Annotated in this window: 59 protein-coding genes (2 of these 59 running past the window's edge); 30 read left to right on the plus strand and 29 right to left on the minus strand. The window is 45.2% G+C overall.

From position 1 onward, the window contains the following. On the plus strand, positions 1-1,143 hold the 3' portion of the coding sequence (locus tag BUB16_RS10105; RefSeq protein WP_170864355.1) for an amidohydrolase family protein. Its footprint begins 180 nt before the window's first position; 1,143 of the gene's 1,323 nt are visible here — the last part of the coding sequence; its start codon lies off the left edge, out of view; it ends in the stop codon at positions 1,141-1,143. 735 nt (positions 1,144-1,878) lie between these two features. After that, positions 1,879-2,886 (plus strand): 3-dehydro-L-gulonate 2-dehydrogenase, encoded by a 1,008-nt coding sequence (gene yiaK / locus BUB16_RS10110; RefSeq protein ID WP_073063210.1) that lies wholly within the window; start codon positions 1,879-1,881, stop codon positions 2,884-2,886. Between the two features lie 85 nt (positions 2,887-2,971). On the opposite strand, the gene pyrE is transcribed toward yiaK, so the two are convergent. The 3 genes from pyrE to BUB16_RS10125 form a co-directional block, all read right to left on the minus strand. Beyond that, complete coding sequence (pyrE, locus tag BUB16_RS10115) at positions 2,972-3,613, minus strand: orotate phosphoribosyltransferase (protein ID WP_073063214.1); 642 nt, start codon at positions 3,611-3,613, stop codon at positions 2,972-2,974. Between the two features lie 77 nt (positions 3,614-3,690). Beyond that, the gene (locus BUB16_RS10120; protein WP_073063217.1) at positions 3,691-4,158 is read right to left on the minus strand and encodes a phosphatidylglycerophosphatase A family protein; all 468 of its coding nucleotides are present in this window, start codon (positions 4,156-4,158) and stop codon (positions 3,691-3,693) included. Then, positions 4,127-4,735 (minus strand): CDP-alcohol phosphatidyltransferase family protein, encoded by a 609-nt coding sequence (locus tag BUB16_RS10125; protein WP_280173653.1) that lies wholly within the window; start codon positions 4,733-4,735, stop codon positions 4,127-4,129. Before BUB16_RS10125 ends, BUB16_RS10120 begins: the two co-directional genes overlap by 32 nt. Before the next feature lie 129 nt (positions 4,736-4,864). Between BUB16_RS10125 and BUB16_RS10130 the strand changes: the two genes are divergently transcribed. The 3 genes from BUB16_RS10130 to BUB16_RS10140 are packed head-to-tail and all read left to right on the plus strand — an operon-like array spanning position 4,865 to position 9,104. Next, the gene (locus tag BUB16_RS10130; RefSeq protein WP_073063220.1) at positions 4,865-6,151 is read left to right on the plus strand and encodes a competence/damage-inducible protein A; all 1,287 of its coding nucleotides are present in this window, start codon (positions 4,865-4,867) and stop codon (positions 6,149-6,151) included. Then, positions 6,148-8,208 (plus strand): putative porin, encoded by a 2,061-nt coding sequence (locus BUB16_RS10135; RefSeq protein ID WP_073063223.1) that lies wholly within the window; start codon positions 6,148-6,150, stop codon positions 8,206-8,208. The genes BUB16_RS10130 and BUB16_RS10135 overlap by 4 nt, the downstream gene beginning before the upstream one ends. 11 nt (positions 8,209-8,219) lie before the next feature. Beyond that, on the plus strand, positions 8,220-9,104 hold the full coding sequence (locus BUB16_RS10140; protein WP_073063226.1) for a cell division protein FtsX: 885 nt from the start codon (positions 8,220-8,222) through the stop codon (positions 9,102-9,104). Positions 9,105-9,285: 181 nt separating this feature from the next. On the opposite strand, the gene BUB16_RS10145 is transcribed toward BUB16_RS10140, so the two are convergent. Then, complete coding sequence (locus BUB16_RS10145; RefSeq protein WP_073063228.1) at positions 9,286-10,029, minus strand: NYN domain-containing protein; 744 nt, start codon at positions 10,027-10,029, stop codon at positions 9,286-9,288. Between the two features lie 421 nt (positions 10,030-10,450). On the opposite strand from BUB16_RS10145, the gene BUB16_RS10150 reads away from it, so the two are divergent. The 12 genes from BUB16_RS10150 to BUB16_RS10205 all read left to right on the plus strand — a co-directional run bounded on the left by BUB16_RS10150 (position 10,451) and on the right by BUB16_RS10205 (position 18,537). Then, positions 10,451-10,681, plus strand: a complete 231-nt coding sequence (locus BUB16_RS10150; RefSeq protein ID WP_073063233.1) for a hypothetical protein — start codon at positions 10,451-10,453, stop codon at positions 10,679-10,681. Between the two features lie 2 nt (positions 10,682-10,683). After that, positions 10,684-11,712, plus strand: a complete 1,029-nt coding sequence (locus BUB16_RS10155; protein ID WP_170864356.1) for a site-specific integrase — start codon at positions 10,684-10,686, stop codon at positions 11,710-11,712. 4 nt (positions 11,713-11,716) lie between these two features. Further along, positions 11,717-12,304 (plus strand): hypothetical protein, encoded by a 588-nt coding sequence (locus BUB16_RS10160; RefSeq protein ID WP_073063239.1) that lies wholly within the window; start codon positions 11,717-11,719, stop codon positions 12,302-12,304. A 126-nt stretch (positions 12,305-12,430) separates the two neighbouring features. Next, positions 12,431-12,655, plus strand: a complete 225-nt coding sequence (locus BUB16_RS10165) for a helix-turn-helix domain-containing protein (protein ID WP_073063242.1) — start codon at positions 12,431-12,433, stop codon at positions 12,653-12,655. A gap of 91 nt (positions 12,656-12,746) precedes the next feature. Next, positions 12,747-13,544, plus strand: a complete 798-nt coding sequence (locus tag BUB16_RS10170; protein WP_073063245.1) for a helix-turn-helix domain-containing protein — start codon at positions 12,747-12,749, stop codon at positions 13,542-13,544. Positions 13,545-13,674: 130 nt separating this feature from the next. Further along, positions 13,675-13,878 carry a hypothetical protein gene (locus BUB16_RS10175; protein WP_073063247.1) on the plus strand — a complete coding sequence of 68 codons (204 nt, stop codon included), beginning with the start codon at positions 13,675-13,677 and terminating at the stop codon, positions 13,876-13,878. A gap of 132 nt (positions 13,879-14,010) precedes the next feature. Further along, positions 14,011-15,123, plus strand: a complete 1,113-nt coding sequence (locus BUB16_RS10180) for a phage major capsid protein (RefSeq protein WP_073063250.1) — start codon at positions 14,011-14,013, stop codon at positions 15,121-15,123. 116 nt (positions 15,124-15,239) lie between these two features. Next, a complete protein-coding gene (locus tag BUB16_RS10185) occupies positions 15,240-15,515 on the plus strand; it encodes a hypothetical protein (protein ID WP_139240264.1) in 276 nt (91 codons plus the stop codon). Further along, a complete protein-coding gene (locus tag BUB16_RS10190; RefSeq protein ID WP_073063257.1) occupies positions 15,502-16,839 on the plus strand; it encodes a phage terminase large subunit in 1,338 nt (445 codons plus the stop codon). Before BUB16_RS10185 ends, BUB16_RS10190 begins: the two co-directional genes overlap by 14 nt. Positions 16,840-17,043: 204 nt before the next feature. Beyond that, on the plus strand, positions 17,044-17,241 hold the full coding sequence (locus BUB16_RS10195; RefSeq protein WP_139240266.1) for a hypothetical protein: 198 nt from the start codon (positions 17,044-17,046) through the stop codon (positions 17,239-17,241). Between the two features lie 61 nt (positions 17,242-17,302). Further along, positions 17,303-17,875 (plus strand): hypothetical protein, encoded by a 573-nt coding sequence (locus BUB16_RS10200; protein ID WP_073063263.1) that lies wholly within the window; start codon positions 17,303-17,305, stop codon positions 17,873-17,875. 26 nt (positions 17,876-17,901) lie between these two features. Next, a complete protein-coding gene (locus BUB16_RS10205; protein ID WP_073063267.1) occupies positions 17,902-18,537 on the plus strand; it encodes a hypothetical protein in 636 nt (211 codons plus the stop codon). A 104-nt stretch (positions 18,538-18,641) separates the two neighbouring features. Here the strand turns inward: BUB16_RS10205 and BUB16_RS10210 are convergent, their stop codons facing one another. Next, positions 18,642-19,025 carry a hypothetical protein gene (locus BUB16_RS10210; RefSeq protein ID WP_073063271.1) on the minus strand — a complete coding sequence of 128 codons (384 nt, stop codon included), beginning with the start codon at positions 19,023-19,025 and terminating at the stop codon, positions 18,642-18,644. A gap of 359 nt (positions 19,026-19,384) precedes the next feature. On the opposite strand from BUB16_RS10210, the gene BUB16_RS10215 reads away from it, so the two are divergent. The 6 genes from BUB16_RS10215 to BUB16_RS10240 all read left to right on the plus strand — a co-directional run bounded on the left by BUB16_RS10215 (position 19,385) and on the right by BUB16_RS10240 (position 25,191). Then, positions 19,385-20,356 carry a PstS family phosphate ABC transporter substrate-binding protein gene (locus BUB16_RS10215; RefSeq protein ID WP_073063275.1) on the plus strand — a complete coding sequence of 324 codons (972 nt, stop codon included), beginning with the start codon at positions 19,385-19,387 and terminating at the stop codon, positions 20,354-20,356. A gap of 59 nt (positions 20,357-20,415) precedes the next feature. Then, complete coding sequence (gene pstC, locus BUB16_RS10220; protein ID WP_073063472.1) at positions 20,416-21,291, plus strand: phosphate ABC transporter permease subunit PstC; 876 nt, start codon at positions 20,416-20,418, stop codon at positions 21,289-21,291. Further along, positions 21,284-22,141: a phosphate ABC transporter permease PstA gene (pstA, locus tag BUB16_RS10225; RefSeq protein WP_073063278.1), complete on the plus strand. Its 858-nt coding sequence runs from the start codon at positions 21,284-21,286 to the stop codon at positions 22,139-22,141. Before pstC ends, pstA begins: the two co-directional genes overlap by 8 nt. Positions 22,142-22,228: 87 nt before the next feature. Next, positions 22,229-23,017: a phosphate ABC transporter ATP-binding protein PstB gene (gene pstB, locus BUB16_RS10230; protein ID WP_073063280.1), complete on the plus strand. Its 789-nt coding sequence runs from the start codon at positions 22,229-22,231 to the stop codon at positions 23,015-23,017. A gap of 42 nt (positions 23,018-23,059) precedes the next feature. Continuing rightward, positions 23,060-23,752 carry a phosphate signaling complex protein PhoU gene (gene phoU / locus BUB16_RS10235; protein ID WP_073063283.1) on the plus strand — a complete coding sequence of 231 codons (693 nt, stop codon included), beginning with the start codon at positions 23,060-23,062 and terminating at the stop codon, positions 23,750-23,752. A gap of 386 nt (positions 23,753-24,138) precedes the next feature. Next, positions 24,139-25,191, plus strand: a complete 1,053-nt coding sequence (locus tag BUB16_RS10240; RefSeq protein WP_073063286.1) for a hypothetical protein — start codon at positions 24,139-24,141, stop codon at positions 25,189-25,191. A 179-nt stretch (positions 25,192-25,370) separates the two neighbouring features. On the opposite strand, the gene BUB16_RS10245 is transcribed toward BUB16_RS10240, so the two are convergent. Further along, positions 25,371-25,826: a fasciclin domain-containing protein gene (locus BUB16_RS10245; protein WP_073063289.1), complete on the minus strand. Its 456-nt coding sequence runs from the start codon at positions 25,824-25,826 to the stop codon at positions 25,371-25,373. 1,713 nt (positions 25,827-27,539) lie between these two features. On the opposite strand from BUB16_RS10245, the gene BUB16_RS10250 reads away from it, so the two are divergent. From BUB16_RS10250 to BUB16_RS10260, 3 genes are all read left to right on the plus strand, one after another. Then, on the plus strand, positions 27,540-27,800 hold the full coding sequence (locus BUB16_RS10250; protein ID WP_073063292.1) for a hypothetical protein: 261 nt from the start codon (positions 27,540-27,542) through the stop codon (positions 27,798-27,800). 71 nt (positions 27,801-27,871) lie between these two features. Continuing rightward, positions 27,872-28,132 carry a hypothetical protein gene (locus BUB16_RS10255; RefSeq protein ID WP_073063292.1) on the plus strand — a complete coding sequence of 87 codons (261 nt, stop codon included), beginning with the start codon at positions 27,872-27,874 and terminating at the stop codon, positions 28,130-28,132. A 197-nt stretch (positions 28,133-28,329) separates the two neighbouring features. Further along, on the plus strand, positions 28,330-31,569 hold the full coding sequence (locus BUB16_RS10260) for a CHAT domain-containing protein (protein WP_073063302.1): 3,240 nt from the start codon (positions 28,330-28,332) through the stop codon (positions 31,567-31,569). On the opposite strand, the gene BUB16_RS10265 is transcribed toward BUB16_RS10260, so the two are convergent. From BUB16_RS10265 to der, 7 genes are all read right to left on the minus strand, one after another. After that, a complete protein-coding gene (locus BUB16_RS10265) occupies positions 31,541-32,224 on the minus strand; it encodes a tetratricopeptide repeat protein (protein WP_084088186.1) in 684 nt (227 codons plus the stop codon). The genes BUB16_RS10260 and BUB16_RS10265 overlap by 29 nt on opposite strands. Before the next feature lie 160 nt (positions 32,225-32,384). Beyond that, positions 32,385-34,421 (minus strand): sensor histidine kinase, encoded by a 2,037-nt coding sequence (locus BUB16_RS10270; RefSeq protein ID WP_170864358.1) that lies wholly within the window; start codon positions 34,419-34,421, stop codon positions 32,385-32,387. A 671-nt stretch (positions 34,422-35,092) separates the two neighbouring features. Then, complete coding sequence (locus BUB16_RS10275; protein ID WP_073063313.1) at positions 35,093-35,563, minus strand: redoxin domain-containing protein; 471 nt, start codon at positions 35,561-35,563, stop codon at positions 35,093-35,095. 280 nt (positions 35,564-35,843) lie between these two features. Beyond that, positions 35,844-36,455: a hypothetical protein gene (locus BUB16_RS10280; RefSeq protein ID WP_073063315.1), complete on the minus strand. Its 612-nt coding sequence runs from the start codon at positions 36,453-36,455 to the stop codon at positions 35,844-35,846. Between the two features lie 14 nt (positions 36,456-36,469). Next, the gene (locus BUB16_RS10285) at positions 36,470-37,039 is read right to left on the minus strand and encodes a hypothetical protein (RefSeq protein ID WP_073063476.1); all 570 of its coding nucleotides are present in this window, start codon (positions 37,037-37,039) and stop codon (positions 36,470-36,472) included. Positions 37,040-37,048: 9 nt separating this feature from the next. Beyond that, positions 37,049-37,747: a NuoI/complex I 23 kDa subunit family protein gene (locus BUB16_RS10290; RefSeq protein WP_073063318.1), complete on the minus strand. Its 699-nt coding sequence runs from the start codon at positions 37,745-37,747 to the stop codon at positions 37,049-37,051. Between the two features lie 87 nt (positions 37,748-37,834). Further along, complete coding sequence (der, locus tag BUB16_RS10295; protein WP_073063321.1) at positions 37,835-39,142, minus strand: ribosome biogenesis GTPase Der; 1,308 nt, start codon at positions 39,140-39,142, stop codon at positions 37,835-37,837. A gap of 601 nt (positions 39,143-39,743) precedes the next feature. Between der and BUB16_RS10305 the strand changes: the two genes are divergently transcribed. From BUB16_RS10305 to BUB16_RS10320, 4 genes are read left to right on the plus strand one after another with little or no spacing between them, the layout of a single operon-like run. Further along, positions 39,744-40,385 carry a thymidine kinase gene (locus BUB16_RS10305; protein WP_073063328.1) on the plus strand — a complete coding sequence of 214 codons (642 nt, stop codon included), beginning with the start codon at positions 39,744-39,746 and terminating at the stop codon, positions 40,383-40,385. Then, complete coding sequence (locus BUB16_RS10310) at positions 40,382-41,716, plus strand: NupC/NupG family nucleoside CNT transporter (protein WP_073063332.1); 1,335 nt, start codon at positions 40,382-40,384, stop codon at positions 41,714-41,716. Before BUB16_RS10305 ends, BUB16_RS10310 begins: the two co-directional genes overlap by 4 nt. Positions 41,717-41,718: 2 nt before the next feature. Next, positions 41,719-42,657 (plus strand): peptidyl-prolyl cis-trans isomerase, encoded by a 939-nt coding sequence (locus BUB16_RS10315; RefSeq protein WP_084088188.1) that lies wholly within the window; start codon positions 41,719-41,721, stop codon positions 42,655-42,657. Then, positions 42,650-44,035: a peptidylprolyl isomerase gene (locus BUB16_RS10320; RefSeq protein ID WP_073063338.1), complete on the plus strand. Its 1,386-nt coding sequence runs from the start codon at positions 42,650-42,652 to the stop codon at positions 44,033-44,035. Before BUB16_RS10315 ends, BUB16_RS10320 begins: the two co-directional genes overlap by 8 nt. A gap of 26 nt (positions 44,036-44,061) precedes the next feature. Here BUB16_RS10320 and nadD read toward each other — a convergent pair whose 3' ends face one another. From nadD to sufB, 16 genes are all read right to left on the minus strand, one after another. After that, positions 44,062-44,664 (minus strand): nicotinate (nicotinamide) nucleotide adenylyltransferase, encoded by a 603-nt coding sequence (gene nadD / locus BUB16_RS10325; protein ID WP_073063341.1) that lies wholly within the window; start codon positions 44,662-44,664, stop codon positions 44,062-44,064. Next, on the minus strand, positions 44,664-45,530 hold the full coding sequence (locus tag BUB16_RS10330) for an outer membrane protein assembly factor BamD (protein WP_073063345.1): 867 nt from the start codon (positions 45,528-45,530) through the stop codon (positions 44,664-44,666). The genes nadD and BUB16_RS10330 overlap by 1 nt, the downstream gene beginning before the upstream one ends. A gap of 16 nt (positions 45,531-45,546) precedes the next feature. Then, on the minus strand, positions 45,547-46,539 hold the full coding sequence (locus tag BUB16_RS10335) for a polyprenyl synthetase family protein (protein ID WP_073063479.1): 993 nt from the start codon (positions 46,537-46,539) through the stop codon (positions 45,547-45,549). A 54-nt stretch (positions 46,540-46,593) separates the two neighbouring features. Next, a complete protein-coding gene (gene fni, locus BUB16_RS10340) occupies positions 46,594-47,625 on the minus strand; it encodes a type 2 isopentenyl-diphosphate Delta-isomerase (protein WP_073063348.1) in 1,032 nt (343 codons plus the stop codon). Positions 47,626-47,758: 133 nt separating this feature from the next. Beyond that, complete coding sequence (locus BUB16_RS10345) at positions 47,759-48,961, minus strand: MFS transporter (RefSeq protein ID WP_073063350.1); 1,203 nt, start codon at positions 48,959-48,961, stop codon at positions 47,759-47,761. Between the two features lie 134 nt (positions 48,962-49,095). Beyond that, a complete protein-coding gene (locus BUB16_RS10350) occupies positions 49,096-49,620 on the minus strand; it encodes a GNAT family N-acetyltransferase (protein WP_073063353.1) in 525 nt (174 codons plus the stop codon). A 6-nt stretch (positions 49,621-49,626) separates the two neighbouring features. Beyond that, the gene (locus BUB16_RS10355) at positions 49,627-50,400 is read right to left on the minus strand and encodes a M15 family metallopeptidase (RefSeq protein ID WP_073063356.1); all 774 of its coding nucleotides are present in this window, start codon (positions 50,398-50,400) and stop codon (positions 49,627-49,629) included. Between the two features lie 124 nt (positions 50,401-50,524). Beyond that, positions 50,525-51,247 carry an SH3 domain-containing protein gene (locus BUB16_RS10360; RefSeq protein ID WP_073063358.1) on the minus strand — a complete coding sequence of 241 codons (723 nt, stop codon included), beginning with the start codon at positions 51,245-51,247 and terminating at the stop codon, positions 50,525-50,527. 225 nt (positions 51,248-51,472) lie between these two features. After that, positions 51,473-52,231, minus strand: a complete 759-nt coding sequence (locus tag BUB16_RS10365) for an SDR family NAD(P)-dependent oxidoreductase (protein WP_073063362.1) — start codon at positions 52,229-52,231, stop codon at positions 51,473-51,475. A 145-nt stretch (positions 52,232-52,376) separates the two neighbouring features. After that, positions 52,377-52,901, minus strand: a complete 525-nt coding sequence (locus BUB16_RS10370) for a DUF2480 family protein (protein WP_073063482.1) — start codon at positions 52,899-52,901, stop codon at positions 52,377-52,379. Positions 52,902-52,908: 7 nt separating this feature from the next. Then, the gene (locus BUB16_RS10375) at positions 52,909-53,250 is read right to left on the minus strand and encodes a HesB/IscA family protein (protein ID WP_073063366.1); all 342 of its coding nucleotides are present in this window, start codon (positions 53,248-53,250) and stop codon (positions 52,909-52,911) included. Between the two features lie 25 nt (positions 53,251-53,275). After that, on the minus strand, positions 53,276-53,827 hold the full coding sequence (locus tag BUB16_RS10380; protein WP_073063369.1) for a NifU family protein: 552 nt from the start codon (positions 53,825-53,827) through the stop codon (positions 53,276-53,278). 105 nt (positions 53,828-53,932) lie between these two features. Beyond that, a complete protein-coding gene (locus BUB16_RS10385) occupies positions 53,933-55,180 on the minus strand; it encodes an aminotransferase class V-fold PLP-dependent enzyme (protein ID WP_073063373.1) in 1,248 nt (415 codons plus the stop codon). Positions 55,181-55,194: 14 nt separating this feature from the next. After that, on the minus strand, positions 55,195-56,529 hold the full coding sequence (sufD, locus tag BUB16_RS10390) for a Fe-S cluster assembly protein SufD (RefSeq protein ID WP_073063376.1): 1,335 nt from the start codon (positions 56,527-56,529) through the stop codon (positions 55,195-55,197). A 4-nt stretch (positions 56,530-56,533) separates the two neighbouring features. Continuing rightward, complete coding sequence (gene sufC, locus BUB16_RS10395) at positions 56,534-57,316, minus strand: Fe-S cluster assembly ATPase SufC (protein ID WP_073063379.1); 783 nt, start codon at positions 57,314-57,316, stop codon at positions 56,534-56,536. A gap of 67 nt (positions 57,317-57,383) precedes the next feature. Continuing rightward, positions 57,384-57,671: the 3' end of a Fe-S cluster assembly protein SufB gene (gene sufB / locus BUB16_RS10400; RefSeq protein WP_073063381.1), read on the minus strand. 1,164 nt of this gene lie beyond the right edge of the window; the window shows 288 of its 1,452 coding nt (coding positions 1,165-1,452); the start codon falls outside the window, past its right edge — the gene reads right to left on this strand; it ends in the stop codon at positions 57,384-57,386.

Consider the following 57,671-nt stretch of genomic DNA (forward strand, 5'->3'; position numbering starts at 1 on the left):
GAAACGATTGAGTTTGTCGGTAAAAACGCCAAAATTACCTCCGACTACCATCGTATCAATGCCGCCGGGAAACACCTGTACCCGGGATTTATGGACGCCGGCACCCAGCTGGGACTCCAGGAGATCGGGGCCGTAGCCGTAACGAAAGACCAGGCCGAGCTGGGGGAGTTTAATCCGCATGTCCGGGCCTTTACGGCCATTAACCCCAGCAGCGTAAGCATACCCGTTACGCGCGTGAACGGCGTAACGCATGTCGTTTCCCTGCCGGTATCGGGACGCCTGTCGGGAAAGGCGACGCTTATTGATCTCTACGGTTATTCGCCCGATTCCATGGCCGTATCACCCAATGCAGCGCTCCACTTGAACTGGCCGACCGCCCAAAAGGGAGGGGCGGGCGATCAGCGCAGCGAGGAAGAGGTGGAAAAGGCTTATAAAAAGAATCTGAAGGAGCTGAATGAGTTTTGGGACCGGGCCGTCTTCTATGATGATATGATGATGTCCTATGAGGAAGGATCCGCTGATAAAGAAGCACCGGACACCCATAAGAAATTAGAAGCCATGCGCGAGGTCCTTAGCGGGGATATACCGGTCATGATTTCTGTGGACCGTAAACAGGATATCCTGAATGCTCTTGAATGGACCAAAAAGCATCCGGATGTTCATTTTATTTTAGCGGGGGTACAGGAAGGATGGCGTGTCGCCGATGAAATTGCAGAGGCGGGATTACCCTGTCTGGTGTCTACGCTTTTTACCCCGGAGCGGGCATATGACAATTACCAGCGGCCGTATCAAAATCCGGCTGAATTACATGAGGCGGGGGTGAAAGTAGCTATTGCCACCGGTGAGATCGAAAATGTTCGCAACGCTCCTTACCATGCGGGTTATGCAGCAGCTTACGGCCTGGGCAAAGAAGAGGCTTTAAAAGCCATTACCCTGAATGCTGCTGAAATTTTTGATGTAGCTGACAGGCTGGGCAGTATTGAAGAGGGAAAGCAGGCCAACCTGTTTCTATCAGATGGTGATCCATTCGAGCCCACCACTCACATTGATCAGGTTTTTATACGTGGATACAAAATTCCGATGGTAAGCCGCCACTCCCAACTCTATGAAAAATACCTCAACCGCGGGGCGGTCGAACATTAGGTGTCCTCTCCCGAAGGCTCAGAATCCAAAAGTGGATACTGGGAAGGCAGTATTGATATGATATTTTCCATTCTTAAGACGGTGGAATATCACCTACATAAATATTTTCTGTTTTTTCTAAAAAATTTGACCTGTTTTTGTGATGCTTCTCGTATACAATAATGCAAGAGAGAAAATAACAGGTTATAGTTATAAACAGAACAGAAGGGTATCACAATGAATACGGTTTATAAGATATCAACCGCAAGAATAGAGAATAAAAACAAAGACGACCGATCCGTTGGCGAATAGTAGAGTTCTGTAGGGGGAATAACCAAATATTATATCTGATGACCTACCCGCACCGGCGTGAAAACCGGTGTGGGTTTTATAATAAATAGCGGCTTTCTACCATCAAAACCCTAACAACTCATTACTCTCAACAAGCAGCAAGTAACGAAGATCGATATTGTATGCTGCTCATAGCATCGCTATATCAGATATTTCTTCTGATGAATCTCATCATTAATATCCATACCTTTCTCAAGACGTATAATCAGGTGTAAATAATAGAAGGGGCGGTAAAATTTTTAGGCCGCGGAATCTGAATACATGGCAGCAAAAGAATACGGACAGCAATCAACTCCCCGCTGGTATGCTGTCCCCCGTTTTGTTAGTCGATCTGCACTCTGGTATCATCATTTTAATCCGTATCAGTAACAGCAGGTTATAGTTCTAAATTAAATCTCACAAAGGATGTTAAAATTACCATTCAGGGAAATAGAAGAAGTGCTGGCTGTCATTTTACGGAAATATAGTTTTGCCGATGAAAAAGCTCGACTTATTGCCAAGACACATACCCAGTCCAGCTGTGATGGTGTTTATTCACATGGACTGAACCGGTTTCCCCTGTTTATAGAATACATAGAACGGGGGTTAATTGACATAACGGCTGATCCCCAACGAGTTGCTTCTTTCGGAACGCTCGAACAGTGGGACGGCCGGCTGGGACCGGGTGTTACGAATGCTCATCAGTGCATGGATCGTGCGGTCGAACTTGCCCGAAAGCATACCATGGGCTGTGTTGCCCTGCGTAACACCAATCACTGGATGCGTGGAGGCACCTATGGGTGGCAGGCAGCTGACAGGGGAATGATAGCACTCTGCTTTACGAATACTCAACCCAATATGCCTCCCTGGGGAGGGAAAGAAAGCAGAATAGGTAATAACCCCTTTGTTATTGCCATTCCCCGTGAGGAGGGACATGTAGTACTTGACATGTCCATGTCGCAATTCTCATTCGGGAAAATCAATACCTATAAACTTAACGATGAGCAGCTGCCATTCTACGGGGGCTGGGATGAAGAGGGAAACCTGTCGAAAGACCCTGGAAAAATCCTTGACAAACAGCGGGGGTTGCCCATAGGCTATTGGAAGGGTTCCGCCTTGTCAATGGTCCTCGATATGCTGGCGGCATTTCTTTCGAATGGAAGGCACACCGCTCAAATCGGGGAGGAGGAGTATGAAACAGGCCTTTCCCAGGTTTTTATCTGTATTGACCCGGACCAGTTTTCGGACGGTACATTAAAAGATAATTTACTGAATGAAATTATTAATAACGTACATAATGTGTCCCCGATGGAACAGGGTCGAAGAACGTACTATCCCGGAGAACAAACAATGGCTACTCGCAGGGATCACCTCAAAAATGGCATCAGGGTCAGTGAAGAGGTGTGGGAGGCGATTACTGAGTTATCCAGGTAAGTTGGTTAATAGAGGCCATTACAAAACCGTTGTTATGCCCGGGCTCTACATATTAGCGATTTCAACATCCTCAAGTATACAGCAATTAATTCGGCCAGGTTTCCGGCTGCTCACGCCACTCGGCAAGCGTCTGCAAATCTTGCTCACTTACATAGCCGTTGTTACTGGCCACCCTGATAAGTGTGGCGTAATCCGTTAGGGTATATATGGGAATATCCGCGTCTTCAAATCGCTGGATGGCCTTGTCAAATCCGTAGGTAAATATACTTAGCACAGCCCGAACGTCCGCGCCGATAAATTTAAGGGCTTCAACCACTGAGATGGCCGAACCGCCCGTTGAAATAAGATCTTCAATAATAACCGTGGATTCTCCCTTTTGAATGCCTCCCTCAATTTGATTACCCAATCCGTATGCTTTTGCTTTAGCACGAACGTATGACATCGGCTTGTTAATGTTTTCGGCAACCCAGGCTGCGTGGGGAATGCCGGCGGTGGCCGTGCCCGTAATCACATCGATGTCGGCGTGTTCTTTATTGATAAACGAAACAAATCTCTTTGCAATTTTTTTGCGGATTTTGGGGTACCGCATAGTAAGCCGATTGTCGCAATAAATAGGCGAATTCCAACCGGAGGCCCACGTAAAAGGATCATTCGGTCGAAGAATGACGGCGTTTATCCTGAGCAGGTCAAGTGCTATTTCTTCTGAAAATGGTGAATCAATAATCATACGAAAAGTGATTAACTACAGCCTGTAGGAATACACTAACGGCTGTATATGATGGTAATGTTAGTACAATACTGTTATTATATTAAAAATAAAATGATTTTTAAGCATAAAAAGGCATAAAAACCTGCGAGCAGGTCGTCTATCAATATTCCCAGTCCGCCCGGCAGTTGTTGCAGTTCATCAACGCCCAAAGGTTTTTTTATATCAAAAAAGCGGAAAATAAAAAAACCGGTTACCAGTAGCATGATATCGTAACTGATAACTCCCGAAAAAGGGATGGCGATGAAAGCCATGCTTTGACCGGCAAATTCATCCATAACCAGGGGAGAGGGGTCGCCTCCCCATACGCGCTCACACTCTTCGGATACCCAGATGGTAATCAATGAACAAAGCAGCGCAAGGAGCGCCATCCCATACCAGGGAGCATAGACGCCTACAAAGTAAATTGGGAAGAGAGCAAAAAAACTACCCCAGGTTCCCGGTGCATTTGGTAAGAATCCAGCATAGAAAAAACTACCTAATATCGGTTTTATTTTTTGTATCATATTTGGTAAAAATATTTTTATTTACGTAAATATATTCAATTCCGGAATACAAAGTAAGCACCACAATGACCATCATACCCCATCCCAGGACACCCGATTGCAGCAATTGGACGCAGTAGCTGCTAAGCCAGACATCCGTTGAAACAAAAACACCGACCAAGAGCACAAGATAAAGAAAAATCATCTGGCTCATAGTCTTTATTTTGGCAGTCAGGCGTGTATTCATTTTGATGTCACGCCAGTCGGCCACGATCCGCATAGTCGTGACAACCACATCACGGAGAACAATGATGGCTATGGCCCACCAGGGAAACTGTGTGGCATCAATAAAGGGTAAACAGATAAAACCTGCAAAAGTTAAAAATTTATCAGCCAGCGGATCCAGAAAAACACCATATGAAGTCTGAGCTTCATACAAGCGTGCGATATAACCGTCGAAAAAATCCGTCACTACAGCAACAGCAAAAATGCCAACACTGAGTGCGCGCCATACCACCTCATCCTGCACATACAACACAAGAAAAATGGGGGCCAGAATAATCCGAATAGTACTTAATATATTTGGAAGTCGATGCACGTATATTCAACTGCAGTCGTTAGTAGTCATTGCCATGAACATAAAGCATTTATAAAATGCTTCGAAAAGCTACCAAAGATTGATATTTTGGAATTCAATTTTACCTAAAATACGAATTTGAATAACAGTATGCAGTGCAGGATTATAAGTATAGGTGACGAGTTGCTTATAGGCGATACCGTGAACACCAACGCAAGCTGGATGGCGCAGACATTCACAGAAGCCGGTATAGAAGTCAGCCGTATAGACACTATCAAAGATGAACTTCCGGTTATAAAGGAAGTCACCCGAGAGGCCCTGGCGTCCGATAGTATTGTGATTACTACCGGGGGACTGGGCCCCACCCATGACGATGTTACGAAACAGGCCGTCGCTGAGCTTTTTGATTCTGAACTGATTGTGCACGAAGAGACGCTTTCTTTTATTAAAAAGATTTTCGCGAAACGTAATATCCCGTTCAGTGAATCGAACTATCGCCAGGCCGAAGTTCCGGCTGACTGTGAGGTATTGCTCAATACGCAGGGGACAGCCCCGGGTCTGTGGTTTGAACGGGACGGGAAGGTGCTTGCTGTGCTACCCGGCGTGCCGTATGAGATGAAGCATCTGGTCAATACATACATATTGCCAAGACTCAGGAAAACGCTGTTAGGTACTGAAGTTCGAAGGTCCTATTATCTGCTCACTTCCGGCATCGGAGAAAGTACGCTCAGTGATGAGGTCATCGGCGAGCTGGATTCTTATTTGAATACCGGTGTCAGTGTAGCATACCTGCCAGGTCCCGAGGGCACGCGAATCCGGATCCGCGGCCGCGCGCCCTCAGAAAGCGCACTGGAAGAGCGACTACAACCATTGATCGGGCATATCCGGGAAAAGGCGGGAGCCTATATTGTGGGCGAAGGGAAGGATCTCCGGCTTGCTGAAGCGGTCGGAACGGTGCTTCTTCAAGAGCAATTGACCATTGCCGTTGCTGAGAGCTGTACGGGCGGCTCTGTCGCCGATGCACTGACGGACATTCCGGGTAGCAGCCGGTATGTGAAGGGGGGCGTCATCGCTTATGACAATGAAGTAAAAATAGCACAGTTGGAGGTGAATGAAGATGTCCTGAAAGAGGTCGGCGCCGTCAGCAAGCAGGTGGCATTACAGATGGCCCGTGGCATAGCCCGAAGGCTGGGTACTGATATCGGTGTTTCAACGACGGGTATAGCCGGGCCGGGGGGCGGAACAAAAGCGAAACCGGTTGGGTTGGTATGGATAGGTTTTTGGAATAAAGATCAGCATTTTGCGCTCCGGGCACAGTTTACCAAAGATCGGTTGGCAAACAAAAAGCGAACGACAGCCGTTGTTATGGAAATGACACGCCGGGTGACTTCAAATATCGAAGAAATGCCTTATGGACTTAAAAAACAGCCAGCTTGAAATTATCTTTTCTGACATATGTTTTTATTCTTCTGTGGGTCGTTTCTCCGGGTGCCTGGGCACAGGTTGATCATACGTCAATAGATTCAGTAACGGTGGATACGACTATTCTTAAACCGGTTACCTTTACAGAAGCATCCGGAGCAGCCGATACGCTTAGTCAGGAAGATCAAAAGCCGCTGATTAAAGTAGTTCCGTGGGAGTTTCACGCTCCGCTGGGAGCAGAGGTTACCGCAACCGACAGCACGTTACGATGGAAGATATGGCCGGACTGGACCTACAAACTTAACCGGAAGCCAGGGGTTGTCAGCTACCGGATGGGGACCAGTATCCGGTCGAATGCCGTGCAGCGGTATGCCCATGAACCGCGTCACCAGGAACTGTATTGGGAGGGCATTCCCCTCAATGACCCTGTTTCAGGCATGCTCAACTGGTCGCTTATCCCTCAGCATAAAATAAGTGACTTCTACGGAGAAGAACGGGGGACCCATTACCGTTCGACCTATTACCTGAGACAGTATTATCTGAATGAACCTCTTTCGAGACTTATTTACAGTGAAAGCAAGTTTTCGAGCCGTAATCTGGAGTTTGAAGTCAGTCACAATTTATCCCAAAAAACGAATATAGAACTCCGGTATTGGGACCGAAGGGAGGGGGGGGAATACAACAATTCTGAAGTCATAGGCCGTCAAATTTTTGCCAAAGCCAGCCACCATCTTGACAACCGGCATTATCTGAAGCTTAATTATGTCAACAACAAGATGGATATTGGCCGTCCTTTCGGCTATTCCCTTTCGGACATGTTAAGGTTTAATTTTGATCGGTATGATACGCAGGCCAACGAATCAAACGGAAATTCAACTGAAATTAACAACCTGCTTGCGCTAAACTTCTACCGGCGAAGTCCGGATTCAACACGTCAGCGGAAGTCGGAGTCTGATAACCTGCATGCCAGCCTGTATCGTAGAAGCACACAGCGAGCGGTACAGTATTCGGCCGACTCCACTACCTATAATATCGGCTCTGTCGGCTTATCCGCCCGTAAATGGTGGACTAAGGGAATAGCGGAATTGGAAGGAGGCATCAATTACGAATATTTTTTAAACAAAGAACAAGCCAATCATGTATTAGCTACCGGTAACTGGGGACTTCTGGAAGTTGAAGGCAAGGCAAAGGTTCACCTCGCATCCTTTTTGAGCGTAAGAGGAGGGGGGACCGTCCGGTCGCGAAGTGACGGATTTCGATCCTATCGATTAAATGCTGCTGCGGACTTCAGGGCAGGTAAGCTGAGCCTTTCGCCAGGCTTGTCTGTCGGCTCACTGATGCCCACTCCCCAGCAGCTGTACTGGCGATCCGAAAATTTTGCCGGAGATCCAAACCTTTTGAATGAAGAGATGCAGGAAGCCCGGGCCAGGTTAACCTATGATATTACCTCAAATTCCCGCGTCGGCATCCGCCTTCAGCACAAAGATATTAACAACGGTTTGATGGTTGAGGAAATTGATATACTGACGAACCTGAACGGCTATAACAGCAACATGATTTTGGGTGCGAACAGATCGTATGCAAACAAGGACAGCTACGCTTCCCAGTCGGCTGCGTTCTTTTTTGACTGGGATGCCACCCATTTCGAGCTGGATGGTTCCGCCACGTTCCACCGATTTACAAACAGTACGGTTGAGCCCAACAACCCCATCCCTATGTCCGCCGAGGAACGCATATGGCTGAAAGGAGGGGCCTACTGGAAGGGCTATATGTTTGGACGAGCGACCTACGTAAAAGCGGGACTTTCCGGCATGATTGCTCCCTTTCGGTATCAGGCGGATCATTATAATCCGGAGCTGGATTACTGGCAGCCGGTAAGCAGTGATCAGGCTTTGCCGGCATTTAATCGCCTGGATCTTGATATCTCCGCGCGTGTTCGATCAATCGTTTTCGTCATGCGCTGGCAAAATATACTTGATGATGTAAGTCAGCTGGGCTACTTTGAGACGGCTGGATACCCCATGTCGCAACGAAAATTCCTGTTTGGAGTTCGCGCCTTATTTAGGAACTAAAAAAAATATTTATGAGCTTAGGATATGTGATAAAAGAAGGTATAGCCGGTTTCAGACGCGCACGACTGGCTTCCTTTACCGCTATTTTTTCCCTGTTTGTTGCCATCCTGCTTCTGGGCGTCCTTGCGCGGGTCTCTTACAACGCTTATGAGGTTGCACAATCACTCAAACAGTCCATCGACATAGAAGTTTTTCTCAATGATCAGGACGAGAATTCGCTGCAGGATTTGAGGCAAAACCTGGAAGAACAGGAGATCATACAGGAGGTAACCTATATATCTCAGGACAGCGCCGCGGCCATTTTTAAAGAAGAATTCGGTACGGGAGCCGCTTCAATGGCCGATCTTAATTTTTTACCGGCCTCATTCCGGCTGGTGGTTGCATCAAATACCGCCATAAACCGGGTTGACAGTCTTGTGACTGAAATAGAGAATCATGAAAATGTGGATGAGGTGCGATTCAATCAGCAACTGCTGCAGATGATGGAGCAGCGTTTTCGTACGGTAGCCATAGCGGGTGGGGGACTGGGTATCCTTATTTTATTAGCTTCACTTATTCTGGTTTTCAACACCATCCGGCTTACCATCTATGCCAAGCGCGATCTTATCAAAGCGATGAAATTAGTGGGGGCAACAAACGGATTTATTCGCCGGCCCTTTGTAGTGGAAGGTATCATTCAAGGTTTCATTGCCGGAATATTGGCCGTAAGCGTTATGTTTGTGGTCTTTCGTTTTATACTCCCCGAATATATTCCCCAGTTTGGCGTTTTGTCGTGGCCTTTCGGTCGTTGGTATTACCTGAGCGGGGCGATGGTGCTGTTATCCATTTTTATGGGATACTGGGGAAGCCAGTGGGCCGCCCGTAAATTTATAAAACAGACCTCCATTTCTGAATAGTATGATTACCGTCAGCCGTGGATTGATTAGGAAATCCTCAATAAGAAGCCTTTGGAAACCGGGGATTTTAGTCAACATCAAGGCCCCGGGAAGGTTGCCCTCGCAGCATTTAACTCATATGTGAGGATTTCAGCCGACAGTGAAATAAACAGTTGAAATCCAACTTATGCTGGTATTCAGGCTATTTTCGTTTGTCTTTTACATAAACAGCGGCAGCATGACCCTGTCCCGTTGAACGTTCCTCAATTTCAAAAAGTTGAATGGCCTCTACCAGTTCGCCCAGTTTGCGGTAGCCGTAATTGCGCGGATCAAATTCCGGTGACTGCTTGGCAATATAACTGCCCACTTGTCCCAAGTGAGCCCAGCCGCTTTCGTCAGACGAGACCTCAATGGCGTTGCGTACCAGGTTTACAAGCTTGGTATCCTGTTTGAGCTCATTGGTCGACATGCGTCGGAAAGAAGACTCCGTATCCGGTTCCTCCTCACTGCGCAACACTTCGGTATAAATAAACTTGTCGCAGGCGGCGACAAAAGGATCTGGCGTCTTCTGTTCGCCAAATCCGTAGACCGTCAGTCCCGATTCACGAATGCGTGCCGCTAATTTGGTAAAGTCGCTATCGCTCGAGACAATACAAAAACCATCAAATCGATCGGTATAAAGCAGGTCCATGGCATCGATGATCATGGCACTGTCAGTGGCATTTTTACCACTGGTATAACCAAACTGCTGAATAGGCTGTATAGAGTACTGTAACAAGTGCTCTTTCCAGCCTCTGAGCCTGTTGGAGGTCCAGTCTCCATAAATACGCTTGACATTAGCAGTACCGTATTTTGCGATCTCCGCGAGGAGTCCTTCGATAATGGACGGCTGAGCATTATCGGCATCAATAAGTACGGCTAATTTCGTGTTTGTATCTGCATCCATGTATTGGAAGTAAATAAAGGTGAGTTAGATATATGAAACAAAGCTCTGTAAAGTAATACGTTCCTGCTATGCTTATCAGTATAATCCTTTAACTCAAACTCAGGTTAATGTTAATAGGCGGACGTTTCTATATCCTGTGGGATAATGTACAAGAAAATGTCTACATTCTCAGCCAAAAGTTCGTCAAAATTATATAAGACCGGTTGAGAAGCGTTATTGGCATATTTTGCCACATTATTGTCCGCATAATAATCACATCCTTAATATTGAGTTAACAATCAACCTACCTTTACACCCCTAAAATGCCCTTAAAAGTATTTAAATGCCGATTTAGTTGTTGATATTTATCGTTATTTTCCGTTACTTATGGTAGAAACGTTACTCAGTAACGACAATTAACTTTATAATTAACTATGTTGTTATGACTAATAAAATATTCAACGACCTTTTAGAAAGAGCGAAAAAAGCTAAAACGATGAAACAGTCTCTAAATATTGACAATGAGACTTGGGATTTATATGACAAAGAGAGAATTACGATAGAAGAACTCAATAAGATTACTAAAGTATTAGACACCAAGCTAACAGAAGTTCAAAAGAAACTTAATTCCGGTGATACTGACGATATCACTGAATGGTTTGGGGGGGACTAATTATGGGTATTAAGATTCGCGAAAAAAAGTTATCAAGCGGTAAGAAATCCCTTTATTTGGATATTCATCATAATGGTGAGCGTTCTTATGAGTTTCTGAAAATATATCTCACCGGAGACGAAAAGGACAAAGAGAAGCGGCGCAAGGCTGAGATTATCCGGGGGAGACGGTTGGAGCAAATTCAGAACCAAACCTACGGCCTGAAAACAGATAACAAAGAGGCGTCCTTTTACCAGTTCTTTCAGAAGATTGTCGATAAGAATAAAGAGAAAGGAATCCGCAACCATGAAGCCGTGATGAAAAAGATTAAAGAGTATCACGGCAGGGAGACCTTGCAATTTAAGCAGATCACGAAGCGATGGGTTTGGGGATTCCGGGACTTTCTTGTTGAAGATTCTAAAAAGAAGAACACCGCCCATAATTATTTTACCATATTTAAAGCTGCGATTAATTCCGCTATTAAGCGCGACATCATATCTCATAACCCGATTAAAGGAGTTGATAACATTGGATCAGAGGATACACTTAGAAACTTTCTAACTACTGATGAACTAAAGAAGCTCTGGAATACCCCATGTAAGAAGCGGGTAAAAGAAGCGTTCTTTTTTGCCTGTAATACCGGCCTGCGGATATCAGATGTGAAGCGGATTCAGTGGGGGGACGTGAAGGATGATAAAATCTCCTTTCCCCAGAAAAAAACAACGAAAGTGAATCATGTTCCCCTTAACAGGCAGGCTAAGGAGCTGATGGGAGAGAGGGGAAACCCTAATGAGTATGTTTTTAATATTCAGCGGCGTGGCAATGTTTGGAAGGTAGTCAACAAATGGGGGAAACGCGCCAACCTGGATAAAGAGATTAGTTTCCATGTGAGCCGTCACACGTTCGCGACACAGCTGCTTTCTAATGGAGCCGACATCTACACCGTAGCCGAACTGTTAGGCGTGGATCTAAAGACCGCTGAAGTTTATGCCAAGATCGTTGACCAGAAAAAAGAGGACGCTGTAAACCGTTTACCTGAAATCAACTTTTAGAATTATGACTGATAAAGAAAAACTTTTACAAGAAATGCAGAAGCAAGCAAAAAGGGCTAAAGAATTTCGGAAAGAGCGAGAGGAGACAGCCAATCCTGATATTTGGCTATTAAGCCCAACAATACCTAAAAGATTAGCTATGCGTCAATTTATTAAACGGGCAACTGATGATAAAACAAGGGGAATACAAGATTTATTGAATCAGGTAAAAGCCACAAGGAAAGGAATAGAAGCAATTTACAAGGGTAGTCCTAATATTAAAGAGCCTGGTTACAAATATTATCGTAACTCGGATGCACTAATAGAATTTATTGAAGAAGAATATTTAAACGAGGTACAAAGAGATAATGGGAAGGAATCCGAGAATAATATTTCTGAAGATTTAAAAAGACTTATTCATAGTATTGCACTTAGAAAATCAAAACATAATAATAGCCACAGTTACCAAGAAATAGCTGATGCACTTAGTTTATATCATAATCCCAAGTTAGAACTGAACGGGGAACAAGTAGCCGAAAAAATAGGGGTTCGACCCAATGTTTTTAGTACATGGAAAACAGATCTTGATGATAAAATAAAAGAATTAAATTAACATTACGCACAAAAGATTAAGAGAGACTCCTTGATTCAATAGGATTCAATACTATTCAATATTCATTCAGTTTGCCTACCTGTTACATTACTATTGAAGACAAAACAATAACAAACTTCGTTAGTAATGACTTCAAACAAACCACTCACTGCCGAAAACGCTGCCGAATATCTCGACATTTCAAAGGCTCACCTGTACAAGCTCACCAGTACAGGTAAGATTCCGCATTACAAGCCCAATGGAAAACGACTGTATTTCTATCAGGATGATCTTGATGGTTATATCCGTTCCGGGAGAGTTAAAACGAATGCCGAACTGAAATCGGAAGCTGAAGGATTTATAACGCAATAAAAAAGCCCCGCTGTTTCAGCAGCAGGGCAGGAGACGACACCTGAATATACGTGTTGTTCTCCTGAAATGCACACTATAAACGGAGACGACTATGAATAAAAGAATAAATCCCTACAAACTTTGGAACGGCTCATTTGTTCCTGAATGGCTAATGCCACGTACAGAAATATCCCAGGGTGCTAAATTGGCTTATGCAAGATTAGCCCGATTTGCCGGGAAAAATGGCTACTGCAACCCCAAAATATCAACGCTTGCTGCTGAAATTGGGGTGTCGGATCGTCAATGCAGCACCTATTTGAACGAACTTGTTGAGTATGAACTAATTGCAAAAAAACAGCGTGGTTTGGGCAAGTCAAACGAATATCACTTCTATTCCCATAAATGGATGGAACTGCCTTCAGAGGTTTCAGAGGCTTCAGGTCAAGACATGAAGAAAACTTCAGGACAGGGCGGAAGAAAACTTCATGACAAGGATGAAGATAACTTCAAGTCCCATAGTAAAGAGAGTCATAATAAAGAGAGTCAAATAGAAGAGAGAGAACTCTCCAACCTTTCTTTTGATGATTTTGATGTAGAGGAACAACCATTACAGATGGTAACCCTGCATATCTATCAGGAGATTAAAGACTTTAACGAACACCTTGATACCCTTAAGGGTGCAACGCTTGAAGAATGGATTCAGCCCCTTCAGCAGTTAATAGACGAAAGCGAGTCATTGGACGCCCATAAGCTAAATGACGTATTCTCTTTTGTAAAGAGGCATGATAACGGCTGGTGGATGGACAAGATAAAGTCTACAGACTCATTAAAGAAAAATTTTGCTAGTATTTACGGCCAATACAAGAAAGAGCAGAACGAGATATTGCCAGAATACCATGCTTTAGTGTAAATCGAAGATTATGATTAAAAAGATATTGGCACAATTCAGCAACGACTGGGACTTGCTAATCATTTTAACCCTGTATCTGATAGCAACGCAACTCCTATGAAATTAACCATTAACCAAAAAAAATAACACCATGATTAAGACTTTAGAGAAACTCCAAACCGAAGGATTTATATCACGGGTTGAGCTGACAATGGCAAAGAAAGCGATAGCTGCCGACCGGAAAGATCTCCTTTCTGGCTTTATGGATGAAGTGGCCCGGAGATTAGAAACAGCCGACATGAAGCTGACCCAAGAGGAGCTAATTGAAGAGGCTAAAGAACTTATTAATAACTGAAATGCCTTGTACTAAACCCATGATTTTATTATATTTAGGTAACGCACTTGATGCTACAGACCCGCCTTTTAAGCAGTCTGTTCAAAGGTTCAAGCCGCCTACCGATAACTTGAATTTAAAGAACAGACTATTATGAATACTGATGATCCATTAGTTGAGGCCGTAGAAAATGGCCTCGATGAAGTACAACAGAACGTAAACAAATCCCAGAAAGAGCTTAGAGAAGAGATTAAGACGCTGAAAAACCGCGTTGATGCCGCCGAGTCGAAAGCAGGCCGGTTGAATACTGGTGGAAACCAAATCTCTTTTAAAGATCAGCTCCAAACGGAACTGGCAACCAAAGCCGATAACCTCCGAGCACTTAAAGATGGTACGGGCGGCAGGGTGAATATGCAGGTAAAGGCTTCGATTTCAGATGATGCCCGCGAAGGTGCTACGCTGCCGGGTGTGCATTTTGATCCCGACAGAACAGAGCATATTTCCATGTTTCTGCCACAGGCCTCAACCAACGGCAATTCAGTCCCCTATCTTAAGGAGACTGCATACACTGACGGCACAGAGGGCCAAACCGAAGGAGAAGTTAAGGGGGAAAATAATTTCACAATTACCCAAGAGAACGCTTCGGTAGAAACCCGCGCCAGCTTCATTTCAGTACCAAAACAAATGTTGGATGATGTGAGCGTGTTATCCTCATATTTGAGCCGTAAAATGACCTCAAGGATCCTTGTGGACGAAGACACTCAGCTCTTGTATGGTACGGGGGTAAGTCCGCAGATTACAGGATTGACGCTCGAGGCTGCGGGATGGAGTCCCGTTTTAAACACTGCTTCATTCTATGATTGCCTGGCTGATGCTTCCCGTCAAGCAGAAGTGTTAGAATACAACACTGATACTATTCTGCTGCATAAGAACGATTACTGGAAGATGGCTACCGAAAAGACAAGCGGATCAGGTGAGTATTTACACCCAGCCGGTGTCCGAAGCGGAACCCAGCGTTTACGAGTTGACGGTATCCGGTGTGCACCAACCACAGCAGTTGCCGAAGGGGAGTTTTTAGTAGGCGACTTTACCCAGGGCGCAACCTATGTGTCCCGCGAAGGTGTAAACGTGCGCTTCTTTGAGCAGGATTCCGATAACGTCCAGCGTAACCTTGTTACTGTACGAGCAGAGCAGCGAATCGCATTAGCGATACATAATCCACTTGCCTTTGTGTATGGACGATTTGCACAAGGTGGAGTAAGTTAATCTTCCTGCCGGCACTGCATAGCAGTCGCTTCGCAGGGAATAATACCCCCCGCTTTTTGTTTACCGTGTTTACGTTTGAGCGGGGGGATTTTAATACTGTTTTAAACAATTTTATTATGAGTGATAAACCAGACAAATCAAGCAACTGGGGCGGTGCACGTCCGGGAGCTGGCAGACCACCCAAAGCTGATGAAGAGTTGATGATAAAAAAGATTGACGCAGCCCTTGCTCCTGATGAGGCATGGGAGCAGCTGGCTAATAAGGTCAATGATGGAAACGTGCAAGCGATACGCCTGTATTTACACTACAGGTACGGAAAGCCCAAAGAACGGGTTGAGCTGGACACCAAAATGTTAGCCGGTTTTAAGGTGATACGTGATGAAGGAAATTAAACTCCATCCTAAACAAGATGATGCCTATGAGCTTCTAACCGAAAGCAGAAAACGCTTTGTCTGTTTTGGCGGCGGTTCGCGCGGTGGTAAGTCCTGGCTGGGCTGGGTATGGCTTATCCTTTCTTGTATGCAACATCCTAACACACGGTGGTTTGTGGGCCGTGAAGAGCTGAAACGTCTTCGCAATACGACCTTAATGACGTTCTTTAAAGTGTGCGGGGAATACAACATTCCTACCGATGTTTACAGCTACAATAAACAGGATCACTACATTGAGTTTGAGAACGGATCTCGGATTGATCTATTAGAACTTAAATACAAACCTTCCGATCCCTTATTTCAGCGTTTTGGTAGTTCCGAATATACCGGGGGATGGATAGAAGAGGCCGGAGAGATAGAACACGATGCCTTTGATATCCTAAAAACAAGAGTAGGGCAGCACCGCAACCAAGAATATGACCTCACCCCTGGAAAAATACTCATTACCTGTAACCCGGAAAAGAACTGGCTATACTTTAATTTTTACCTGCCCTGGAAAAAGGACAACCTTCACAAAGATTACGCTTTTATACAGTCTCTCTATGATGATAACCCCTACAGAGAACCAGGCACTGACCAGCAGCTGGGGGCCTTAATAAACGAAGCACAAAAGCAACGCCTGAAACATGGTAATTGGGAGTATGCCGATGATCCGGACGCCTTACTTTCCCATTCAGACCTACTGGGAACCCAAGAGGTAGAGATACAGAAAGGAACAGCCTATTGCGGGGCCGACATTGCCCGGTACGGATCAGACTCCACAACGTTTGCTAAGTTTAACGGCAACCACTTAGAGAAGCTCAAAACCTTCGATAACAAGGATAATGCAGAGGTAGCCAACCGGCTGCTTGCCTTCATAGCTACAGAGGCTATACTACCTAAAAACTGCGGTATTGATACGGTAGGACTGGGAGCCGGTGTATTTGATAACATGAAAGAAAAGGGTAAGACCTGCACGGAAGTTATTTCAGGAGCTAAACCCACAAAGCAATATGATAGTTTCAGCTTTAAGAACCTGCGCAGTCAAATGTGGTGGCAGTTCAGAGAGGACGTAAAGAACAAGAAGATCGTTATTGATTTCAATGATGAAGAACTCCGAAGCGACCTAACAGCACCCCGTTACAGTATTGTAGGGGAGAAGATGATCCAGGTTGAAAGTAAGTCCGACATTAAGAAACGCCTGGGACGCTCCCCGGATAAAGGGGACGCCGTTGTCTATGCCAACGCTATGAGAGCAGGCATCATTAAAACGAAAAAGATATTACGTGTTTCAATGGCAGGATAACCAAGTAATTGCTTTGATTATACAAGTATGATTCAAGGTTAAACTGTTCAATGTTAAACTATAAAGATATACAGATAAGATATAACATAAGTTATTATTAACATGAAATATCCTCTTATACACTTTAAAGACTGTTTTTTAGTTATGAGTAACGTTTCCGGTAACAAATTGACAGGATGTCACACTAAAACGAACCCTATTGTCATGTTTGAACCACAGATAGAAGAGCTTCGCCAGTACATGGGCCACTTGGATGAAAAGATCGCAACGTACCGGAAGCAGGGCAGAGACCCCGGCCGACTTATCGAAAACAAGGCCAGGGCAGCCAATACGATAGCACAGCTGAAGCAGGCCCAGCAGGGTAATACTACACCATGCCTAAAGGGGAGATCGCCCCGCTAACGGCAAATATGAAAGCCGATATACATACTTTTATACACATTAACTGAAAAACACGAATATTATGCACTTTGACGCGCAAACGATGTGGAGCACCAATAACAATAATACTTTTAAAGGTACGGGGGTTCACCTGGATTCTGTTCAGGAGCGTTTCAGCTTAGGGGACAGCTTATGGTTTGAAAATGGAGATGGATACCTGGGGAACCTGCAAATAGCAGATACGCTTTCAATGGGAGCTGCGGGACAGATAACAAATACGAATAATGATTATTCATTAGATGAGGACGGTCTATCCTACCAGGTACCCGATGATACGCTTGATATCAGCAAGTCTGTAACCTGGGAGAATGGGGGAAGTGTAGTTGCTCAAATTGGAGCCGCACATGACACAACCGGAAACTTTGATTTGTTAGAATATAATTCTGGACTTCATAGTTTTAAAGTGAATGGTAATCAGATAATCGGATTGCAGGATAATCTGGCCTTCTTTAATAAGCCTCCTGTAGTTCCCCGGCTAACAGATACAGAGAGAGATAATCTAACTGTTCCTACTGGCTCTATCATCTTTAATACTGATGCCAACCGATTTCAGGGAATGAACCTGAACGGAAACTGGAAAGATCTAAGTCAATAATCTTACACCCCAAAAAATTAAATATTATGTCCGCAGTAGCCACAATCAGAACACCCGAACAAAGTATACTCTTATCCGATGGATTGGCCGTTGATACAAGCGGGGCAGACCCCGATAATTTTCAGCTTACCGAAGATCGTATTCATAGCCGGGACTGTAAAAAAGTAGCTAAGATAAATGATACAGTAGGTTTGCTCTGGGTAGGGAATGGCGTAACCTTGGTTGACGAGTTTGCCACCCTTGCAAAAGGACGCACCGGCCGGGAGGTTGCCGATGAGCTTTCAGAGTTTCTTAAACTAAAGACTGATAGCAGCCTATACAACGAACCCTGGTATAACATCAATGTAAGTATTGCCTGTTATGAGAACGGCCAGATGTGGGGTTACAGTGTCCGGTCTAAAACACCCATTCCCCTGAAGCCAACCCGCAGCCCCGTAAGTACCGGTTGTTACTGCATGGCAGCCCTCAAAGATCCCGGTAAGGCATCTCAGGAGCTGGAGCAGCGATTCGTTAGCCACAGAGCCACAAAGAACGTGAGACAGTCCGCAATAGCAGCTTTTACCGACTTTGTAAAAGAAGATGATTTGTTAGGCGGTGAGATATTCTGTGAGGTGATAAATCCAAAGACACAAAGCAAGTTTAGAAAGGCTCTGATGAATTAACCCTCTGATTTGGTAAGTAGGCTTATTTAATCAATATTACTGGTACTCTCTTGATGAATAGTTAGGCCCTGCAGGTTGATAGCTTGCAGGGCTTTTAATTTTAATCAAATCTCAATTGTAAAAGGATCATAAGGCCCCTCAATATTGCCACCAAAAATGTTGTTTACCCTCCTGTTGATCATGGCCCTGAATATGGGTTCTATCAAATCCTTTAGGTCTAATGTATAGCCCCTTATTACCTCTTTGTAAGGGTTTTCAAATAATTCAGCATACTCAACCGCATAAGGCATTGTGAAAGCAACTTCATTATCACCTATGGTTATATCTAACTCTGAATTTATTTTATTTAATGATGGCTCGAGTTCCTTTAATCCCTTGGGCTTTTTGGCATAGTCTTCAAATTTTACTTGAGCCCTAATACGAAGTATAAGAAAATCCCCCTCATATTCTGTGTCAATAATTTCTACATTAAATGTATATTCATCCATATTGTACCCCGTCTTTTGATGAAGAATTGAAAAGTAAGTTATAATATTATATCGAAAAGCCAAATTCCGAACGAATCCCTTTCCGAAAGATTTAACACTAACTTAATATGAAAGCGCTGGCAGTTCCTTATATTCTGTTACTCAAAGATCCAAGTATAAAAGAAAAAAAGGAAACCGTTATTATAACGTTACCAGTTGGATTTATGACCGATGATAAGTAGTTGTTTTTATTATACTTATCGCCAGGTCAAGCCATACTATTGAGTTAACATTATTCTCCTTTTTTTCGGATATATTTAGGATCTCAAAATAGAGAACAGCACACACGGCATATACACTATTAATTTAAGTACGAGATAATGGTTGACAAATATTTGTTTTTGGTTTTTTTTAGCGGAATCCTGTTAGCTTCCTGCGGTTCGGGTGGAGGTTCAGAAGATCAGCTTTCAGGTGAAATAAAAATCGATGGTTCGAGCACCGTATTCCCCATATCCGAGGCTGTCGCTGAAGAATTCCGAACGGAAGCTCCTGATGTTCGGGTAACAGTTGGAGTCTCGGGAACAGGAGGGGGTTTTCAGAAATTTTTGCGGGGCGATACTGATATTAATAATGCCTCCCGTGAAATACAGCCCAGTGAAGTTAAAACGGCTGAAGAAAATGGCATTGAATATGTACAGTTATCAGTTGCTTACGACGGACTTGCTGTTGTCGTTCATCCCGAAAATGACTGGGTGGACTATTTTACGGTGGAAGAGCTTAAGAAAATATGGGAACCTGAAGCCCAGGGTGAAATAACGCGGTGGAGTGATGTGCGTGAGGAATGGCCTGATGAAGAACTTCATCTTTTTGGTCCCGGTGTAGCTTCCGGTACCTTTGATTACTTCACAGAGACAATCGTAGGGGAAAGCGGTGCCAGCAGGGGCGATTTTACCGCAAGCGAGGACGATAATGTGCTTGTTCAGGGAGTAAGTACAGATAAGTACGCACTGGGATTCTTTGGCCTTGCGTACTATGAAGAGAATAAGGAAAGTTTAAAACTTGCAGGGGTACAGAATGGAGCCGGCAATGTTGTGAGGCCCACCATGCAAACCGTATCGGACGGAACCTACGAGCCGTTATCCCGGCCGCTCTTTATTTATGTCAGAAAAGAAGCAGCACAGCAAGAAAATGTTCAGCAATTTGTCCATTTTTATCTGGATAATGCTCCTATGTTAGCTGAGCAAATAGGTTATATTCCCATGCCGGACTCCGTTTATCAGGTGCAGAGGAAAAAGTTTGAGGAGTTTGCCGGCAGCCAAACTGACTCAGTTTCCACGGGCAGCGATAGCTAACCTTTAAGCGCTGGAGGGAATAATAACCAATTCAGTAATTCATGGCGCGAAATGCGGATATGAGATTAAAAGAAAAAATCATTGAAAAGGTGCTTGCTGTCTGCGCCTTGATTACGATTCTGACCACCGTTGGAATTGTATTGATCCTGACCATAGAAGCGATCAGCTTTTTTCGGGAAGTATCCATCGTTGAATTTTTGACCTCTACGAGGTGGACACCGCTTTTTACCCAGAAAAGCTACGGTATTTTACCCCTGCTGTCGGGTACATTTTTAACTACTGTTATTGCTATTTCAGTGGCATTGCCCGTGGGACTCACGATTGCCATATATCTCAATGAATATGCCTCCAACACATTTCGGAGTATTTTAAAACCGCTGCTTGAAATTCTGGCCGTGGTACCCACTGTTGTATACGGTTTCTTTGCACTGATGATTGTGACTCCTTTTTTAAAAACCTTTATTCCTGAGTTGTCGGGATTTAACGCTCTTTCAGCCGGTCTTGTGATGGGTATTATGATTATTCCCTTTGTCTCTTCTCTCAGTGAGGATGCATTGAGCTCCGTGCCGTATTCACTGCGAGAGGCCTCTTTCGGAATGGGATCCACAAAATTTCAGACCGCATTTCGCGTCATGGTACCGGCCGCTTCATCCGGTATTATCGTGTCCGCAATTTTAGCGGTTTCCCGGGCCATCGGTGAAACTATGATTGTCGCCATTGCCGCCGGACAGCAACCTCGTTTTACCCTTGACCCGACTGTCCCCATAGAAACCATTACCGCTTATATTGTGCAGGTTAGCATGGGGGATGTGCCTCACGGGTCAACGGCATACCAGACCATTTTTGCGGCAGGGATTACACTTTTTATTTTCACCTTTATTCTGAATAACATCAGCTACTGGATCAAAGCAAGGTACCAGGAGGATTATGAATAATACCAACTCAAGCAGGTTTAAGGATAAGGCTTTTAGGGTCTTTGGACTGTCTGCCATTATTTTTTGCATGCTTACGCTGGTTATTTTTATAGGGTTCATCATATACCAGGGAGCCGGCCGGCTGAGCTGGGACTTTATGACGAGCCTGCCTTCGCGTTTCGCTGAAAGATCCGGCATCTATACGGCCTGGATCGGCACCCTGTGGGTATTGGTATTGACGACCCTTATTTCATTTCCGCTTGGTGTAGGAGCAGGGATCTACCTCGAGGAATATGGGAACAAGGGAAAACTCAGCAAACTGCTGGAAATTAATATCGCTAACCTGGCCGGTGTACCTTCCATTATTTACGGCCTGTTGGGACTACAGGTATTCGTACGCATGATGAAGATGGGAAATAGTATCCTGGCCGGGGCGTTGACGCTGGCACTGCTTATTTTGCCGATTATTATTGTATCAACCCGGGAGGCCCTGCGTGCGGTGCCGAGCTCTATTAAAGAAGCATCCGTAGCGCTTGGAGCCTCCAAGTGGCAGACAATATGGAAGCAGACCCTGCCTGCTTCCTTTGGCGGTATTCTGACGGGCGTTATTCTGGCTATTTCCAGGGCCGTGGGAGAGACCGCACCCCTTATTGTGATAGGTGCCCTTGCTTATGTTCCCTTTGTGCCCGAAAGTCCCTTTGATGAGTTTACCGTGCTGCCCATCCAGATTTTCAACTGGGTTTCTCGGCCACAACACGAATTTGCCATCAACGCAGCAGCTGCTATTATTGTGCTGCTGTTTATTACTTTTCTGATGAACGGCATCGCCGTCTATCTTAGAAATCGCTGGCAGCAAAAGATCAACTGGTAGGAAATAAATAATCTATAGCGTTCAAAAATACCATTCTTGAATATGGAAGAAGTAAGCTCAGGCACAACAGGTCCCAAGGCTACCAAAATGAAAACGGAGCCGAAACTCAGCTCCGATAATGAAACCTATAAATTGCGTGCCAGAAACATCGACGTTTTTTATGGGGATTTCCAGGCCATATATGATATAAGTCTCGATATTCTTGATCACTCCATCACTGCTTTTATCGGACCTTCCGGATGCGGAAAGTCTACCTTTCTGCGTCTTTTTAACCGGATGAACGACTATATAGACAGCTTTCGCATGAATGGAAGAATTCTGCTTGAGGAAGAGGATATTTATGCCTCGTCTGTAAAAGTAGAAGAACTGCGCAAGAAAATAGGAATGGTCTTTCAGAAACCGAATCCTTTTCCCAAGTCCATTTATGAAAATGTGGCCTACGGACTGCGCATTCAGGGGATCAAGGACGAAGATTTTATCGAGCAGCGTGTGGTAGAATCCCTGAAGCAGGCGACCCTTTACGATGAAATCAAGGATGATCTTGATAAGCAGGCTCTGACGCTTTCAGGGGGACAACAACAGCGTCTGTGCATAGCCAGGACACTGGCAGTCAAGCCTTCTGTTTTGCTGATGGATGAGCCTACTTCGGCTCTGGACCCTATTTCCACAGCTAAAATCGAAGAACTTATTTTTGAGCTGAAGAAAAAATACACCATTGTAATTGTTACACATAATATGCAGCAGGCGGGACGTATCAGCGATAATACCGCCTTTTTATATATGGGAAAACTGATTGAATATGGCGATACTCAAAAAATATTTACAAATCCTGAAAAAGATCGTACACAGAACTATATTACCGGTCGATTCGGTTAATTATATAACGACGAATTTCAGACCCAACAAGAGGCTCATCCCATGTCAAATTTAGATAACGAAGTTAAGATCTTGAAAGACAATATTTTAGAGCTTATGTTTTTGGTAAAGAATCAGCTTGAAAAGGGCCAAAAAGCACTGGATCACTTTGATGAAGAGCTGGCACATGAAATTACGGAGAACGAAAAAAGAGTAGATAGCCTGGAGCTGACCATTGACAGAGACTGCGAAAACTTGCTGGCTCTTTACAACCCTGTGGCCGTGGATCTTCGCTTTGTAATGGCTGCTTTTAAAATTAACTCAGACCTTGAGCGCATAGGTGACCACGCCAACAGTATTGCCAAATATATTCTCGATTTCGGCAAAGAGATGGAAGATGAGGCTATTCAGAAAATGCGGGTTGACGAGATGTATGTTACCTCCCTGAAAATGATGAGCAATATTTTTAACGCTTTTATAACCGAAGATACCGAACTCGCCCGCAAGGTTTTTAAACTTGATAAAACACTGAATCAGATTAATCGGGAGGTTTCGGCCATAACGGCCGAGCTTATTCGTTCCGATATTGAACAGATACAAAATTATCTGTACCTTTTTTCGATTGTCCGGAAACTGGAGCGGGTAGGGGATTTAACGAAGAATATTGCCGAAGAATTTATTTTCTATATTGAAGCCAAGGTATTGAAGCACAAGAAAATGAAGTCGCAGAACGACAATAACAATACCGATAGTTAGACAAGGTTTATCTATCTCAGCTCGCCAGTTACAACTGAAAAACAGCACTCAAATAGGTCAGGGACCGGCAGTCCTTTTTAAAAGCTGTCATAATTCAAATCCCTTTTTCTCAGTATCTGAGACAACGCTGTTCAGAAGCCAGTGCAAAGTGGATAAGTAACGAAATAGAAAATCCATGAACAGGTTTTGATTGGTCATTTAAAAAATAATCAAACCAGCATTGCAGTGAGTTCTGAATAAAAGGATAGAAATGAATTATCAACATTTCAGCTGTTGAACCTGCAGGCTTTGCATCGGTTAAGTGGGAAGGAGGTTTTTCAAAGACCTTATTTGATTTGTATATCGGCATAAACAAACGATCAGCACATTAGGAAACAAGCATATTTATGAAAGTACCATTACTGCGCATAGGATATTTGTGTATTATAATCATGACCTTTCAAATCAATAATGTCGTCGGCCAGGTGTCCGCTCCGGATAAAGGCAGCTTCAGCGGCCTTATTTTTAGTGATTATTACTGGTTTGCGGAAAGTCATAATGCCGATCTGAAAGGAAAAAATGGGTTTTGGTTTCGCCGTATCTACTTTACATACGATCACGAAATCAGCAACTCTTTTTCCAGTCGGTTGCGGTTAGAGATGAGCAGCCCCGGCGATTTTGCCAGTAATGAAAAAATGACGCCCGTAGTAAAGGATATCTTTTTGAGATGGGAGAGAGCAGGTCATCAGATTACGGCCGGGATATCATCAACACCTATCTTCGGACTCATAGAGGATGTATGGGGCTACCGGCCGGTAGAAAAAGCTCCACAGGATCTCTTTGGATTTGGAAGTTCTCGTGATTTCGGGGTGTCATTCAAAGGAGCGTTAGGTAGCGATCAGCAGGCCGGTTATCATCTTTTTATCGGGAACGGGAACAGTAACAAAGCCGAACTCAACAAAGGCAAAAAAATTATGCTTGCGTTAAGCTATAATCTGACCGATCACCTTGTTTTACAGGTGTACGGAGACTGGGATGATCGTCCGGGCAGCAGCGACTGGAAAACGGTTCAAGGTTTTAGCGGTTATCAGTCGGAACACTTTAATTTCGGGATATCATATACTCATCAAATTCGGGAAAATATTAATAATAGTTTGGGAGACAATGAATTAGACTTAGTTTCCTTGTTTACCAATATGGAGCTTACTGATAATATCAAAGGCTTTGCCCGGGCTGATCACCTGTTTGATCCGGTTCTTGATGGAGAATCCATCAGCTATCTTCCCATGAGTTCTGCCGCAGAATCAGCTACTTTTTTAGTCGGAGGAGTAGATCTTTCCCTACATGAAAATATACATCTGATACCGAATGTTGAAACGGTCGTGTATGGAGAGAATGAAGCCGGCGTTCGACCCAATAGTGACATTGTCCCACGCCTGACACTTTTTTATACTTTTTAGGGTAGATTAATCACAGTCATTCTTAGGGGATTTTGCGAAAGCGGTTCTTCGGCCGATGTCGGGTTATCGGTTGTTTGAAGTTCTCATATTACATATGGAGATGGCTATTACTGCGACACAGTGATACCATCTCCATTTGTTTAGGCCATGAACAAACTCCCGGCTTTCAAAGTACTCGCTCATTGGATAACCCCGTCGATAATATGGACCACTCCGTTGTCAGCTTGAATATTACTTTCAATGAGCGGATAATTTTGGATGGAAAGACTATTATTATCCATTTGTGCAACTTCTACCGTTAGCCCGCTCAGGCAGGTCATTTGTGACATATGCTGTAAACTTCGTTTGGTAGCCGTACCAGTGATAATATGATTCAAGATTAATTGGGAATTATTTTTTTCACTTGCTGAAATTTTAGCAAACGCTCCGTTGGAGGGAGCAAAAACAGTAAACGAACCGTTGCGCTGATCAAAGCGGTCATCGAGCCCCGCACGTTCTATTGCAGCGGCAAATTGTGAGGTTTGCCCGTTACTTTTTAAGACCTCCAAAACCGTTTGGGCGTCAGTGGTGGTATAAGATCCCATAAGTAACAGGAGTGTAACGGCTCCAAGGAATTTTCGGCATCGATTTTTCATAATAGTAACCTTTTTAGCGTTCGGCAGTAGTAATAACGAACGGTTTGTTGAACTATTTTGCAACTATAATATTACAAATATGCGGAGATACCAATATCATGTTATTTTAGTTTTGTAGGACTAATTAGTTCCGATATACTCCTGAAGAGCTTAATTTAATGGTCGAATCCAAATTTTTATGAAATCGGGCAACCATTACCATTAATTATCAATTAAAGCCTCTTAAAATTGAAATTTGCATAAAAAGGGCCTTTAAAGCCTTAAAAAGAGGTTTTAAGGCTTAGTTGAAGTGAGTCTTTAAGAAATTGGTTTTAGAATTCTGACAACATGTCTGAAGCCACCAGCTGTAAAAAATACTCCTTCATCACATCAGTGTGTTCCAAGTTCTCAAGCTCCCCGGCATTTAAGAATGAGAGATTGGAAGATTAATTCGATTCCAGGAAATTTAGCGAATAGCCGAACCAAAGGTCATAATAAGCTAATGATACAATTTTTATTATATAGTACCAGTAATTGATGGGACAATCTGTTTTAAAGTTATTATTGATTTGTGCAGCCTCACAAACGAATGGAAAAATATACAGATATGGATAAGCAGGTCCTAAAACCATAAAGAAATATAACTTTTTGTTCGTCGGCCTTGTAATTTAATTCTTTCTTCTAAGATATTTAGAATAAATATTAGGGGGCTGGTGAGCTTATTTCATACTAAATAATATTTATTAATATGGTTGTCACATTTTATCAAAGCGGTTGTCGATTTATAATGTGCCATGAGAACCCGTATTTTAGCCATTGCAGTTATTTTGTCTTAAATGAATATACAAATGTCGTATAATATATATTATGTAAAGTAACATATGTAACCTATATCTACAGAAATGGTTTCAACCTCTCCACTCTTTATTTCACATAACCGGCGTCCCGATTTCCACCCTGTGCTTGTTCTACCTCGGGATCAGGAGTATTAAGGGGTTACACTCGTAAATAGTATAGATTCTAAACCAATAACGTTCATTATTTACTTGCTCGGTGATAGTTGATCTTTCTCTTCCCTTTTTAAAGTATCTGTCTGGTTTCAGAGGAATATTCAGGAATCGATTAATAAATATATTTGACTGAATTTTAATTGTGACTTATTCCATTTTATAACCAATTGATATCTGTATTCTTCTATCCTTTTCAGTATATTTTATAACGGTATTATATACTTTTTCTAAATTAAATTATTAACCATACAAAATATTCTAACTCTTTATTCACAATTCTATACATCCATCGAATTTCTCCATTCTGTGAAATTAAAATAGACGACTTCCTTTTTTATTAAACGGTTGGTGATCAGATAACATTTGAATTAAAATGGAATTCTTTCTGAGGATGGAGAGTGTGCCTGAGTAATATCGGTTCGTGTTTAACAACACAACTTCCCTGGAAAAGAATGCTTACGAAGTGTTTTTAAAAACAAATTCCAATTTGGGGAAATTGGAATGAATTATATTAATGGAAAGAAAATAGCCTGTTTTTTCTTAAATTTATGTAGTAATTATTATTAATATTGTGTATAAAAAATTAATGGTCATCCTGTTTTTGATATATCTTGTTTTAAAAACACGACTCGGCAACTCAAGTCTGTATACCATTGATTTGATTAGTTTCAATCGCACAAACCAACCATACACCCTAACCACTCAATACAACCAACTACCTATTATGAATAATTCAACCACCAGTGCTATGAAAAACGCAATCAACCACATCACCACGCTGCTCGCCAAAGTCTTCTCCATTGTCCTTATCGCCGGGCTGGTAGCCAGCTGCGCCTCCGTTGCCGACTCGGGCTTCGAGCAGAGCGACGTCGAAGAACAGCCAACAACCGTTGATTCGGACACCCCGGAGATCGATCCCGCGCCCACATCTATCGATGATGAGATGGATCCGATCATCACAGGAGGCCCAAGAGGCGGTCGGTAATCCCCCGGATTCATGATTATCGCACAAACCAACCATACACCCTAACCACTCAATACAACCAACTACCTATTATGAATAATTCAACCACCAGTGCTATGAAAAACGCAATCAACCACATCACCACGCTGCTCGCCAAAGTCTTCTCCATTGTCCTTATCGCCGGGCTGGTAGCCAGCTGCGCCTCCGTTGCCGACTCGGGCTTCGAGCAGAGCGACGTCGAAGAACAACCAACAACCGTTGATTCGGACACCCCGGAGATCGATCCCGCGCCCACATCTATCGATGATGAGATGGATCCGATCATCACAGGAGGCCCAAGAGGCGGTCGGTAATCTTCCGGCGCCCATGATCACCGCCCGATTTGTCATATAGTTTTGTTTGAAAATATCCGATAACCTTGACTACTTGGTTATCCTTCACGGATGGATAAACGTTTGTAACAGGCAGTGAAGATTATTGAGAAGACTGATTCTTCTTTCTGTGGTAAATAAGCTGTAACTGTACAACTTATTTGCTATTTTCTTCTGCCATGTATATCTGTCTGGTTCTTTTACTCTTTTTTCAGGCGGACAGGCTCCCATCCGGAGAACCTGAACGGCAAATTTATACCTATGTTCAACAGGTCCAAAATGGAAAGTCTGTATCCGAATCGCTTTGGTCCCTCTCACAAATTTATCTGGAAAACAGCGAGTACCGGCAAAAATTCTATGAAATTGGACGGTCACAGGATGCGGAATGGATGGAGATGTTCGACCTCCACCCTTCGGATCCATTCAGGTTTAATCCTCCCGCACTACATAAATTGGCTCTTCATTTTGGGGATGAATACCTGCTTCTCTACCTGCTGCTCCAGACGGAATCGGGTACGGATCGCCGTACCTACTTCGAGGAGTTCTACTCGGCCGTCCCGAACGGGCATTTGAAAGACCTTAACCAAAAGATAGCAGTAAATCCCGTTATTAATGCAGGAGATTTGCTACAGGACAGATGGGATTTTTCTACCTTCCTGATCCTGTTCTATCCAAATAACCTTGCGATTGAAGGTGGGCAGTTTTATGAGAAGGTTGCTCAAGTGCTGCAGGAAATGATCCGCCGGAATGCCGCACCAAACCCGCTGCAGAGAGACTTCCTGTACGCCTCACTTTTGGAAGCCCTCGACCGGGCTGGGAAGAACCGATCGATTCTCCCATATTACCGCCAAATGATCGATTTGAATTCTCTGCCCGATGTTTACTTGAAGAGAAATCTTTATTGGAACCTGGATGTGGCCCTCTACCGGGCGGGCTATATCGACCGGAGCCTTGAGGTGCAGCGAAGAAAAACCATTCCGCTTTCACGAATGACCGGTGACAAAAGCAGCCTGAATACCATTCTTACCAACCATGGCGGATATCTCTACACCATCGGCCGGTTCGGAGAAGCTAAAGAGGTTTTTACCTCGCTTCTCGCCGATACAACTGATCTTTCTCCAACCATTCATTCACGTATTCTCAACAATCTGAGTCTCGCCCACTATAAGCTTGGGGAAACGGACCGCTATCTTGAAACCCAGATCAAAGCCCTCAATCTTGCTATCGAGAGCGGAGATCACAGCGACCAGCTAAAGATCTACCGAAATCTCCATATCTACCATCGCAACAACCGGAACCAGGACCTCGCAGAAACCTATATCGAAAAAGCACTTAACATTGCGGAGACTATACAAAACAGGAACGAATGGGCCTCCGTCCTGATTTCCAAAGCGGATTATTATGACCGTTTTCTCAATGATACAGACGGCGCTTTCTCTCTGCTTTCGGATGCACAATTGTTACTGGAGGATTCGGGCAGCGAACGGCTCCGTGCAAGAATTATTTCTGAAAAAGCAAATCTCCATAAAAAAAGAGGTGAATATATCCAAAGCCGCGACCTTTACTCCGAGGTCATATCCATCAGTTCTAAAAATGACAATAACCGGGGATTCCTTCAGGCTCTTGTTCATTTGGCCGAAGTGGAACTGATGATGGGAGATCCCGGGGATGCTCAAAAGACCATCGACGAGTTTAACAGGTATGACCTGTCGGTCGTCGATTTTGATGTCCTGGTGAATGCCCGGCGGATTGAAGCCGAAGTTGCATGGACCGAAGGCAGAGTCCGGGATGCGGAGGCATTGATTGCTGACATATACCAGCAGGTGGTGGAGAGAGCCCGGAATTCTGCCAACAGGGAAGCAGGTTACTGGCATGTCGAGGAGGCCTATCTCCACCTGTTCCGGCTCTATGCAGAGCTTCTAAAGGAGCAAAACCGCCCGGATGAAATGGTAAACGTACTGGATCAGCTGAAAACCATTAATGATGCCGCACTGGTCGACAATCCGCTTGTAACCTCGGGTCGCCTTTCGGAAGAGGAACTAACCGAAAATCTAAGAATTACACAGCAACTCGACAATCTTCGAAAAAAACTCATAGTAGCAGATGAAAACGAAAAACTTTCGATCCAAAACGAGATCTCGGCGCTGACTGCACGCAGAAATCAACTCAGGCAGCAAAAATCTTCCTCATCATTGTTTCAAACCACTTCCCTTTCGAATATTCAGTCACGGCTCCGGAAAGGAGAAGGGATACTTCATATAACCCGCATCATGGACAGTTTGTATATGGTCCAGATCGACCGGCAGGAGATCACCATAAATAAACTCTCATTTACAGAATCGGAAGAAATGTTATTTGAGGAAGCACTCCATGGCTTAGCTACCGGTGAAACCGATCTGGAGGTTCTTTATAATATTTATTCATGGCTGGAACTTGACAAACTTCCGGAACACTGGACTTCTCTTATTGTAGTGCCGGACAGTTATCTCTACCAATTGCCTGTTGGAGTTTTACCGGCCTCTTCCCCTTCTTCCCCCTTAAGTTACGGCTCGTCAGAATACCTGATCGAACAGATGGAAATTCGTTATCTGAATAGCCTGAAGGATCTTTTCAGAACCGAGGCTGAGCAGACTTATACGTTTGATTTTACCGGCATCGGCGTCTCAGATTTTGAACATACAGGCGATGAAAGGCTGCTATCCCTTCCCAATGCCTCCCAGGAAGTGCAAAACATTACAGAAAGAATGAATAGTGTTGGAAGGACAAGGGCTTTTTTGGATTCTGAGGCCACTCCCCTTGCCTTCAGGTCCGGTGTATCGGATTCACGCATACTTCATGTTGCTACGCACAGCAAAATTTCTGAAGATAATCCTCTTTTTTCAACCATTTATCTCCATCCTGGTTTAGATGAAGAGTCCGGGGATTCTCTGTCCGGTCAAATTTTTGCTTACCAGCTTTTTGATATGGACCTGGAAAATGAATTGATCATGCTCAATTCCTGCGAATCGGCTTCGGGAGAGTATTTTCAGGGAGCCGGAATTATGGGATTCAGCCGCACATTACGGTATGCGGGTGCGCAAAGCCTTGTGTTGAACTTGTGGCAGGTAGAGGACCAGCTGGCATCCGATTTTGCCATCGATTTCTATGAAAGTTTGAGAGAAGGCGAAACAAAACCTGCAGCTCTTCGTGAGGCAAAGATTGATTTTTTGAAAAACAAAAATGCCAATCCACATTATTGGGGTGCTTATATGCTAAATGGGGATCCCCGCCCTGTCGTTGATAAGTTTTATACAGAGCCTCTGTTTGTATTTATGATGTTTTTACTTGGAGGACTTATTTTTTGGGGATTATGGCTGCTACTAAAGCAAAACAATGGCAATGAGATTCATTTTATTCCATCTCCTCTCCCAAAGCAGTAAGATACTTCTCTGCTACACGGCTGTAAGCTCCATCCAGTTCATATACATTCTGAAATGCTATTTTCGCCTTTTCCGGTTCACCGAGCTGAAAATAGGAATTGCCCAGGTACCAGTAGGCTTTTTCCCGGGTCAGCAAATTAACGTCCGGTTTTTTTGTAACCCTGTCAAACCTGGAAAGAGCTTCCCGGTATCTCCCTGCATTGTAGAGAATGGAGCCCGACCGTATAAGAAGAAGGGATTTTGTATACACATCATCGGTTTGATTCAGTTTCATATCGATCATCCGGACAGCCCTGCCATAGTTTCCCTGGTTGGCAAGCTCGATGGCTTCTCTCGATATTGCTTCATCGCCCGATGTACCCTCTGCAGACCGATAATAATTAAGCTCGATGCTTGAAACAGCTTGAACGGATTCTGTCGCCTCACTCGTGATTTGAAAAATAAAAAATGTCCCTGCTATCAATACCAGAGCGGCAGAAAGGTACCAGTAATTTTGGGGTTGTTTTTTATTTGTATTCCTTATTCCCTCTTCATGATCTTCATCCTTAATTTTGTTAGTATCTGTAGTGGTTTTTAAATAGCGCAAAGCCTCACTGTCGTGAATTAACTCCCTCCAGAGTTCATCCACCTCTCCGTAATCCAACTCACCCTCCACATAGAGGTCTATTTTTTTCTTTAGTTGCGAGTCAATATCTCTACCCTTTTGTTTTGTAGTTAATATTACTGCTACATATTATAATACAAAATTTTAATAATAATTACTACATCAATATAAAAAAATTAGACGCCCTTTCCTTCTTCCCGATCAATCGACTTCATTGTACTTTAGAATCCTGGCTGATCAGAGGCAATTCAATATAAACAGTGGTCCCTTTTTCCTCTTCACTTTCGAGCCAGATACTCCCTCCGTGTGCATTCACAATCTGTTTGGAGATGGAAAGCCCGAGGCCGAATGATTGTTCACCGGAAGTGCCCTGCCGCTTGGCTTCTGTAAACATATCGAAAACTTCCTCTTTTAAATCGTTCGGAATTCCGATTCCGTTATCCTGAACCGAAAGAAGAACAGTTTCGGTCGAATGTTCCATACTCAATCGTATGGTAGAATCTCTGTGGCTAAATTTGATAGCATTACTTATCAAATTTCCGATTACCCGCTGCATCGCATCCCGATTCAGTGAGACGGTGGCATCTCCTTCAAAATCAAGCTCTATAGTTTGCCCTTTTTCTCTGGCTCTGAACTGCAAAACATCCACGCAACGTTTAAGAAAAGGCCGCATTTCTGTACGCTCCTTTTTTTTCGATTTGTACCCGTTTTCAAGTTCCTCTAAAATATTACTATCCATGAGCTCATTGATCAGTTCCATGGCGTGATTGCTTGAATCGTGTATAAGCCCGATCATTTTCTTGTGTTCGTCCGCCAGCTTCTCATCAGAGCGAAGCATCGACGAGATTCCTTTAATGCCGGTGAGGGGATTTCTCAAATCATGAACAACCATATTCATAATTCTGGTTATGGTTTTATTACTTTTTTCCAATTGCAATTTCTGATTGAATACCTGTTTGCTTAAATCCGCCAATTCCTGCACATTTTTTTTCGACTGTGACCAGTTGCGCCATATCAAAAAGAGAATAACAATGGTTAAAAGTGAAACAATAACTGCCATCAGAAGATACATCTCCCCTAATTCACTTTCCCGTTGTAACCGGCCGATTTCATGCTGCTGCTCGGAAAGCCGGATTTGGGCTGCGATATCTGTTGCACCCGTATCCACTTTATTTTGCAATTTTGATTCCTGCAGTTCCATATACTGCCGGTAGGCGGCATACTCCTGTGCCTCATTTCCTGCTCGGGCGAGCCATTTCCACCGTACCCGCCACCAACTCAGCTCTACTTTCTCACTCGAAACCTCATCCAGCCATTCCCGCGTCTGTTCCAGCTCCGTTTTGGCCTCTTTCAAACGGCCCGCGTTTACATAATATTCGGCAAGTCGCAGCCGAGTCAGCTCCGCATGCTCATTGGCATAACCACTCCGCTCGTTGATGGCAATACTCTTCTTCCAAAAACGCTCTGCTTCCTCCTCTCGCCCAAACTCTTTATTTGACGTTCCCATATTGCCATATGCTACTCCTTTTGCCTGCTTCAGATAATGACGATGATTCGCATTTTCCGAAAATCTCCCCGATGATTCCGCCTCCTCCAACAGAGCAAGGGCCCACTCGTCGTAGTAAAGCGCACTGTCGGGCATCTGCAGTTCTCGGTAGTTAGAGGCCAGATGATGGTAATGATTGAACGTACGCCGGAACCAGGAAAAATCAGAGTGTGCGCTACAATCGGCAGATAGCCGCCAGGATCTGGAATAAAAATCGATGGATTTTCGATAGTTTTCCTGCTCATAGCTTATGCTGCCCAGCCTGCATAAATATTTTGCGGCAATGCAGGGCGCTGTTTCCGGGTTGATCATCTGCCAGCCCTGAACAAAATACCGGATGGCCGTTCCGTACAAGTGCTGATGCTGTTGAGTCTCTCCCTTTTTTAAAAGCGCATATAAATGAAGTATATCATAGTCCGAATCATTCTGTTTTTTTTCAAACAGTTGCAGGGTGCTGTCCGCATAGGTCTCGGCCAGTGCATAGTTTTTTCTGTATTCGGAAAAATAGTAGCTGATTGCGATATATTTCCGAAACAAATTTTCAATTTCGGGTTCCGGGGATGCCTGGGCTGCAGAGTCCAGGAAGGCTACGGGATCGGGATGCCCCGCCCAAACAAGACTGTCGACATGGGTAGAAATTTCATCGGCCATTTGTTTAATCTCACCATCTCCATCGACGTTTTTGAAATCCTCTGAAATCATACACGAAGAAAAGACACAAATAAAAAAAAAAGCTGCAGTTGTAATTTCTGTAAAACCTGGAAAAAAGGTCCTTAAAAATTTAGCTGGTATCGTCATGATTTCTTCAAACTTTTCATCTGACATCGCTCAAGAATTACTCCCCGCCAAAATCAGGATCATACTTTTAAGCCAACGATTTCAAAAATCGTATCTCTTCACTCCCGTTATTTAATTAGTCTCGCCTTAAGAAGTCCTTTTTAGAAAATTTCACAGAGGGAAAAGCCATGGTTGGAGCTTTTTAAGTTAATATTTTATTTTCCTGTTTGCTCCATCCGCCGGTTGGCAGTTTTATCCATCATAAACTACGATATTTTAAGTGTTATGCAAGGGTTTTCTTTTAAAATCCCAATACCAATCCTTACTGGTAGAGATGTTCTCCAACGTGCATATCCAGTACTAATTTACCCGGAGCAGATGGAGCAAAATCATCAAGCCAAAAATAAATAATGCCTGATTTATACTTAGATCCTTATGTTAAAAAAAAATCCCCATAATTGCTATTATGGGTTACAATGGCCCGGCTTTTATTCACTGAAAACATTTATAATCATGTTAGGCGCTGTCGACCGGTCACAAATATTCCGGTTGTTTTCCGGATGGATTAGACTGGAATATAAGCGGCAGAGAAGTAGTCAATGGTTCGCAGAAAGCATTTCTTGAACAGCTTTGAAGTCGGGCAGCTTTCCGGAATCCTCCAGTACTTCCCGGTGCCGAATGATCCCCTCCCTGTCAATAACAAAGACTGCGCGCCTTGATACGCCTTTCATCCCATAATAATCATCCTGCAATACCTGGTAACGCCGTGAGACTTTCTTATTAAAGTCACTCAGCAGTATGAAATTCAGGTTTTCGGATTTTTTTAGTACCCCCAGCGTAAAAAAGCTGTCTACGCTGATTGCGATGACGGTAGCACTGAGGGCATTATACATTTTCATGTTATCACGGGTTGTGCAAAGCTCTTTGGTACAAACATCTGAAAAGGCCAGCGGGAAGAACAGCAGTACGACCTTCCTTTTTCCTTGAAAATCGGCCAGTGATACCTCCTCACCCTCTGTATCGGGGAGCGTAAAATCTGGGGCTTGTGTGTTTTTTTCAGGAGTCATGAACTTAAATAAGATGTATTATAACAAGGTTAAGAGATTAGAAAGTCCACCGGCAGTCGACCTCCAAATCAATTGTTAGAAGACTTTGAAAAACCAGGGATTTTGTCAAGGTCAAGCTCCGGAAAGGTTGTCCTCGCAGCATATAGCTCATATGTGAGTATTTCAACCGACCGATAACGCCGGAATTAAGCAAAAATAATAAATAGTGTTTGTGGAGCAATGCCGGATTAATACTCTAAGGCTCATGCCAAGGGATAATGTAATAACTCAAAACCAATGATCAGTTGTTATGGGCATATTTATAGCCCAGTACAGTGGTTACAATCCCCCCCGCAAGCACCAGTTTCCAGAGCCAGGACAACGATTCCCTGGCTTCCGCCGAAAAACTCCAAAACAAAATATAAGCCAGAAAAAATAAACCTATGCCTGCCAATATGATGACATATGTCCGTGAGCGATAGCTATAGAGACCGTACATCATGAGAGAGACCATCAACGCTCCTCCCTGGTAGAGGAAAAACATCCATTTTTTCAAGACAATGCTATCATATACAAAAAAATATGAGATGATGATAAAGAGTGGTAGGGCCGTATAAATTAGGGGAAATTGAGCGAATACAGGCTTCGATTCCCGTATGAATATGGCTAAGGCACTAAGTATAAAAGCAAGGCAGATCAAATGTCCCCATTCAACTATAAAATCAACTACGGCTGTAACGGCCGAGGTAGCAAAAAATCCGCCAATGACAGCTGTTGCCTCCATAAAAGTAAATATAAAGGCCGCAATAGTGAGCCCCAGAAATTTAAGGCGTCCCCTGCCCTGTGCAAACTTTATAAGTTCAAAAGCGGCATAACCGCTTGTCAACATAAGCAAAATATCAAACCACAGCATAGATAAGCACCGGCCTATGTATTGTTAACGGGATCTTCCCCGTTTTTCTGCTGTCTCTGTTGGCGCTGTTGTATTTCCCTCTTGGTTTCTTTTTCCTTGCTGTACTCCATAACCTGACTGGCAATATTTTTTAACATGCCCCGCTCAAAGCGGATCATCTGCTGCATCAGGTGAACCAATAAAAGTTGTTGATTATCGTTATAAATAGTTGTTTCCCAATCTATTAGAGGTATATTCTTCATGGCATTAACAACGCCGGCCCGGTGCTTCGAAATTTTCTTGAGAACCTTCTGTATATCCTCAATCTCCCCGTCAAAATCAAAGCTCTCTTCAAAATGCGCGAATTTGTCTACATGAGTGGGACGCTCGCTGTTGAGAGCATCTTCGAGGATGGAACGATAGTAGGAGGTCTGGGCATGGTCAATGAGCAACAGGATTTCTCCAATGGACCGCTTGCCGGGCGGGGACTGGTCGTAAGGGACGCTTTCAATCACATACTGGAGGGCATCAGCTTCGTCTTGCAGATACGCGGCATCTTCAATCAGCCGCGTTACCTCTTCCCGGGAAACTTTTTGGTCAGCCATCATCTTTTACTATCGTGCCCAGGGTGATTCGGCTTCAACATTGTCATTATGTTCTTGTTGTTCAAGCATTTCTACCAACGAGAGACCGGAATTAAACTCACGGTCGCGATCGCGCACGGAATGGATATTGTTCTCTTCCTGGAAATCCCAGAACTGGCCAAACTGCCGGTTTCGGTAATTTCGCAGAAAATCCAGTCGTTCTTTGAGGTCCTCTTTAGGAACCAGCAGTCGCTGTTTGTCATAAATAGCCTCTTCCCTTGATTCAAAAACAATATCATAATCTTTACTCATGACGATCGCTTCCTCGGGACAAACCTCTTCGCAGTAGCCGCAGTAGATACAGCGCAGCATGTTAATTTCAAAGAAGTCGGGATAACGCTCTTTGGGATCATCCGAGTCTTCATTGGCCTGCATGCTGATAGCCAGCGGGGGACAAGCACGGGCACAAAGTCCGCATGCTACACATCGCTCTTTCCCTTCGTCTTCAACCAAAACAGGGCGGCCGCGAAAAATAGCCGGAGGGTCCCACTTTTCTTCGGGATAGCGCAGGGTAACTTTAGGCAGAAACATCTGCTTCAGGGTATACCAAAGCGCTTTAAAAATTTCGGGCAGATATAAATTTTCCAAAAAAGATAACTCGCGCTCGCGCTCAAAATTTTCATTGAGCGTATTGGCACGCGGCTGTTCTAAATTTTGCGGTGCTGCCATTGGTCTTCTTTTAAGAAATAGTGGTTATAGCTCTGTTTACTATTGAGTGGAAAATAACTCATTAAATGATTCCCATCAAAGGTAAAATCATTTCTTTTTAAACGTCATTGTTATTGGCACTCCTTCAAAGCCGTACTCCTCCCGGATTTTGTTCTCAATATAACGCCGGTAATTGGCCGGTAGCTCTTCGGGGATATTCATAAAAAACTTGAACACCGGGGGACTTGTTTTCACTTGTGTGCCGTATTTAATCTTAAGCGGCACTCTCCTTCGGATAGGCAGCGGCTTTTCTTTAAGAATTCGGCCGATAAAGTCGTTTAGTTCAGGAGTGCTGATTTTCTTTTTACGCTCCTCAAGTACCCGATCGGCCACGGTTATGACTTTGTGGATTCGCTGTCCACTTAATGCAGAAATGGAGACAATGGGAACATATTCCATCATAGGTGCACGACTGTAGATATATTCTTCAAATTCCTTGTGGATATTCGTGTCCTTGTCAGGCACCAGATCCCATTTATTGAGTACGATGACAATGCCCTTGTTGTATTTTTCGGCTTCCCGGAGGATATGCTTGTCCTGAGCTTCGAATCCCCGCATAGCATCAAGCATCAGAATGGCCACGTCACACTCCTTGATAGCCCGGTCTGTGCGAACCGTACTATAGAACTCCACATTTTCCTTGACCTTTCGCTTTTTTCGGAGTCCCGCCGTATCAACAAGGATATAGTCCTTGCCTTCATACGTCAGTTTGCTGTTTATAGAGTCGCGCGTAGTTCCGGGGATATCGGTCACAATACACCGTTCATGATTCAGCAGTGCATTGACAAAGCTGCTTTTTCCCACATTGGGTCGGCCCACAACAGCCAGTTTCGGCGTCGTTGTTTCCGGTACTTCTTTTTCCTCCGGCAGGCGCGATACGAGCTCATCCAGTAGGTCTCCGGTGCCCCTGCCGTTGACTGCGGAGATGGGATAAAGTTCCTCAAAACCCAATTCATAGAATTCGGTGGCGTTGAGCGTTCGCTCATCATTATCGGCTTTATTGGGGACGAGGAGCACAGGCTTATCCTGCTTGCGAAGTAATTCAGCCACCGCTTTATCCAGGCTGGTAATCCCTCCCTCGGTGTCGACGACAAAAAGGATCACATCGGATTCCGCAATGGCAATGTGAACCTGCTCCCGGATCCCCTCCACCACCACGTCTGTGGCGTCTGGCAAATAACCGCCGGTGTCGATCACGTTAAATCGACGTCCGTTCCAAAACGATTCGCCATAGTGGCGATCGCGTGTTACACCATATTCGTCATCAACGATCGCCTTGCGGCTGCCGATAAGACGGTTAAAGATAGTAGACTTGCCGACATTGGGTCGGCCTACAATTGAAACTACGGGAAGCATGTGGACTTTAGTCTAAATATATTTGATATTGTTTTGTCACCGAAGAAAATAACGAATTAACTGCTTAAAGTAGAGTACTAACTCTATGTTACAAACCTTTTATAACAGTTTTGGATTTCTGGGATCCATTTCGATCTCATTTCTTATTTTTATTTGCTTTATTTTTTGGTTAGCTGGCGTTGCGGGCATTACACAGCTCAAAAATGACCGTACAAAACCCGTAAAACTTTTTTTTTCGGTCTTGTTTCCACCCTATCCTATTATCTGGATCTTTTGGGACATGTACACTCAAAGCCAGCTGATGAAAGAAGATCAACTCTGAAAAACAGCTGTCCTTCACATGGTTAAACGATTATTGGTGGACTCGGAAACCGGGGATTTTTTGCCACTATCAAAACCTTAGCGAATTCAAAACCGCAGTATGTATAATCAAGTGCAGGGATATGAAAGGCGGGAATGCACAGGTTGACCAAAAGAACGGTTTTATATAGCTCTCATGTATCTATTGACAGGAAATATTTTCAGTCTTTTTATTTCTAATGATACACAGATATATTCCATGCATTAACAGACACTACCAGAAATACTCACCATAAATGTTATGCTCAATGAACCGTCATTTGTCCCAGAGCATCTTGGATGGATCGAAGTGATCTGCGGGGGCATGTTCAGTGGAAAGACCGAAGAGCTCATTCGTCGCGCGAAGCGTGCGCATATAGCGGGACAAAAAGTTGTCATCGTAAAGCCTAAAATGGATAACAGGTACAGTGATGAAGATATTGTATCCCACAACGAGAATGTCCTGCCCGGACTGGTGGTCGATACCGCCGATCAGATGGTGCTGCTGACCGGAGATGCTCAGGTTATCTGTATTGACGAGGCGCAATTTTTCGATGATCAATTGATCAGTGTAGCAAATACACTCGCAAATGACGGTAAACGGATTATTGTAGCGGGACTGGATATGGATTTTGAAGGACGTCCTTTTGAGCCCATGCCCAGGCTATTGGCTATTGCCGAATATGTGACCAAGCTTCATGCCATTTGTGCAGAAAGCGGTACAATGGCTCACTATTCACAACGGGTCGTTGACAATGATAATCGCATGCTTGTGGGTGAAACCGACGCCTACGAACCGCGGGCACGCCACTGTTTTCGTCCCCCGGTCGACCAGCGACGGGGTAAGGCCGTCCCGCCCCTGACCAGGGGAAATCCCAATAATGATTCCAGCCCTTCATCATGATTGACATTCTACGCGGGATTTTAGGAATGGCGGCTATTATAGCCATTGCTTTGGCTTTCAGCAGGAATAAAAAAGAAATTAACTGGCAGCTTGTCGGTACGGGGCTCAGCTTGCAGTTCGTACTGGCCGTCTTTATTTTAAAAGGCCGGAATATGGCGGAATACTGGTCGCCACTCGGCTGGCCGAAAGATTTCTTCAGCTGGGTTTCCTCCTTCTTTGTAATCGTCCTCGATTTTACCACCGAAGGGGCCGAATTTATATTTGGGGACCTTGCCCTGAGTCCCGGCATGGACGACAGCATGGGTAACTTTTTTGCTTTCCAGGTGCTTCCAACCATCATCTTTTTTGCCTCCCTGACAGCTATCCTGTATCACTATGGTATCCTGCAGCGGTTGGTACAATATATGGCAAAAGGCATGCAAAGACTAATGGGGACTTCCGGGGCCGAGTCGCTGTCCGTGATTTCGAATATTTTTGTGGGACAGACGGAAGCCCCGCTTGTGGTTGAGCCGTATATCAAAAAAATGACCAAGTCAGAACTGCTGGCTGTTATGACCGGAGGAATGGCCACTATTGCGGGGGGAGTCATGGCTGCTTACGTACAAATGCTGGGCAACTCCTATGCCCAGGCACATGAGGTTTCGCTGGATGTAGGCCGTTTGATGTTTGCCGAACAGCTCCTTGGGGCGAGCCTGATGGCAGCCCCTGCCGCCCTGGTGATTGCCAAAATACTTTATCCGGAGACAGATGAGCCCGCAACCTCAGGAGAAGTGAAGATAGAGGTTGAGCAGACGGATGCCAACGGTATTGACGCCGCTGCAACCGGGGCGGCGACAGGACTAAAATTAGCTGCAAATGTTGGTGCTATGTTATTGGCTTTCATTGCGTTATTAGCTATGGGAAATTATTTTTTAGAAAGATTCGGTAATCTTACGGGCTTGAATGCGGTAATACCGGAAGGAAGCCTTCGCATTGAGACGCTCCTGGGATGGCTGTTGGCGCCCGTTGCTTTTATTGTGGGAGTGCCCTGGGCCGATGCAGTGAATATGGGATCGCTGCTTGGAACAAAAGTCGTGCTCAATGAGTTTGTAGCATACCTTCAGCTTTCCGATATGGTCGGTAACGCGAGCCTAAGCCCCAAAACCATTACGATGGCTACGTTTGCCTTGTGTGGTTTTGCAAATTTTTCATCCATAGCGATTCAGATCGGCGGTATTGGCGGCCTGGCTCCCAGTCGCAAGTCGGAACTGGCTCAATTTGGTCTTAAAGCTGTTTTAGCAGGTACGTTAGCCAATTTAATGACTGCAACGATAGCCGGAATGTTATTCTAATTATGAAATCTTTGACGACCCACTGTCAAACTCACATATTATTGCTGCTGTGCGGGCTGCTAGCCCTGACGGCATTCTCTTGCCAATCACCAGAGGCAGATCAGCAGTCTGAACATATCGCTCGCGTTGGGGACGAATACTTGTCGCTCGAACAGGCAAAGAAGGCGATTCCTCCTTTTATTTATAAAGAGGACAGCGCTGCGGCCCTCGCTCAGTATCGGCAGCAATGGATTCAGCGCAAGTTAGTACTCCGGGAAGCCGATAAAATGAATTTAAGACAGCGGGAAGAGATTCAACAGAGACTGAAACGGGCCCGGGACGAAATTTTACGGGAAGCCCTGCGGATGCATATTATCACGGACGAAATGGATACTACTGTAAGCGATCAAGAGGTAAAAGCTTACTATGATGCAAATAAAGAACATTTCAAGTTAGGTGAACGTTATGTGCAATATCGTCACCTGAAGACCCAAACTATCGAGGATGCCCGGACGGCCAAGCGGGCCCTGCAATCCGGGACATCGTGGGATCAGGTAGCGGATAACTATGCGATGGAGCCTCCAGATGCGATCGAAAATGCCCGGAATTTTCGTCCGATTTCTGAAGTGCTAAACGGTAATGAAATCATGCGCCGTTACCTTCAAACAATGGACATAAATGAAATTTCACCTATCCAGCGAGTAAACGGTGTTTACCAGTTTGTTCAGCTAACCGGCAGACGGGAACAGAATGAGACTGCGGATATGGAGTGGGTCATGGATAAAGTGGAAAACTGGATTATTCTTGATAAAAGGAAGCGAAAGTTCAATTCCTACCTAAAGAATCTTTATCTTAAAGCCGAATCGAATAATGAAATGGATGTTTACGACGTTATACCAACAAAGCATAATTCTAAAAAGACTCTTACAGACAGCCTTGAAAGTAACCCAACAGATGAATAAGATTTATTATATTCTGGTTCTTACGCTCTCACTCGGAATGATCCCTATGCTGGTCCAGGCACAGGAATCCTCCGGTAAAACCGTCGATAAAATTGTTGCTGTCGTTAACGACCATATCATCCTGAAATCTGATGTCGACCAGCAGGTCCGGCAATATATATTGCAGATGCAGCAGCAGCAAAACCGGCAGATTCCTTTTGGCGAGGATATCTGGTACTCTGTTCTCCAAAATATTGTTGACCGGAATATTATGCTGGATCAGGCAAAAAGGGATTCGGTTGAGATTCCCAATCAGCAGGTTGACCAGCAAATCAATCGGCGTATTCAACAATCCATCCAGCAACTGGGCAGTGAAGAAGCGCTCGAACAGCAGATGGGTCAAAGTATTGTCCAGATAAGAGCTGATATGCGGGAGAACTTCCGCGAACAGATGACGGTCCAGCGCCTGCAGCAGCAGAAGCAGCAGGAAGTGCAAATTACCCGTCCCGAAGTCAAAGAATATTTTGAAAGCATCCCGGAAGATTCTCTACCGACCATTCCGGAACAAGTTAGTGTTTCACAGATTGTTCTCACCCCTCCCCCGCTTGAAGATGCCCGCCAGCAGGCACGTAATCTGGCCGAACAACTCCGCGATTCGGTCCTTAACCACGGCAAGACTATTGAGGAGTTAGCAAAACGACACAGTGATGGTCCCTCCGCATCGGACGGTGGTAAACTTCCCCTGATGTCGCTGGACGAATTGGTAGCTGAGTATTCTGCAGCCGCTGCGGCGCTGGAGCCGGGGGAAATTTCCGAGGTTGTAGAGTCTTCGTTCGGCTTTCACGTCATCCGTCTTAACGAACGCGTGGGCGATCAAATTGATACCAATCATATTTTAATTTCCATCGATGAAGAAAGTTATGACGATCAGGCCGCCATCAATCGGCTTGAAGAGTTAAAAGATTCCATACAAACCAATGAGGATGTAACCTTTGCGGATGTTGCGCGCAAGCATTCGGAAGATCCGAATACGGCCCCTCTTGGGGGACGATTGCTAAATCCGGAAACCGGGGAACGAATGCTGGCCCTTGAACAAATGGACCCTGCGCTTTATCGCATCGTACTGTTACTTGAAAATGAAGGAGATATCTCGGAGCCGAAGTCTTTTCAGATGGGACAGAGTAACAACGCCAAACGGGCTTTTCGTATCGTTCGCTTAAATAAGCACGTTGAAGAACATGTGGCTAATTTTGAACAGGATTATGATCGTATCAAGGCCGTGGCGCTACAGGCCAAGCAGCAGCGGATGATCAATTCATGGATTGCGGATCTACGCGATGAGATGTATGTGGAATACAAAATACCGATCCCCGACAAGTACAGGAATATGAGTCTATAGGGGGGATAGATATAGATTGTTTACAGCTATTCCTTATTCCTGTACAGCTGATGCCGTGTGATAATATCAGCCACCGGTGAAGGTACGAGATCGGTGATATCCACTCCGTTTCGCACTTTTTCTCTGATTTCGGAGGAGGAGATATCTACCGGTTGATGAACAACATAATGGGTCTTGCTGCTGATTTCAGGGTCCAGTGTCCCCGGTTGAAAAGAAGGCCGTCGGGCGACCAAAAGTTCGCAGCAGCAGAGAATATCACGCCACTTGTGCCAGGTATGAAAGTGCACAAGCGAGTCCTCGCCCATACACAGATAGAATTTCTTGTCCGGGTGTTGTGCTGTTATATGCTGAAGCGTTTGCAGGGTATAGTAGGGCGGCAAAAGTCGTTTTTCAACATCAGAGACTACAATTTTATCCTTGTCCTTAAATGCACAAGATAACATCTCGAACCGCAGATCATACTCCGTAAATTCCTGCTGTGTCTTATGAGGGGATTCAGGAGTCAGGAGCAGCCAAAGTTCAGATAGGTAAGAGGATTCTACAAATGATCGGGCGATGGAAAGATGTCCGTTATGAACAGGATCAAAACTCCCCCCCAGCAAACCCACCGATTGTTTGAAAGCCCGCATTAATCTAAATTGCTGGTAACAGGACTCTGTTCCTCTTCTTCGGAACTACTACCCTCTCCCAGGTCCGCTAATGCTGCCCGTGCGTCGTCTACATGTTCTTCGGCCTCTGACCGGTACTCGCCTTCGGGAAATAGCTGAACGAAGGTTTCATAGGCGTCAACAGCGCCCTGGTAGCGCTCACGCTGCTTTGACTGAACGCTGCGATCGGCGTACGTAACATACGTGCTTATTTTATCCACAAGAGCTCGCTGGGCCCAGTTCGACTCCGGATAATTCTCAATGGTCAAATCATAATAGACGATAGCCGCTTCATAGCTTTTGGTGCGCCGGTACAGGTTGGCGGAGTAGTAAAGTTTCTTTGCCAGTTTTGAGCGGAGCTCGGTAATATACTGGGCTGCTTCCTTGACCCTTTCGGAATCAGGATACCTGGAGTTGTAGAGCTGAAATTTTTCAATGGCCGTACGGGTATGTTTTTGATCAAGCTTGTAACGGGGACTTAGTTTATAATAACTGTATGCCTCTTTAAAGTGTGCCTCTTCTCGTTTGTCAGCCCGGGGATAGAGCGTGGTATAGCGGGCATATTCCGCGCTGGCAAGCAGGTAGCGTCCGTCATTAAAATACGATTCCGCAAGATAGAACTGAGCTTCCTGCCCATAATCAGTGCCCCTGCCCAGCTCGATAACGGTCTCAAAAGCTTCTGCCGCATCAGAATATTCCCCCGACTGGAACAGGCTCATTGATTTTTTATAAGCTGTCGGCAACGTATCCCCTCGCTGGATCAAATCCTCATTTTTACAGGATATCAAAACAGTTATGGCTACCATTAAACACGAAATTCGAAAAAAAGACGTTGAGTTACTTATCATATCAATAATGTTTTTTTCAATATTCTCTGGAGATCAAACGATTTAAGAGCGTTATAATTTCATTTTTGTAGCATGATTGATCAAAAGTTTCAATCTGCTCCATTGCTTCTTCATAGTATTGCCGGATAACGTTGCGCGTAGTATCAATGACACCCAGTTCATTATACCATTCAATGACTGTTGCCACATCATCATCAGAAGGCTCTTGATCAGCAAGAATTTCAGACAGCCGGTCTTTTTGATCTGCATCACATCGTTGTAACGCAAGAAGGGACAGATATGTTTTCTTTCCTTCTTTAATATCTCCGCCCCGTTGTTTACCAAATTTATCAGGGTCGGCTACCACATCCAGCAAATCATCCTGAATTTGAAAAGCGATACCGGTTTTTTGCCCCACTTTCCTCAGCCGGTCAATCGTCGGTTTAGCGGCTGCGGCTACGGCTCCCCCAATGGCTAACGAGCTACTGATGAGGGCAGCTGTTTTTCCGTCAATCATCTGCAGATATTCCTGAATAGATACCTGTTCCCTTTTTTCAAAATCGAGATCATAGGCTTGTCCTTCGCAAACACGCTGTGCGCTGTCCAGAAAAATATCAAGGATTAAAGCATAATGTTCCTTGGAATAGGCTTCATTATAGCCATAATATTGCAGCTGTTTGAAGGCCTTGGCATACATTGCATCACCGGAAAGAATAGCCGTATTTGCACTCCATTTTTTAAACACGCTGGGTTGGCCCCTGCGCGTGCCGGCAGCATCCATAATATCATCGTGCAGTAACGTAAAGTTATGCAGAAGCTCAATGGCAATAGCTGCAGAAAGGGCCTCTTTTACTTTTCCGCCGGAAAGTCCACAGCCAATGAGTGTCAAGAGGGGACGCACACGCTTGCCCGGTAATCCGAGCGTATACCGCACCGGGTCATAGAGCACTCCGGGCTTTCCCGGCAAATCGATCCGGTTGAGTCCTTCGTCTATAAGATCCGACAGTTCTTGTGGTTCTGTAACTTGCACGTGGATAATACTAAAATTATGAAAGGCCAAATATAAGCATTTTGAGACAAGATGTTACCGCTCGGGATGCTTTAATTTAAGATGGCGCCGTTTAAGTTCGCCTATCTGTTCACATCCGAGCAGGGTCAGAATCATACGAAGCTGGCGCTGCCAGTTGTGATAAAGCGACTCGAGTCCCTCTGTCCCCTTTTCGACAACCGCTGTAATGACGGGCTGGGCTGTAGCCGCAAAGTCAGCTCCCAGGCACAAGGACTTGGCGATGTCCTGGCTCGAGCGAATACCTCCCGAGGCAATAATCTCAAACGGGCGGGTCTCCCCGAGGCCGGTCAGCTGGAGGAGGCAGTCTACGGTGGGGATTCCCCAATCGTCAAACTGGTGCTGTGGGGACCGATTACTTTTGCGTTTATTTTCGACTTTAGCCCAGCTGGTCCCTCCGGCTCCTGCCACATCAATTACTTTCGCCCCGGCCTCCAGCAGCCGCCTGGCAACCTCTCCGGAGATCCCCGCTCCTGTTTCTTTCACTATGAGGGGACGTTCGCATTGCTCAGCCAGGTGGGCAATGCCCTCCTGAATACCTTTGAAGGCACGGTCGCCCTCCGGTTGCATGAGCTCCTGCAGCGGATTCAGATGGACAATAACAGCATCCGCCTCAATAGAATCGATAAGGATCCTCACCTTTTCGTGTGGAAGACCTCCTGCGAGCTGGGCACCTCCGATATTGGCAGCAATAAAAGCGCCGGGAGCACGCTTCCGCACGACAGCAAAGGAAGAGACGGCTTCCGGGTTTTCAAGCAAAATACGCTGGCTCCCCACCCCAAAGGGCAGGTTGTATTCCTCGCAAAACTCGGCGATGATGGCGTTCACCGCCCCGGCGTCGGTGTACCCCCCGGTCATGGAAGAAATAAACAGTGGAAAGGAAAATGAACGCCCCAGCAGGTCCGTCCGGGTGGATATGTCATCCATGTCTACCTCCGGCAGCGCATCATGAACAAATCGATACCGCTCAAAACCGGTTGTCTGTTGATAATCAACCTGGCCCGACGTTGTTAAATCCACATGATCCTTTTTACGTTGTTTAATCGACATAGGGTTGGCCGGATGTTTTTAATTATCATTTTCCGATTTAAGCTACCTGCTTCAATTGTTCGGTCTCTTATTTGGTCTCCTCTATTCTCTTCAGAAATTACCTCCTTCCCCTCTTTTTGTACTGATTCATACGTTATTCATTTTTAAAAGCCATAAACGCAAGGATTGTTGCCAGGAGTATAGAACCGATAGCTCCCACTAATATGGTGGTCATAGCAACCTCATGGTCCAGCAGCCAGCCTATCATAAACGGGCTCAAGGCGGTACTGAACACCATCAAAGAAGAAAACAGGGAGCGTACCGTACCAATCACTTTCTCCCCGTACAGTTCAGCCCAGAGAGCTGATTTGATATTGCTGCCCATTCCCATCGTCACTCCCAGCAGTCCCATATACAGGAAAGCTGACCACGATCCGGGATGAAACCAGGCAATCATTAACCCGGCACCAAAAGGTAACAAATAAAAGGGAAATAACGTATCGGCGCTCCACCGGTCAATAAGCGGCCCCACCCCCAGGGAACTTACAATACGGGTCCCCGCAAAAGCCACAAAAGCGGTGGCCAGCAGCCCGGATGTCCATCCCAGCTGTTCGGCGATGGAGATTTGGTACAGAAAGAGAGCCGTTGCCCAGAATGCGGGCAACAATACAGCGGGGACCAGCAGCCAAAATTGTGAGTCGCTCAAAATACGTTGATAAAACTTTTTTGAATCCCCGGAGTCTGTATCACCGTTTTTCAATTCATCCAGCCGGCTGGTGTGTGATTCATTAAGCACCAGCTGTATAAACGGTATGAAAAGCAGGGCAATAACTACCGCAAAGGCCGCCCAGGTCATACGCCAGCTTAATATCGAAAGCATACCGGCCACAATGAGCGGGAATATGCCCTCTCCCATCGGATATCCCAGACTGGATATGCTGAGAGCTTTCCCTCGTTCATGTATGAAGTACCTCGCCATCGCTGTCTGTGCGGTATGGGAACTCAGTCCCTGTCCCGAAAGCCTCAGAAGTAAAAGGGCGACAAACAGCAACGCGACATGCCACGACAAGGCCAGTGTAACACTGGCAGTAAGAAGGCCTATCGCCACATACATGCCATATTGTTTCAAAGGCAGGTGATCGATCAATCGGCCCAGATAGGGAAGAATGGCCGCACTGCCAAGCGTGGCAACAGAATACAGGGAGCCAAAGCCGGCATTCGACAGGTTGAAATCCTTTAAAAAATAGGGGACAAATAGTGAGATCAGAAATGTCTGTCCGAAACTGGAAAAAAAGGTAAAAGAAAGACCGAAGGTCAAAATACGCTTTTCCCGGAGAACAAAACTCAGGTAATTCACAAAAAAATGGGTGTCAGTGTTTTTTAGAGTGATCCAAATTATTACAGCACGGAAAATACGGCTGATTCAGATGAAATTAAACTTCTTTCCCAAATAAAAAGTTCGGGGCAGGGTAATTATCTTGAGGTGCGGGTTTAGTCGCGGCGGGTATAATTGTTATTTGCGACTTTTTTCAGCGATTCGCCCGTGAGCCTGAAGGTCGTCCATTCATCCATGGGATGAGCGTCCAACGCGTGATAAAACTCAATGGCGTGCGTATTCCAATCCAGGACCACCCATTCCAGGCGCGCGCAATTACGATCGATAGCCAATTGTGCAAGGTACCCGAGCAGCGTGGTTCCGATTCCTTTGCCCCGGAAGTCAGCCATAACATACAGGTCTTCCAGATGTATACCGGGTTTGCCCATAAAGGTAGAGAAATTATGAAAAAAGAGGGCAAATCCCACCGGTTGATCGTGGTAATAAGCCAACAATACTTCGGCATACCGCTGTTCGCCGAACAGGTTTTTCTGCAGTTGCTCCCCGGTTGCAACCACTTGATCCGACATGTTTTCGTACTCAGCAAGGCGCCGAATGAAATCGAGTATGAGGGGGACATCCTCTTCTTCGGCAAAACGGAGGTAGCAGTCTGGCAGGTCAGTTTTTATTTTTTTGCACATCTGAGGTTACCGGCTTTCCTTTTTTATTGTTGACGATATCCCATTCACATAATTGCCCACCATATCAATTTCTTTTGCAAGCTCAGAACCCTTAAATCCCGTGATATCTGCATTGGAGATATGCTGGTTATAAAATTTCAAATATTGGCTTGCCAGCGGAAGGTATGACCAGTGCCATTTTTCTTCATTGTATCCCGTGCGACCGTTCAGGCTTTTATCCGTGTAAGGCTGGTAAAACCCAAAATCGTTCGCGTGAGCCTTTAGCCATTCATATTCTTTCCTGCCCTGTCCGCTCTCAAAATAGCTGTTGTTTAAATCATTGAGGTCGATATCGGTGCCCCAGTGGTGACGGGAGGTCATCGGCATAGAGCTGTATTCCAGGATCTCAAGTGCCTTATCCAAATCAGAATCAGCGGTCGAGTTATTCCACTTTCGGTCCCAGATCGATTTTTGATAGTCAAAATTACGGGTGCCCGAGATAAGGGTAAACGTAATTCCGTCCGCCTTTGCACTGTCGGCCATCGCCTTGAAAGCTTCATAGGTTTTCTCATGCAGATATATTTCCTTGTCGGCATACTGTGAATCAACCCGCACAAAATCGTCATGGGTTTCGAAATCAAACTGGCCGGTTACAAATTCTATGGAGGTATCGACCTGCAGAGTATCCTTATTTGTGGCTTCCGCCGCTTGCACGGTTTGTGCTTGCTGATCATTCGAAGACGACTTGTCTGAGCTGCAGCTGATCATTAGCGTGAGAAAGAGAAACAAGATTATTCTCATAAATTAGGGGTTGATTTAATTAATTAATTAATTAAGCTGTTTTTTTTTGCTTTTTACTCGTAATCCTGGAAGGTTGATTTGGTAGAAACAGGCACGCAAGAGCCTCAATGAATAACAGAAATTATCACAATTCCTCTATAAACTTGCCGTAAATCCAGCCGGTGATATCGTCATTGGTGTGGATCTTATACCATTTTTGTCCACTCATCGCCTCTATATTATCCTTGCTGATCATGGCTTCGGTGGCACCATAGTCGGGCGTGGAAAAGGATGCGCGAACGGAATCGCTGCGGTCGGACAGAATTCTGACGGCTTTTCCCTCCGGCAGCGAGACCTGATTTCCATTTTTTACGATGACAACATCACGCTTTAAAATAGCTTCTTTACTGTTGCCGGAGTTATACTGGTCAAGGATTTGAACAACCGTTCCCTCCTTTGCAACAACGCCGGCTGAGGGCGATTCGGTGGTGTGGTCACTTCGGATAATGACATTTGATCCCGTTACGCGTCCCTTTGTGGCCATATTGGCCGATGATATCTGATTGAGCTTGCTCTGAGCATCGGTCCGAAACGCTCCGTCGGGAAATTCTTCGAGATACGTCTCAAATGCTTCGGCGGTCGAGTCGTCTTTAATGACGTCCCAATAGCGGTTGTCAGCTTGTTTTTGGGCTTCCTCAAGGTGCTCGCCCTCCGGGTTGTCTTCGATATACGACTGGTAGGCTTCGTACGTATCAGCTTGTCGGGCCTCCTCCCAGGTCATAGAGCCGCTGCAGCCCGTTATAAAACCCAGACCGGCAATTGTAAATACCAGAACAACCACGGCTATGCGAGAAAATGTAGCGTACATCGGATTGATTCTTCTTTTGATAGTGATATGGAGTGCCTGTTTGAGTTAATATTATTGAGAGAGCATTTTAAATAAAAAATGAGGGGAATAAAAATAGTAAAACGATAAGTCTTTCATCACAGATGCTCCCCCCCTGAAAGTTGTATTATAGAGAGTTACGGAACATATACAAAAACGCTATGTGCCTATCTTGCGTGTCGTTCAGCGCAGGTGTAAATCTTGTCGCTAAATCATATAACTTCCCCCGTTAATATGGAAGGTCGAACCCGTCATATGAGGCACTTTACCCGATGCCAGAAAAGCCACAAGCTCCCCCACTTCTTCAGGCGAGGTAATCTGGTCAAAGGACATGCCCTGTGTTAAATATTTTTCACCGTAGATCTCAGTCGAATCACTGACCATATCCGTTTGCGTAAAGCCGGGTGCTATCGAATAGGCCGATATGCCGTGCTCGCCAAAATCTCGGGCTACACTTTTAGTGAACGCAACCAATCCCCCTTTGGATGCGGCGTAGGAAGCAAACTCCTGGGTATCACCGCGGTAGGCCGCCCGTGATGCAATATTAATAAGGATACCCTCCCCGGTGTTCATCCCCTCCCGTTGCCAGCGATTGAGCGCCCACTTGGAGAGCAGCGCCGGAGCGCGGAGGTTTACCTGCATTGTTCGGTCCCAGGTTTGCAGCCACCGATCATCGCCGGCAGACATATCAGCATCTTCAGAGATTCCTGCGTTGTTGATGAGCACCATCGGTGCTTTTTCCCGGTCAAAAACAGGTTTCAAGAGCGTCCTCATCTGTTCAGTTCGGGCAAGATCGACATGCAGACCCTCAAAATTCTTGTGTTTTGCAAAGGTTGCGGGAAAAACCGAACTACGGGCAGTCCCTATAACCCTGTTTCCCTCCTGCAGCAACGCCTGTACTATGCTTTTGCCTATTCCCCGGGATGCTCCCGTTACTAAAGCATTAACTTCCGAATTGCCCATCATTTCCTATCTGGTTAAACATTATCCTGAATACAAAAAATCTGTTTTCAACATTGTTAAAGGAATGGGATAATCCCCTGGGCCAAAAAAGGCTAACTAAAACCTCACGTCGGACCAAGTCGCGAATAACAAACTTATATGCAATAACTCAGTTTCGGTAGACCGGAACGTTGGAGCAGGCCTCACCATACATCAGTTTTTTGACGTGGGGTATAAGTCTTTGAGTAGCATAGAGATAAATGCTATCCGGTACGGGTCGTTCTTCGTCGCTGCACCCCTTCAGGATAACAAATTTACCGGCATATTGACTCCAATCAACTGGTTCTAATTGTCGGCGGTAGAGTTCATGGATAATCTCATTCGGGCGACCTTTAAAGACCTCCTTCGCGAACGGGGTCAAATGCCGGCCTACCAGCATATAGGCCCATTTGGAAAGAATAGCGTCCGTCGAGCAATAAACGCAGACATACTTGTCCCCGTACTGGCTCCAATCGTATTCCTTAAGCGCCTCCCGGAACTCTTTCTCTTTCAGAATCAGTCCTTTGAACAAAAACTGTTTCAAATCCAGGCCTGCCCGGGGCGTGGAATCAAAATACTTCTGCAAATCAATCGTTACAAGCCTGTCTGATTGCTTTATCTTGTTAACAATCTCGCCATGGGTATCTGTAGCCATAACCAATTTATACTGAAAATGATTCTCCGCAAGAACATGTTCTCGTGGCATTCGGATTTTCAAAATGGAAGCCCTGCCCCTCCAGTCCCTCGGTATAGTCCAATTCTGTTCCGGACAGGTACAGGAAACTACGCATATCCACAATCAGGTTAATACCGTTGTCCCTGAATTCCTGATCTTCCGAAGATTCGGATTCATCGGTCCGTGAGTCGAAATTCAGGTCATAAGTCAGCCCCGAACAACCTCCGCTTACCACTCCAACACGCAGTTTGGCATCTTCCGGGAGATGTTGTTCACTCTGAATTTCCTTGATACGTCGTGCGGCACGGTCGCTAACAGTAATAGACATATGTTATTAATTTCCTCTGGTCTACTTAAACAGAAACAACTTGTATCTCAGGATCGACGCGCTTAACCATGCTTTCGATCGCATAGAGCGTTCCACTGGTGGCAGTGGGACACGTACCGCAGGCTCCCTGGTAGTGAACCTTTAACCGGTTGCCATCGAGCCCGAGAATTTTGAGTCCGCCGCCGTCGGCCAGCAGATAGGGTCGTACCTGCTCATCCAGCATCTTGTTAATTTCTACCAGGCGGGGGTCGTCACTTTCCTGCACCTCCCTGGTGGCATGAACTTCATCATCTTCCACCGCGTCTGTTTGCGCTTTAGCCTCGCGAATGGGCGGTGCCAGCTTACGAAGCAGTTCCGACCATACGGCTTCCCCGTCCTGGGTAACCGTCACGTATTTATCCACGTAATAAACATTGATTACATGATCGATGGCGAAAAGCGCAGAAGCCAGCTCATCACCTTCAGCCTGGCTACTGTCCTCAAAAGATTTTGTTACACCATTTGTTAGCGCTTCACCCAATACAAATCGCATTGCATCGGGATTTGGAGTGCGTTCAATTTCTTTAATCTTTGGCATAGCTTTTTATTTTATTTGGAACAGTAGTTACATTGTTTAGAACGAATATAAATAAAATATAGTTTCTAACGAAATACTATTATTTTAAGAGACAGGAATGGTCGTTCAGAAAAAATCTTTTGCACGCTTAACCCCTTCGGTCAGACGATCAATATCCTCTTCATTATTATAAAAAGAAAGAGAAGCGCGAGCGGTACCAGGAATATCAAAACGGCGCATTGCCGGCTGCGCGCAATGATGGCCGGTTCGAACAGCGATTCCCTGCTGGTCCAGGATGGTACCGATGTCTGTCGCATGGATGTCATCAAATACAAAAGAGATAACCGACGCTTTGTGCTCGGAGGTACCGATGATACGGAGACCCTCTATGGAAAGCAGTCGGCTGGTAGCATACTCCAGAAGTTCTTGTTCGCGGCGGGCAATATGCTCCATGCCGATACCGGTCAGGTAATCGATCGCGGCACCCAGCCCGATACCCGCTACAATAGGCGGCGTTCCGGCCTCAAACTTATAAGGCAGCTTATTGTAAGTCGTTCCATCGAAGGAAACTTTATCAATCATATCGCCGCCTGAGCGGTACGGGGGCATCGCATCAAGGTACTTTTCCTTGCCGTAGAGGATACCAAAACCCGTGGGACCGCACATTTTGTGGGAAGAAAAAGCATAGAAGTCGACATCCAGTTCTTGTACATCCACAGAGCCGTGCGGTACCGCCTGTGCCCCGTCCACCAATACCGGGATGTCGTGTTTATGGGCTTCCTCGACTATCTGTTTCACCGGGTGAACGGTTCCCAGCGCATTCGAAACGTGGCCTATGGCCACAATCGCAGTCCGCTCGCTGAGCAATTCAAGGTATTGCTGCCAAATGAGCTCGCCGCTGTCATCAACGGGGATTACGCGGATAGCGGCGCCGTGCTTTTCAGCGGCAATTTGCCAGGGCACAATATTCGCATGATGCTCGATCTCTGAAAGGATGATCTCATCGCCGTCGGACAAAAATTCCTCGCAGAAGCTGTGGGCGACCAGATTGATACCATCGGTAGTGCCGGTGGTATAGATTACCTCATGCTCGTGCTCCGCGTTGATAAGCCGCTGCGCTTTGGTACGTGTGGCCTCATAAGCATCGGTCGCCTTCTGACTCAGGTGGTGGATGCCGCGGTGCACGTTGGCATGCTCTCGGCGATGGTACTGATCCATCCGATCGGCGACCACGGAAGGCATCTGGCTGGAGGCCGCATTATCCAGGTAGACCAGCGGATTCCCCCTGACCTCTTCCCGGAGAACCGGAAAGTCGGCCCGTATGCGGTCAAAATCGACCGTGTCAGTCGGTATGGCGGAAGCAGCCTTGCCCATATATATGATTATTGTTAAGTCGTAAGTTGAGAATCTAATTGACGCTCGGTATACCTGTGCACCTCATCCACCAGCAACTTTTGCACAGAATCCACCGTAATATTTTCGATAGTCTCGAGTGCGAAGGCGTAAATGAGCAGCTCGCGGGCCTGCTGGTCGTTCAGGCCGCGGCTTTTAAGATAAAAGACCTCATCCTCTTCCAGCTGACCAACGGTGGCGCCGTGGGTGCAAACTACGTCATCGGCAAAAATCTCAAGCTGAGGCTTGGTATTGACCAGCCCTTTGCGGGAGAGCAGTAGATTCCTGTTCTCCTGGAAGGAGTCGATTTTCTGGGCATCCTTGCGGACAAAAATCTTACCATTGAATACCGAGTGAGCCTTCCCGTTGATAACGCATTTATGCAGCTGGTGACTGTCGGCATGGGAGAATCGGTGATCCATCACCGAATGGGTATCCGAAACCTGTTCCCCGTCAATCAATACCAGTCCGTCAACCGTGAATTCCACTTCTTCATCCCGCTGCGAAATACGCGGTTCATTTCGGGAAAGCTTGGCGCCCCGTGTTATCGTATACGACTCATAATTAGCGTGCCTGGCCACAGACGCACCCGTACGGGCGATATGTATGGCCTTCTTACTTTCGCGCTGGATCTTCGTATGCTTCACGTAGGCCTCTTCCTCCAGGTTGACCTCAAAAACGGGAAGATTAAAATACTTGTTGTCACCCAGTCCGATGTAGTCTTCTACAATCGTAACCTCAGAGCCTGCATCCGCCAGTACCAGGCTCCGGGAAGTTGAAAAATAATTAACATCCGCATCCGTCTGGACAAACAACAGGTGCACAGGCACCTCTACCTTCAGATTTTCGGGGACATGAATAAATACGCCATCATCCAGAAAAGCCGCATTGAAAGAAGAAAATACATCTCCCTCAAAATTACCGTACTTGCCCAGGTGTTCCTCGATCAGCGGATGGTCGTCCGCGGTAAGGTCGGCCAGGTTGCCTATTTCGACTTCCTCAGGCAATGCTTCGGTCGAAGAATGCTCCCTGGAAAATGTCCCGTTCACAAAGACCATGCGTGCTCCCTTGCTTTCCGGTAAGTAGTGGTCACTGATATCCGGAAGTGAGACGTCCACCGTGGCCGCTAATTCATAGTCTTCGGAATACAGCTCACGCAGACTGATAAACCGCCAGTCTTCATCCTTTTTGTGAGGAAAAGGCGTATTCCGAACCTCATCAGCAGCCTTGAGGCGAACTTTGTCCAAAAATTGCGATTTACCGTTCAATGATCCCTGGAAATCCAGCAGATCTTGCAGAAAAGTTTGTTTCGTTTGCTTTAATGTAGTCATTTCCTTAATTCTGTTCACCGTTTACAGATACAGATGCTGTGTCAGATAACCAGTCATAACCCTGATCTTCAAGCTTGACAGCCAGGTCCTTATCACCGGATTTGGCAATTCTGCCGTCAATCATCACGTGCACATAGTCGGGCTCAATATAATCCAATATACGCTGGTAGTGGGTCACCATAACCACCGCCCGGTCCTCATCGGCAATCTGGTTGATGCCATTGGCTACTATTTTCAGGGCATCGATATCGAGACCCGAATCGGTTTCATCCAGGAAAGATAGTCTCGGATTCAACACGGCCATCTGGAAAATTTCATTGCGTTTCTTTTCGCCACCGCTGAACCCGGCATTCACGCTGCGATCCATAAACTCTTTTTTCATATCAACCAGCTCGAGTTTCTCCGCGGCATAGTCTTCAAATTCGATCGGGTCCAGCTCTTCCCTGCCCTGCTCTTTGGCAATCGTATTATACGCCTGGCGAAGCAGGTTCTTGTTGGTCACTCCCGGAACTTCCACAGGATACTGGAAAGCCAGGAAAATACCTTTGTGAGCGCGTTCATCGGGATCCAGATCCAGGATACTTTCTCCTTCAAAAAGAATGTCCCCCTGCGTAACCTCATAGGCCTCGTGTCCCGCCACCACTTTAGACAGGGTACTCTTTCCGCTTCCGTTGGGACCCATGATGGCATGGATTTCCCCCTTATTGATTGTCAGGTTAACACCTTTCAGGATCTTTTCTGACGGATCCTCTTCAACACATACATGTAAATCTTTGATTTCTAACACGTTAATCTATTCCTCTGTATAATTTATTTAATAGTTTGAAAATGATTTGCAAGATGGATGTTCTACATTATCCGACACTGCCTTCAAGTTTAATACCCAGCAGCTTGTCCGCCTCAACGGCAAACTCCATCGGCAGCTCTTTCAGCACTTCTTTACAAAAGCCGTTGACGATCAGTGAAATAGCGTCATCTTCATCCATGCCGCGCTGCTGCAGGTAAAAGATCTGATCCTCTCCCACGCGGCTGGTGCTGGCTTCATGCTCTACCTTGGCGGTGGGGTTTGCCGATTCAATATACGGAAAGGTATGAGCCCCACAGGTTTGCCCGATCAACATCGAGTCGCATACCGAATAGTT

This window comes from Fodinibius roseus (assembly GCF_900129315.1).
Taxonomy (GTDB): domain Bacteria; phylum Bacteroidota; class Rhodothermia; order Balneolales; family Balneolaceae; genus Fodinibius; species Fodinibius roseus.

What these genes read in the sequence shown, in the direction of transcription:
- BUB16_RS10370 (WP_073063482.1), bottom strand. Translation starts at nt 52,901, where the DNA reads ATGGCTACAGATACCCATGGCGAGATTGTTAACAAGATAAAGCAATCA.
- BUB16_RS10195 (WP_139240266.1), top strand. Translation starts at nt 17,044, where the DNA reads ATGTTTGAACCACAGATAGAAGAGCTTCGCCAGTACATGGGCCACTTG.
- fni (WP_073063348.1), bottom strand. Translation starts at nt 47,625, where the DNA reads ATGTCGATTAAACAACGTAAAAAGGATCATGTGGATTTAACAACGTCG.
- BUB16_RS10175 (WP_073063247.1), top strand. Translation starts at nt 13,675, where the DNA reads ATGATTAAGACTTTAGAGAAACTCCAAACCGAAGGATTTATATCACGG.
- BUB16_RS10190 (WP_073063257.1), top strand. Translation starts at nt 15,502, where the DNA reads ATGAAGGAAATTAAACTCCATCCTAAACAAGATGATGCCTATGAGCTT.
- BUB16_RS10210 (WP_073063271.1), bottom strand. Translation starts at nt 19,025, where the DNA reads ATGGATGAATATACATTTAATGTAGAAATTATTGACACAGAATATGAG.
- BUB16_RS10365 (WP_073063362.1), bottom strand. Translation starts at nt 52,231, where the DNA reads ATGATGGGCAATTCGGAAGTTAATGCTTTAGTAACGGGAGCATCCCGG.
- BUB16_RS10240 (WP_073063286.1), top strand. Translation starts at nt 24,139, where the DNA reads ATGAAAGTACCATTACTGCGCATAGGATATTTGTGTATTATAATCATG.
- BUB16_RS10305 (WP_073063328.1), top strand. Translation starts at nt 39,744, where the DNA reads ATGCTCAATGAACCGTCATTTGTCCCAGAGCATCTTGGATGGATCGAA.
- yiaK (WP_073063210.1), top strand. Translation starts at nt 1,879, where the DNA reads ATGTTAAAATTACCATTCAGGGAAATAGAAGAAGTGCTGGCTGTCATT.
- BUB16_RS10280 (WP_073063315.1), bottom strand. Translation starts at nt 36,455, where the DNA reads ATGCTGTGGTTTGATATTTTGCTTATGTTGACAAGCGGTTATGCCGCT.
- BUB16_RS10200 (WP_073063263.1), top strand. Translation starts at nt 17,303, where the DNA reads ATGCACTTTGACGCGCAAACGATGTGGAGCACCAATAACAATAATACT.
- BUB16_RS10285 (WP_073063476.1), bottom strand. Translation starts at nt 37,039, where the DNA reads ATGGCTGACCAAAAAGTTTCCCGGGAAGAGGTAACGCGGCTGATTGAA.
- BUB16_RS10215 (WP_073063275.1), top strand. Translation starts at nt 19,385, where the DNA reads ATGGTTGACAAATATTTGTTTTTGGTTTTTTTTAGCGGAATCCTGTTA.
- BUB16_RS10165 (WP_073063242.1), top strand. Translation starts at nt 12,431, where the DNA reads ATGACTTCAAACAAACCACTCACTGCCGAAAACGCTGCCGAATATCTC.
- BUB16_RS10270 (WP_170864358.1), bottom strand. Translation starts at nt 34,421, where the DNA reads ATGATTTCAGAGGATTTCAAAAACGTCGATGGAGATGGTGAGATTAAA.
- BUB16_RS10145 (WP_073063228.1), bottom strand. Translation starts at nt 10,029, where the DNA reads ATGGATGCAGATACAAACACGAAATTAGCCGTACTTATTGATGCCGAT.
- BUB16_RS10385 (WP_073063373.1), bottom strand. Translation starts at nt 55,180, where the DNA reads ATGGGCAAGGCTGCTTCCGCCATACCGACTGACACGGTCGATTTTGAC.
- BUB16_RS10150 (WP_073063233.1), top strand. Translation starts at nt 10,451, where the DNA reads ATGACTAATAAAATATTCAACGACCTTTTAGAAAGAGCGAAAAAAGCT.
- BUB16_RS10245 (WP_073063289.1), bottom strand. Translation starts at nt 25,826, where the DNA reads ATGAAAAATCGATGCCGAAAATTCCTTGGAGCCGTTACACTCCTGTTA.
- der (WP_073063321.1), bottom strand. Translation starts at nt 39,142, where the DNA reads ATGCTTCCCGTAGTTTCAATTGTAGGCCGACCCAATGTCGGCAAGTCT.
- BUB16_RS10330 (WP_073063345.1), bottom strand. Translation starts at nt 45,530, where the DNA reads ATGATAAGTAACTCAACGTCTTTTTTTCGAATTTCGTGTTTAATGGTA.
- BUB16_RS10375 (WP_073063366.1), bottom strand. Translation starts at nt 53,250, where the DNA reads ATGTCTATTACTGTTAGCGACCGTGCCGCACGACGTATCAAGGAAATT.
- BUB16_RS10290 (WP_073063318.1), bottom strand. Translation starts at nt 37,747, where the DNA reads ATGGCAGCACCGCAAAATTTAGAACAGCCGCGTGCCAATACGCTCAAT.
- BUB16_RS10360 (WP_073063358.1), bottom strand. Translation starts at nt 51,247, where the DNA reads ATGTACGCTACATTTTCTCGCATAGCCGTGGTTGTTCTGGTATTTACA.
- sufD (WP_073063376.1), bottom strand. Translation starts at nt 56,529, where the DNA reads ATGACTACATTAAAGCAAACGAAACAAACTTTTCTGCAAGATCTGCTG.
- BUB16_RS10180 (WP_073063250.1), top strand. Translation starts at nt 14,011, where the DNA reads ATGAATACTGATGATCCATTAGTTGAGGCCGTAGAAAATGGCCTCGAT.
- nadD (WP_073063341.1), bottom strand. Translation starts at nt 44,664, where the DNA reads ATGCGGGCTTTCAAACAATCGGTGGGTTTGCTGGGGGGGAGTTTTGAT.
- BUB16_RS10170 (WP_073063245.1), top strand. Translation starts at nt 12,747, where the DNA reads ATGAATAAAAGAATAAATCCCTACAAACTTTGGAACGGCTCATTTGTT.
- BUB16_RS10185 (WP_139240264.1), top strand. Translation starts at nt 15,240, where the DNA reads ATGAGTGATAAACCAGACAAATCAAGCAACTGGGGCGGTGCACGTCCG.
- BUB16_RS10160 (WP_073063239.1), top strand. Translation starts at nt 11,717, where the DNA reads ATGACTGATAAAGAAAAACTTTTACAAGAAATGCAGAAGCAAGCAAAA.
- BUB16_RS10320 (WP_073063338.1), top strand. Translation starts at nt 42,650, where the DNA reads ATGAATAAGATTTATTATATTCTGGTTCTTACGCTCTCACTCGGAATG.
- BUB16_RS10130 (WP_073063220.1), top strand. Translation starts at nt 4,865, where the DNA reads ATGCAGTGCAGGATTATAAGTATAGGTGACGAGTTGCTTATAGGCGAT.
- pstA (WP_073063278.1), top strand. Translation starts at nt 21,284, where the DNA reads ATGAATAATACCAACTCAAGCAGGTTTAAGGATAAGGCTTTTAGGGTC.
- BUB16_RS10355 (WP_073063356.1), bottom strand. Translation starts at nt 50,400, where the DNA reads ATGAGAATAATCTTGTTTCTCTTTCTCACGCTAATGATCAGCTGCAGC.
- pyrE (WP_073063214.1), bottom strand. Translation starts at nt 3,613, where the DNA reads ATGATTATTGATTCACCATTTTCAGAAGAAATAGCACTTGACCTGCTC.
- BUB16_RS10260 (WP_073063302.1), top strand. Translation starts at nt 28,330, where the DNA reads ATGTATATCTGTCTGGTTCTTTTACTCTTTTTTCAGGCGGACAGGCTC.
- BUB16_RS10120 (WP_073063217.1), bottom strand. Translation starts at nt 4,158, where the DNA reads ATGATACAAAAAATAAAACCGATATTAGGTAGTTTTTTCTATGCTGGA.
- BUB16_RS10380 (WP_073063369.1), bottom strand. Translation starts at nt 53,827, where the DNA reads ATGCCAAAGATTAAAGAAATTGAACGCACTCCAAATCCCGATGCAATG.
- BUB16_RS10250 (WP_073063292.1), top strand. Translation starts at nt 27,540, where the DNA reads ATGAATAATTCAACCACCAGTGCTATGAAAAACGCAATCAACCACATC.
- pstC (WP_073063472.1), top strand. Translation starts at nt 20,416, where the DNA reads ATGAGATTAAAAGAAAAAATCATTGAAAAGGTGCTTGCTGTCTGCGCC.
- BUB16_RS10310 (WP_073063332.1), top strand. Translation starts at nt 40,382, where the DNA reads ATGATTGACATTCTACGCGGGATTTTAGGAATGGCGGCTATTATAGCC.
- pstB (WP_073063280.1), top strand. Translation starts at nt 22,229, where the DNA reads ATGAAAACGGAGCCGAAACTCAGCTCCGATAATGAAACCTATAAATTG.
- BUB16_RS10350 (WP_073063353.1), bottom strand. Translation starts at nt 49,620, where the DNA reads ATGTGCAAAAAAATAAAAACTGACCTGCCAGACTGCTACCTCCGTTTT.
- BUB16_RS10275 (WP_073063313.1), bottom strand. Translation starts at nt 35,563, where the DNA reads ATGACTCCTGAAAAAAACACACAAGCCCCAGATTTTACGCTCCCCGAT.
- BUB16_RS10255 (WP_073063292.1), top strand. Translation starts at nt 27,872, where the DNA reads ATGAATAATTCAACCACCAGTGCTATGAAAAACGCAATCAACCACATC.
- phoU (WP_073063283.1), top strand. Translation starts at nt 23,060, where the DNA reads ATGTCAAATTTAGATAACGAAGTTAAGATCTTGAAAGACAATATTTTA.
- BUB16_RS10140 (WP_073063226.1), top strand. Translation starts at nt 8,220, where the DNA reads ATGAGCTTAGGATATGTGATAAAAGAAGGTATAGCCGGTTTCAGACGC.
- BUB16_RS10205 (WP_073063267.1), top strand. Translation starts at nt 17,902, where the DNA reads ATGTCCGCAGTAGCCACAATCAGAACACCCGAACAAAGTATACTCTTA.
- BUB16_RS10315 (WP_084088188.1), top strand. Translation starts at nt 41,719, where the DNA reads ATGAAATCTTTGACGACCCACTGTCAAACTCACATATTATTGCTGCTG.
- BUB16_RS10155 (WP_170864356.1), top strand. Translation starts at nt 10,684, where the DNA reads ATGGGTATTAAGATTCGCGAAAAAAAGTTATCAAGCGGTAAGAAATCC.